Origin of the sequence: Pseudalkalibacillus sp. SCS-8, assembly GCF_040126055.1 — a bacterium.
Classification (GTDB): domain Bacteria; phylum Bacillota; class Bacilli; order Bacillales; family Fictibacillaceae; genus Pseudalkalibacillus; species Pseudalkalibacillus nanhaiensis.
Genome location: NZ_CP143541.1, coordinates 1670523 through 1728193 on the forward strand (window position 1 = coordinate 1670523; position 57671 = coordinate 1728193).

Sequence of the window (57671 nt, forward strand, 5' to 3'; positions counted from 1 at the left end):
GTGCAAATAAACGCTGGGTTTTCGTTTCATCCACCTTATTGAGACAAACGATTCGAAGCCAGTTGGCAGATGATGAATACAGCAATGATCATGTCTTCTTGATTGATGGTATCGTCTCATTGAAACGATCATCGGAAAAGCATTGGCAATTGATACGCGAAGTGATGAGGCTTCCTGCAACGAAAATCGTCGAGCATCCGGATGTATTCGTGAGGGAATCCGAATATACAATGGATGATTTTGATTATATTATCGAGTTGCGTGACGAGCCAGACCAAGAGATTACATACGATGTCGTAGAGACAAACGTCACATCCTTTGATTTTGAATAGTGGTAGGTGGTAGTATGACAGAATTGGGTCAGCGCCTGAAAGAGGCGCGAATGAGCAAGGGTTTATCGTACGAACAATTACAGGATAAGACTAAGATCCAGAAGCGATACCTTCAAGCAATCGAAGAAGGACAATATTCCATTCTACCTGGAGCCTTTTATGCAAGAGCATTCATTAAAAACTATGCAGAGGCGGTAGATTTAGATCCGGACCAGCTTTTTGAAGAGTATGCGGGTGACTTGCCTGCCACCGATCAAAAAGAGACGGAATTTGCACCACGTTCATCACGTAATTCAACAAACGTACCTAAAGACAGTAAAATTGCAAAGATTCTTCCTCTCATTTTCACAGTATTACTGCTCATCGCATTGTTAGTCGCGGCATATTGGTTCCTAACGAGCAAACCGGATAATATCGGTTCAGAACCGAACCAGGATAATGTCGATCAGTATGAAAGCGAGGAAGGGCCAGAGCAGTCCGAGGAACCACCGGAGGAATCAGATCCGAACACAGATGAAGGGAACACAGGCACAGATGATTCCGGACAGGATGAAGAAGGGGCTGAAACCCAGTCTGAGGAGGAAGAACCTGTCCAGGAACAGAAGCTCGATGTCGTTTCCAGTGAAGGAATTGTCACCACTTATGCGCTTTCCGGAACCGACGAATTCAACGTAGAGTTGAAGACGAAAGGAAATGCGTATATTGATGTGAGGGATTCGAACGGGCAATTTTTGAAGCCTGGAGGGAAAGAATTTAAATCCGGGGAGACCCTCACATATTCACTGGAGAAAGAATCTCAAGTGACGTTCAATATCGGCGCTACCCAAAACGTGGATATCACGGTCAATGGCAAAGCATTGTCTTATGAAACATCGCCATCCGATCGTGCTCATCAGAAGATTGTCATAACGTTTGAGAAGGAAGAAGAACAGGCACAATAATGAAAGACGGGTTGACTTAAGGTATGATTTCTTGGGTCAATCCTTTTTGATTCCCGTTATGTCCTGCTGACGTTTTATAGCTGGAGTAATGTGGTAAAATAGACATGTTGCATGTTGACCATCGACAGGAGGCTTTTATGAATTTACCTAATAAAATTACTTTTTCACGCGTATTAATGATTCCGATTTTCATGATCTTTTTACTTGTCCCTTTTGAGTGGGGAAGTGTGACTCTCTTTTCGGGAGAGATTCCGACACATCATTTCATTGCAGCTCTGATATTCATCATTGCCTCGTGCACGGATTGGATTGACGGGTATTATGCGAGAAAGCTCAACCTCGTCACCAATCTTGGTAAATTCCTTGATCCATTAGCTGACAAACTGCTTGTTACAGCTGCACTGATTGGATTGGTGGAATTGCAGCTTGCCCCGGCCTGGATGGTGATTCTGATCCTGAGCCGTGAATTTGCGGTCACAGGACTTAGACTGATTGCTGCTGGTGACGGTGATGTAATCGCTGCAAGCCAGCTCGGCAAACTGAAAACATGGATTCAGATCATTGCAATTGCTGCACTCTTACTTCATAACGTTCCGTTTACAGCCATTTCGTTCCCATTTGCAACCTTGGCACTATGGGCTGCAACATTGATTACGGTTTTTTCTGGATGGGATTATTTTATGAAAAACAAGCACATTATGCTAAAGTCGAAATAAGCGTACCTACATGCGGGTGGCCCACAACATTTGTGAAGCATTTTTGGGGTCACCCCTTCTACTTTTTCCAGTAAGCGAGGTGTATAGAATGAATGCAGAAGTCATTGCGATTGGTTCCGAGCTTCTCCTCGGACAAATTGCGAATACAAACGGACAATTCATCTCCAAACATTTGGCAGAAGAAGGGATTAATGTTTATTATCACACCGTCGTCGGTGATAACAAACAACGGCTCATCGGAAGCATTGAAACAGCAGAGAAGAGATCCGACCTGCTCATCTTTACAGGAGGACTCGGACCGACAAAGGATGATTTGACAAAAGAAACCATCGCTGAGCATCTAGGAGTTTCCCTTGTCGAAAATGAAGAAGCAATGGCCTTGATCGAAGGGTACTATGCGAAAACGGGTCAGACAATGTCTGAGAACAATAAGCGACAAGCCCTTGTTTTTGAAGGAGCGGAAGTCCTACCTAATAATAATGGAATGGCTCCGGGGATGGCGCTTCAACAGAATGGAACGACTTATGTGCTTTTACCTGGACCGCCTAAAGAAATGCAGCCGATGTTCATGAATTATGTCATCCCTTATGTGAAAGGGGCATCCCAAGAAGACGCACTCATCCATTCAAGAGTTCTGCGATTTTATGGGATTGGCGAATCGGCACTTGAAACCAGAATCATGGATCTGATCGATAAGCAGACAAATCCGACCATTGCTCCTTTGGCAGGACATTTTGAGGTGACGCTTCGTTTGACGGCAAAGTGTGATACGAAAGAACAAGGGGAAGAGATGATCGATCAGCTCGAAAAAGAAATCCTTGATCGGGTCGGAGAATATTTCTATGGATATAATGAAACCACTCTTGCAGCTGAGGTCATGCAGAAATTACAAGATACCGATCAAACGTTAGCATGTGCGGAAAGCTTGACGGGAGGTTATTTCGGTCACGATCTGACGAAGCTCTCTGGAATCGGTCAGGTTTTCCTTGGGGGAATCATCTGTTATCAGAATGAAATTAAAAGAGACCACCTGAAGATTCCACAAAGCGTATTAGATAATGAAGGAGCAGTCAGCGAAAAGTGTGCAAAACTGATGGCTGAAAATGTCCGATCCCTTTTCGATAGTGATTACGGTATCAGCTTCACTGGTGTCGCTGGTCCGAATGATATGGAAGGGAAATCGCCTGGAACAGTCTTTATCGGAGTTGCTTCTGAATCGGGAACGAATGTCTACCCGCTTCAACTTGCCGGTGGGCGTAATGCAGTGCGAAGCCGGACCGTCAATTATGGACTCTTCTACCTCCTGAAGGAATTGAGTGGAAAGGCATAAACAGGATCTTTTAGCCGAGCTGTTCACAGGAAAGACCTAAAATCGAAAAAGGCGAATGAATGTTCGTAAAAAGTGTTGGCAAATGCATTGAAAAAAGGTATGATGAGATTAGTTAATTTAGAGGAGTGATTTCATGAGTGATCGCAAAGCTGCATTAGATATGGCATTACGACAAATAGAAAAGCAATTTGGTAAAGGATCTGTCATGAAGCTCGGGGAACAAACAGAAAACCGCGTTTCCACGACTTCAAGCGGATCACTCTCGCTAGATATCGCACTTGGAGTAGGTGGATATCCACGAGGAAGAATCATCGAAGTATACGGACCAGAATCCTCTGGTAAAACGACAGTAGCCCTCCATGCAATTGCAGAGGCGCAACGCAACGGCGGTCAAGCTGCCTTCATCGATGCGGAACACGCACTCGATCCGGTTTACGCTGAGAAGCTCGGAGTCGACATCAATGAATTGCTGCTTTCCCAGCCGGATACAGGGGAACAAGCGTTGGAAATCGCGGAAGCATTAGTCCGAAGCGGTGCGGTCGACATTTTGATCATCGACTCCGTAGCTGCATTGGTACCGAAGGCTGAAATCGAAGGGGAAATGGGTGACTCACACGTCGGTCTACAAGCCCGTCTGATGTCCCAGGCACTTCGTAAGCTTTCCGGAGCGATCAGCAAGTCGAAGACGACCGCGATCTTCATTAACCAAATCCGTGAGAAAGTCGGAGTTATGTTTGGAAATCCAGAGACAACTCCTGGTGGACGTGCGTTGAAGTTCTATTCATCCGTCCGTCTGGAAGTACGTAGAGCAGAAACATTGAAGCAAGGAAACGACATGGTAGGTAACAAGACTCGTATCAAGGTCGTTAAAAACAAGGTTGCTCCTCCATTCAAGACTGCTGAAGTCGATATCATGTATGGAGAAGGAATCTCCAAACAAGGTGAGATTCTCGATATCGGTTCAGACATCGATGTCGTTCAAAAGAGCGGCGCCTGGTACTCCTTTAACGGCGAACGTCTCGGTCAAGGCCGTGAAAACGCCAAGCAGTTCTTGAAGGAAAATGAAGCGATCGAAAGTGAGATCTACAAGTCGATTCGTACGTACTATCAAATGAGTACGAACGAAACGGCAGCTGCTGCTGAAACAGAAGAGGAAGAATCCGATACACTCGTTTAATTAAGTATATGAAGATACCCGGTAAACCGGGTATCTTTTTTTATGCAAAAAGATGTAATTTGCAGTTTTGTAGATAAAATCTCGTTTTGGTAGATAAATCATAATTTCTGTAGATAATTCTAAATTTTCGTAGATAAACTCGGATTTTCGTAGATAATTTTGATTTTTTGGTAGATAATCGGCTGATTGGTGAAAATAAGCGTGCCTGTGAAAGGAATTATTCTAAAAGTGGAGAATAATTGAGAAGAATTAACGATTTTTAGGACAGGAGTGGTGCTAATGAACCAAAAAGAAGTACAGATTCCATTAAGTTTGCTTCAATTATTGGCCTTTCAACGCAGGCTACCTCAAAACTCTCTCGTTTTACCCCTCTTAGATCAGCCAATCAACAAACTTAGAGCAGGTTTTAAAGGTGAGAAGTCAGTAGAGTATCAGCTTCGATATTTACAGAAAGACAAATATCACATCTTCCACAATATACGCCTACGTATCGACAACACATACTTCCAAATTGATTTTTTACTTATATCCATTCATTTAATCATAATAATGGAGGTGAAGAACATATCGGGAACTTTATACTTCGATCCGGTATTTGAGCAGATCATCAGAAAAAAGCAAGATGGATTAGAAGAAGGGTTTGTGGACCCGACGAAACAATTGAAAAGACAGGAAGTGCAGCTCAAAAAATGGCTGGAACAAAATAATCTACCTGTTCTTCCTATTCGGTCTTTCGTAGCAATAAGCAACCCCAAGACCGTTCTAAAAACATCTATAAAAAACTATGGAATATCCAACTGGATTGTACATAATTCGGGAATTGCATTTAAGATTGAAGAAATTGAAAAACAATTTTTCAAGTCGAGTATTACAACCAAAGAGTTGAAAAAGGTTGTAAGGAAACTTTTAAAGGAGGACGAGCCACTAAAAGTTGATTATTTAGAGAAATACAACGTAAAGAAGGAACAAATCTTAACAGGTGTCCAGTGTCCAAAGTGTTTCCACTTCCAGATGAAAAGAACTAAAGCTTCTTGGGAATGTCCGGCTTGCTTTTACAATTCCAAAACAGCATACGAGAGTGCTGTTGTTGACTATGGTCTATTATTTAATCAGCTGGTAACCAACAGACAAATCAGAGACTTTCTAGGTGTAAAAGCAAGGACCACGAATTACCTTCTGAAGAACATGGGAATTCCCTTGATCGGAAGAAAGTATCAGCTAACCCATTCCATCATCTATCATTATGCTGCAGACAAAGAGGTTTGAATTCTCCTCCCCCTCTTTTTGAGAACACAATCCCTTTCATCTATTCACCACCATTACAACACCCAATAAATCAGAAGAAAAAAGTCCATCCAACTGGAAGAGTAAGTGCGTTCTGTCAGCTCTTGACATTGAAAATGGACAACTATACAATTAGGTTATATTGTTTGATTACTTTTACAATTGTTAAACAATGAATCCGCTGTATGTGAATAGCTAGCTTATGTAACAACTATTCAATTTTACAACCAACAATTAGATAGCAAGAGGAGGTGATAGGTATGGAAAACATATTTGTCTACATCTCCAGTTTGCTTGTCTCTGCAATCGTGTTTGCAGTTGTTGGATATCTTGTTCGTAAATCCATTGCGGAAGCGAAAATTTCGAGTGCCGAGCATGCAGCGAAGCAAATCATTGAAGATGGAAAACGTGAAGCTGAAGCTAGCAAAAAGGAAGCATTGCTCGAAGCGAAAGACGAGATTCATAAGCAACGAGTTGATGCTGAAAATGAAATTCGTGAACGCAGATCAGAACTTCAAAAACAAGAACATCGATTGGTACAAAAAGAAGAGGTCCTTGACCGTAAAAGTGAAACCTTAGACAAAAAAGAGGAATCATTAGAAAAAAGGGAGGATTCTCTCACCAAAAAACAACAACAAATTGAAGAGATGGAAAGCAAAGTGGAGCATGTGTTGCAGCAACAGCAACTGGAACTCGAACGATTATCTGGAGTTTCACGCGATGAAGCGAAGCAGATGATCATGGACCAAGCGCAGTCGGAAATCGACCATGAGCTTGCCGCTATGATCAAAGAGCGCGAAAATCACGCGAAAGAAGAAGCAGATAAGAAGGCGAAAGAGATTCTTTCTCTGGCCATCCAGCGCTGTGCTGCCGATCACGTTGCAGAAACGACAGTCTCAGTCGTCAATCTGCCAAACGATGAGATGAAAGGTAGAATCATCGGACGTGAAGGACGAAATATCCGTACCCTTGAAACATTAACGGGGATCGATTTGATCATTGATGACACACCAGAAGCCGTCATTCTATCAGGCTTCGACCCAATCAGGAGAGAAATCGCAAGAATCGCTCTGGATAAACTCGTTTCTGATGGCCGAATCCATCCAGCTCGCATTGAAGAGATGGTGGATAAATCTAGAAGAGAAGTGGATGAGTATATCCGTGAAATCGGTGAACAGACGACCTTTGAAATGGGTGTACACGGATTGCATCCTGACTTGATTAAGGTCCTTGGACGATTGAAGTATCGTACAAGCTATGGTCAGAACGTATTGAAACACTCCATGGAAGTGGCTCATCTAGCCGGTCTGATGGCTGCTGAGCTTGGAGAAGATGTCACAGTAGCCCGCAGAGCAGGACTACTCCATGATATCGGTAAAGCGATTGACCATGAGGTTGAAGGAAGCCATGTTGAAATCGGAGTGGAACTTGCCGAGAAATACAATGAACATCCTGTTGTCATCAATAGTATTGCTTCTCACCACGGAGATACCGAACCGACTTCCATCATCGCTGTACTTGTTGCCGCTGCGGATGCATTATCTGCTGCAAGGCCTGGTGCACGGAGAGAGACGCTTGAAACGTACATCAAGCGACTTGAAAAGCTTGAAGAGATTTCGGAATCCTTTGATGGAGTCGAGAAGTCATTTGCTATCCAAGCGGGACGTGAAATCCGCATTATGGTTCGACCGGATATGGTGGACGACATCGCGTCACACCGCTTAGCAAGAGACATCACGAAAAAGATCGAAGATGAACTCGATTACCCTGGACATATCAAAGTCACCGTCATTAGGGAAACAAGGGCAGTCGAGTACGCAAAATAAAGTGGCGATTTTCGCCGCTTTATTTTTTTTGGAGCTCTTCCTAACAATTTTTACAAATGAGGAAGAGTGCATTGGACACACTAAAATGGAAATGGCATAGTAAAGGAAGCATTCATTACTACATAGAAGGAGTCATATCATGAGAATTTTATTTGTAGGGGACGTTGTAGGTTCGCCTGGACGTTCCATGATTGAAAATTACTTGCAAAAACTGAAGTCTAAATATCAGCCGACACTCACAATCGTGAATGGCGAAAATGCAGCGCACGGTCGCGGTATTACGGAGAAAATCACGAAAAATTTGAAACAGTGGGGTGCGCAGGCGATAACAATGGGGAATCATACATGGGACAACAAGGAAATCTTCGAGTTTATAGATGATGTACCTCAGATGGTCCGCCCTGCTAACTTTCCTGAAGGAACACCTGGACAAGGCTATACGTTCGTAAAAATCAACGATATTGAAGTAGCCATCATCAACTTACAAGGCAGGACATTCATGCCGCCGTTGGATTGTCCGTTTCAAAAAGCAGATGAAATCATTTCAGAAGTGAGCAAACGTACACCTCATATCTTTGTGGATTTTCATGCGGAAGCTACGAGTGAAAAGCAGGCGATGGGATGGTATCTCGATGGCAGGGTTTCGGCAGTGGTCGGGACACATACACATGTGCAGACATCAGATAACCGTATTTTACCTGGTGGGACGGCCTATATTTCCGATGTCGGCATGACAGGTCCGTATGACGGGATCCTCGGAATGAGTCGTGAAGCTGTACTCAAAAAGTTCCTGACAAATCTACCCGTCAGGTTTGAAGTCGAAAAAGGTCGGGAACAGTTAAGTGGAGTCGTAATCGATTTACATAAAGAGACCGGTCGAGCTAAATCGATTAAAACAATCCAGATCAATGAAGATCATCCTTTCATTGATTAGGGCCATTTTGTACGAGGAAGTCAAGAGTAAGCCAATCATACATGTGTTGACCATGTCTTGGCTCCAGGCAGGTTTTTTTGGGCTTGTATTCAAATGTTCTAACTCTTTTCAACCTGTGGAGAGTCCGAGGAACTAAGGATCACTCCTGCGTTTCCACACTGTTTTGCCTAGATTTCTTTACACGTGTGTTGGATGCCTTTTCAGCATATGAAGGTTCTCGACGTTGTGGAAAAGGCTAGGTTCACAGTATAAGGGCATCTACGGTTCAGCCTTCACAACGTTCGGCTTCACCTAGATTTCTTTACACGTGTGTTGGATGCCTTTTCAGCATATGGAGGTTCTCGACGTTGTGGAAAAGGCTAGGTTCACAGTATAAGTGAAACTAAGGCTCAGCCTGCGTTACAACTTGCCTTTGCCTAGTTTTCTTTACAAAATAGTAACTTAGGAGGAATACAAGCTCATATCGTGAATATAGTAAAAGTGGTAGGATATCAATAAGGAGGTACAAATCATGGAAATATTAAAAGTTTCAGCAAAGTCCAATCCAAATTCTGTAGCTGGCGCACTAGCTGGAGTCCTCCGTGAACGAGGGGCTGCCGAAATTCAGGCGATTGGCGCTGGTGCCCTGAACCAAGCCGTGAAAGCAGTAGCAATTGCACGAGGATTTGTTGCACCCAGTGGAGTTGACCTCATTTGTATCCCTGCATTTACAGATATCATGATTGAAGGAGAAGAAAGAACTGCAATCAAATTGATTGTAGAACCTCGATAAGATCCTGATGAGGATGACACGGTGCTGTCTGTCTGGACAGCTTGGTCATCCTCTTTTTGCGCCCTGAAAAAGGAGCAAGGATAAGGGAAAGAAACTTGGCCGAACCCCATAGGACCAAGTTTTTTTAATTTCTGAACGAATTTATCCGTTCTTCTCCTGGTTCCTCAAGGATTTTCCATGGACAATGTAGAAAACATTGAGTGGGGAATGAAATTTGTATTTTCAGAGTTTAACAGCAATTAATGTTACCTATACTAGTAATCCGGCGCAGTCTTTTGCATATTAGGATTGCTTTTTCAGGAGGTCGTAAGCTGACATGAGAATATTCGATGCCCATTGTGATGCACTTTTGAAACTGTGGCGGGACCCGAGCCTTACGTTCAGAAGCTCAGGTGAGCTCCAAGTTTCCTATCAGGGTTTGAAAAAAGCAGGAGCGAAGGTGCAATGCTTTGCTGTATTCGTGCCAGATGATAGTATTGGGGATGCTCGATTCCAAGCAGCGCTTGATATGATCGACATCTTTTATGAAAAAATCGTCAGGCCGTACCCTGAAATAAAAGCTGTCTTCACAAAAGAAGACATCGCCAACTTGGCTGATCATGAAATCGGCGTCATGTTGACACTGGAAGGGTGTGGTCCAGTTGCAAACGATCTTGTACGCTTGAAAACGTTGATTCGATTGGGGATCCGTTCTGTCGGGTTGACATGGAATTATGCAAATGACCTTGCAGACGGTGTTCTTGAAGATCGACAAGGAGGCCTTTCAAACCTGGGGAAAGAAGCGGTTATGTTACTGGACAGCGAAAATGTTTGGACGGATGTTTCACATTTGACGGAAGCAGGATTTTGGGACGTAATGGAGCTGACAGACGCAGTCATTGCCTCGCATTCCAATGTACAAGCGTTATGTGATCATCCGAGAAATTTGAATGATCAGCAAATCAAAGCGATCATCAACAAGGATGCTGTAATGGGGATCACCTTCGTACCTTATTTCTTAAGTGATCATTCACCTGTCCATATTCCTGAAATCCTCAAACATATCGATTACGTCGCAGCGTTAGGCGGTGTGAAGAACATTGGGTTCGGATCGGATTTTGATGGTATTTCTGAAACGGTAATAGGCCTTGATCGCTACTTTGGCTATGAGCGGCTTGTCAATGAATTGCTGAAGCATTATTCCGAAGAGCAGGTCAAAGGTTTTTGCTTTAATAATTTTTATGATCGGGTCTGTTTTTAGTATATTTGGAATAGTCCGATTGATGGAAGAATTTTCACTAGAATACTTGCATTTTTATAATGTTAGGTCTATTATTGTAAACGTTATAAACCATTTTTCTTCCCAAATTTTAGAGGGTTTTTACATATTCCACGATTTGGTTGCAAGAACGTTACATTATGATGATTTGAAATAGGATTGGAACATAAGAAGGGGTGGAGTTTTAAATGGTAGATCAACTTTCATGGAAAGTTGGCGGACAACAGGGTGAAGGAATTGATAGTACAGGTGAGGTATTTTCACTTGCTCAAAACCGTTTAGGTTATTACCTCTATACTTACCGCCACTTTTCTTCTCGTATCAAAGGTGGTCATACGAACAACAAAATCCGTGTTTCCACTAAGGAAATTGGTGCAGTTTCAGATGACCTTGATATTTTGGTTGCATTCGATCAGGAAACAATTGATGTAAACTACCACGAATTACACAACGAAGGCATAATCATCGCAGACTCCAAATTTAATCCAACAGCTCCAGATGACTGTAAAGCCAAGTTGTATGCGGTGCCATTTACTGAGATCGCAAACGAATTAGGAACTTCATTAATGAAGAACATGGTTGCAATCGGTGCTACGAGTGCAATCTTAGGTCAATCGACCGAAGAATATCGTGAAATCGTGCAGGAAGTATACGGCCGTAAAGGTGAAAAGGTCGTTGAAAAGAACATGGAGGCACTGAAACAAGGTGCAGAATATTTCAATGAACAAGCGGGCGGTCCGATCGAGCGTCTCCAGCTTGAAAAAGCTGACGGTAAAAAACGCATGTTCATGATCGGGAACGACGCAATCTCCCTAGGATTCCTTGTTGGTGGCGTCCGTTTCATGTCTGCATACCCGATCACTCCTGCATCCGAGATCATGGAGTATATGATCAAACACCTTCCAAAGTATGGCGGTACCGTCATTCAAACGGAAGATGAAATCGCTGCAGCAACGATGGCGATCGGTGCAAACTATGCTGGTGTACGAACGATCACAGCTTCAGCTGGACCTGGTCTATCGTTGATGATGGAAGCAATTGGACTTTCAGGCATTACCGAAACACCATTGGTCGTCGTTGACACCCAGCGAGGTGGACCATCGACAGGTCTTCCGACGAAGCAGGAGCAATCTGATTTGATGGCGATGATCTACGGAACTCATGGTGAAATTCCGAAGGTCGTCATGGCACCGAGTACGGCAGAAGAAGCATTCTATGATGCAGTAGAAGCACTGAACATTGCAGAAGAATACCAATGTCCGGTCATCCTGTTATCTGATCTTCAGCTTTCTCTTGGAAAGCAAACTGTACAGCCATTGGATTACAGCAAGACGGAAATCCGCCGAGGTAAACTCCAATCAGAGGAACTTCCTGAGCTGGAAGCGAAAGAATATTTCAAGCGATATGAAGTGACGGAAGACGGCATTTCACCACGAGTATTGCCGGGTGCTAAGAATGGTATCTACCATGTGACAGGTGTTGAACACGATCAGACAGGTAAGCCTTCTGAAGTATCTGCAAACCGTCAGGCACAGATGGATAAACGAAATCGTAAGTTGTCCAACCTGAAGTTCAAGACGCCGGTCTATAAGAATACGAAGCATGACGATGCGGATCTATTAGTCGTCGGTTTTAACTCGACAAGAGGTGCGATCGAAGAGATGATTCCACGTCTTGAAGAGGACGGCTTCAAAGTGAACCATGCTCATATCCGTTTGATTCATCCGTTCCCGACTGATGAGATGAAAGAGCTTGTCGATTCCGCTAAGAAGGTTGTTGTCGTCGAAAACAACTCGACTGGACAACTGGCAAGCATTATGAAGATGAACCTCGGTAACCTTGAGAAGATCCATAATGTATTGAAATACAACGGCAACCCATTCTTGCCTTCAGAAATATACGCAAAATGCAAGGAGCTGTTATAAGATGGCAACATTTAAAGATTTTCGTAACCAAGTAAAGCCGAACTGGTGCCCAGGCTGCGGAGATTTCTCAGTGCAAGCTGCGATTCAACGTGCATCTGCGAATATCGGTCTTGAGCCAGAAGACTTGGCTGTCGTTTCAGGAATTGGATGCTCCGGGCGTATTTCTGGTTATATCAACTCATACGGGTTCCATGGTATTCACGGACGTTCGCTTCCGATTGCTCAAGGTGTGAAGATGGCGAACCGTGACCTGACTGTCATCGCATCTGGTGGTGATGGGGACGGATTCGCAATTGGAATGGGGCATACGATTCATGCAATCCGTCGTAACATCGATATCACATACATCGTCATGGACAACCAGATCTACGGATTGACGAAAGGGCAGACGTCGCCACGTTCTGATTTCGGATTCAAAACGAAGAGTACGCCGGAAGGTTCAGTTGAATCATCGATCTCGATCATGGAAACTGCTTTGACGGCTGGAGCTACGTTTGTGGCACAAAGCTTCTCGAGTGACCTGAAAGAATTGACATCCTTGATTGAGCAAGGGATCCAACATAAAGGATTCTCACTCATCAACGTATTCAGTCCTTGTGTCACTTACAACAAGGTCAATACGTATGACTGGTTCAAGGAAAACCTTGTAAGTCTATCCGACATTGAAAACTATGATGCACATAACCGCATGGTTGCCATGCAGACTTTGATGGAAAACAACGGGCTGGTCAAGGGATTGATCTATCAAGATAAGAATAAAAAGTCCTATCAAGAACTTGCTCATGGTTATAGTGACACTGCACTATCCAAAGCGGATCTCTCTATTGATGAAAAGCAATTTGAAGAACTGATTTCAGAGTTCATGTAAACAACTTGAAGCTGAAAACCTCATCTGAAAGGATGAGGTTTTTTGTTTTTCGGGGATTGCCCCTGCTTTCGCACCCCGAAAACGGAGAAATAACGAAATCGCACCCGGCAAGCTACTGGCTGTCTTATTTTGAATTGTCCTTGTTTTCAGGTATAGTTTAAGAAGGTAAGCAAAAAATGAAATGAGGTACACATCCAGCATGTATGCGCATGTGTACATGTCAGGAGGACACAACTTTACTCTTGAATATTGTCATGATACAATTTTTAAGGGTAACTTATTGTGAACTTTAAAGGAGTGTTCATCTTGAAAGGAAAAATGAAAGCGATTGTAAAACACCATCGTGATAAAGGTGCACGACTCGAGATGGTGGACATCCCTCAAATAAACGAAGACGAAGTTTTGATCAAGGTAAAAGCAACGTCGATTTGTGGAACTGATGTACATATTTATGCTTGGGACGAATGGTCCGCAAGCCGAGTGAATCCACCTTATGTGTTCGGTCATGAATTTGCTGGTGAAGTTGTGGAAATTGGTGAAAACGTTACCAATGTGAAAATCGGGGATTCTGTTTCAGCAGAAACGCATATCGTATGTGGCGAGTGCCCGCAATGCCTGACAGGGAATGCACACATTTGCCGTAATACGCAGATCATCGGTGTCGATATCGACGGGTGCTTTGCGGAATACGTTGCTCTTCCAGCTAAAAACCTCTGGGTTAATGATGCTGAAATGCCGATGTCTGTCGGCTCTGTACAGGAACCGATGGGGAATGCAGTCCACACGGTACTTGCTGGTGATATAGCTGGAAAGACCGTTTCAATCATCGGTTGTGGACCGATTGGATTGATGGCTGTCGGTGTTGCAAAAGCGGCTGGTGCTTCCAAGGTCATTGCCTATGATCTCAATGACTATCGTCTGGACCTTGCTAAAGAAATGGGTGCTACGACGATCGTCAACTCTAAAGAACAAGATCCCGTACAAATTGCAATGGATCTGACGGATGGCAATGGCGTAGAGGTTGTTTGTGAAATGTCTGGCCATCCGGTCGCCATCGACCAAGGATTCAAGATGTTGACGAACGGAGGCCGTATGTCGATTCTGAGTCTACCGGTAAGACCTGTTGAAGTGGATATTACGAATGACATCGTGTTCAAAGGGATTACTGTACAAGGGATCACTGGACGAAGAATGTTTGAAACGTGGCGTCAGGTTGCTGGATTGCTCGAATCCGGTCAAGTCGATGTCCAGAAAATGATCACGCATGAATTACCACTTGAAGACTTCGAGAAAGGCTTTGATCTCATGCTCGAAGGAAAATGCGGAAAAGTCGTCCTTAAACCTTAATTTTCGTTTTATGAAATTCCAATTGAATAAAATGAATTCAAACTTGATAGGAGGAATGGATTGTGAAAGGTTTTGAGTATTTACAAAACGAATTAGATGAGATGAAATCTGAAGGTGTGTTCCGTGAACTGATTCCTTTAGAAACGGAACAAGGCTCTAAAGTCGTAATTAAAGGAAAGGAAGTCATCCAACTTTCATCCAACAACTATCTCGGCTTGACAGACCATCCACGAATGAAACAAGCAGCCCTTGATGCAGTTGAAAAATACGGTGTCGGAACAGGCTCAGTCCGTACCATTGCTGGTACACTCAGCATGCATGAAGAGTTCGAGCAAAAGCTGGCTGAATTCAAGCATACTGAAGCTTCACTGGTTTTCCAATCTGGTTTTACTACAAACCAGGGAGTGCTTTCCTCCATCCTTACGAAAGAAGATGTCGTCATCTCTGATGAATTGAACCACGCTTCAATCATTGATGGGATCCGTTTGACGAAAGCAGCTCGAAAAATCTATAAGCACGTTGATGTAGAAGACCTTGAGAGAGCATTGAAGGAATCCTCAGATTATCGCGTGCGCCTCGTCGTAACGGATGGCGTATTCTCAATGGACGGAAATATCGCACCATTACCTGAAATCGTAGAACTATGTGAAAAGTACGATGCTATTCTCATGGTAGACGATGCCCATTCGAGTGGTGTACTTGGACGCAACGGACGTGGTTCTGTCGACCATTTCGACCTAAACGGCCGTGTGCATATCCAAGTTGGTACTTTGAGTAAGGCGATCGGAGTTCTTGGTGGATATGTCGCAAGTACACAAGCGTTGAGGGATTATCTAATCCATAAAGGACGTCCGTTCCTATTCAGTACATCCCATCCTCCAGCTGTCACAGCGGCATGCTCTGCAGCGATTGATGTCCTTCTCGAGGAGCCTGAATTGATCGATAAACTATGGGATAATGCTAAGTTCTTGAAGGATGGACTACGAAACCTCGGCTTTGATACAGGTAAGAGTGAAACGCCGATTACACCTGTCATTGTCGGAGATGCTGCTCTTGCTCATAAGCTATCGGACAAGCTGTTCGATTATGGCGTTTTCGCACAAGGGATCGGATTCCCGACAGTCGCGAAAGGTGCAGCTCGTGTCCGTACGATCGTGACCGCACAACATTCGAAGGAAGAGCTTCAAGAAGCACTTGACGCGTTCGAAAAAGCTGGTAAGGAACTCAACATCATTAAATAAATACATTCAAGAGGAGGCGAATGCCTTCTCTTTTTCTTTTTGTAGATCATTTCTCATTTTTGTAGATGTTCGCTCATTTTTGTAGATAAATTATCCTTTTCGTAGATAATTCCTAATTCTCGTAGATCATTCTTGATTTTTGGTAGATAAAATCTCAAAAGGGCATCTTCAAGCTTTAAATCTTCAGAATATAGTCAAGATGTACCGCAATATGGTCAATCTACACGGGATTTGTTATAATAAATGAGTTATATGTATTCATTTAAAGCGTAATGGAAAAGATGATCGGTATTTCGTGTATGAACGTATAGAGTCAGTAGAGCAGTAAGGAGTGAACCAGTTTGAAAACAGAAGAAAAAGACTACTCCAAATACTTTCAGACAACCTATCAACCCCCTTCATTAAAAGATGCAAAACGTCGGGGAAAAGAGAAGGTGCTCGTCCATAAAGATTTTACGATTGATGAGGATATGAAGAATCTCGGTGTCGGGAAAAAATTCATGATCCGTACATACGGCTGTCAGATGAATGAACATGATACAGAGGTCATGGCTGGAATATTAACGGATATGGGTTTCGAAACGACGACAGACACGAATGAAGCAGATATCATCCTGCTTAATACGTGTGCGATTCGCGAAAACGCTGAAAACAAAGTGTTCGGTGAAATTGGCCACCTGAAATCCTTGAAGGTTGAAAGACCAGAATTGATTCTTGGTGTATGTGGCTGCATGTCCCAGGAGGAATCGGTCGTCAATAAAATTCTCCAGAAACATCAGCATATCGATCTGATATTCGGCACACATAATATCCATCGTCTGCCTCAGTTGATCAAGGGTGCCATCTTCAATAAAGAGATGGTTGTAGAGGTATGGTCGAAAGAAGGCGATATCGTCGAGAACCTCCCTCGTGTCCGTAAAGGGAACATCAAGGGATGGGTCAACATCATGTATGGCTGCGATAAGTTCTGTACGTACTGCATCGTTCCTTATACGAGAGGAAAAGAGCGAAGCCGCAGACCGGAAGACATTATTGAAGAGGTAAGGCATCTCGCTCGGAACGGGTATAAAGAGATTACGTTGCTCGGGCAGAATGTCAACGCATACGGTAAGGATTTCGAAGACATGGAATACGGCCTCGGTGATCTAATGGATGAAATCCGTAAGATCGATATCCCTCGAGTACGATTTACGACGAGCCACCCGCGTGACTTTGATGATCATCTCATCGATGTTTTAGCAAAAGGCGGAAACCTTGTCGAGCATATCCATCTCCCGGTCCAGCATGGTAGTTCCGAAGTCTTGAAGCTGATGGCGCGTAAATATTCACGTGAGCATTATTTGAATCTTGTTGATAAAATCAAGGCGAAAATACCGAACGCGGTCTTTACGACGGATATTATTGTCGGCTTCCCGAATGAGACGGATGAACAATTTGAAGAGACGTTGTCCTTGGTCAAAGAAGTCGAATATGACATGGCGTTCACGTTCATCTATTCACCAAGAGACGGTACACCTGCTGCTAAAATGAAAGATAATGTGCCGATGGAAGTGAAAAAAGAGCGTCTTCAACGATTGAATGATGTGATGAATGAAATTTTCCTAAAGAAAAACAAAGCTTTGGAAGGCGAAGTCGTAGAAGTCCTAGTCGAAGGAGTAAGTAAGAAAAATTCCGAAGTATTGACTGGACACACACGTACAAATAAAGTTGTCCATTTCCGAGCACCGAAGTCCTTGATCGGGGAACTCGTAAATGTGAAAATTAATGAAGCGAAAACATGGAGCTTGAACGGAGAGCTCATGCAAACAGTAGAGGTGAATCAATAATGGCAGAATATACTCGAGAGCAAGTAATTGAAAAAGCGGAAGAACTTGCAAAAATGATTTCTTCTACAGAGGAAGTCGACTTCTTCAAGCGTGCAGAAGAGAAAATCAATGAAAATGACAAAGTCCACAAGTTGATCAGTAAGATTAAAATGTACCAACAAGAGGCTGTCAATCTTCAACATTATCAAAAGCATGAAGCTTTGAAGAAGGTGGAAGAAAAGCTGGATGCCCTTCATAAAGAAGTGGATTCCATCCCGATCGTTCAGGAATTCAAACAATCCCAAACGGATGTGAACGATTTGTTGCAGCTTGTTACATCGACCATTTCCAACACAGTGACGAATGAAATCGTTCGAGATACAGAAGGGGACCAGTTAAAAGGCATGACTGGTTCAGCTCTGAAACATAAACGTTTCTAATACGAAAAGAGGTTGACCTGAAATTAGGTTAGCCTCTTTCTTCTATTAAAGTCACCTTAAATCGTCTAAGGTTGAAATTGAAAAAGGATGACAACATGATAAAAAAGAGCGATTCTGTCCGCCATATTGGAGAAATGCAGACATGAAGGATAGAAAAAGGGCTGACTTAGGGACGAAATAACGTCCTTATGAGTCAGCCCCTTTTTTTACCGTTTTCCATATTTTCTACATAGTACATATCAACCTACAAATCATCATTCAGAACGTCATTATCCTGGAGTTTAAATTTCACATACCGTACTAAAACAATCCCTTACAAAAAGGAAAAAAAGATACCATAAATTCCATGAAAATCTCATAGACTGAACTAACGGGACATTATGAACGAGTTAATAAAAATTTTAAGCACACTAGTCATTCGCCCTGCATAGGATGAATTGAAGATTGGAAGAGGAGGGATTTAGTCACATGGCCAAAAACGATAACAGCTTCAGAGAAATCATAACGAAAGCGGTTTGCGGCAAAGGTCGAAAGTTTTCACAGGCCACCCATACAGTTACACCTGCTCATAAACCGTCGAGTATCCTCGGCTGTTGGATCATCAACCACAATTATAAACCTGTGGAGAACGGTAATTCGGTAGACGTAGAAGGCAGCTATGATATTAATGTTTGGTACTCCTACAATAACAATACGAAAACAGAGGTCGTCACGGAGACTATCCGTTATAAAGATTCGTGTAACCTGACAAAGAGAGATGAGCATTCCCTTGGCAAACACCTTGAGGTGAATGCAAGGGCGATTCAGGAGCCAAATACATTAGAAGCAACCATCTCACCGAATGGGAACAAGATTCTTGTTCAGGTGGAACGTGAATTCATAGCTGAAGTAATCGGGGAAACAAAAGTATGGGTGCAGGTGAACCAAGACGGCGTCATCGAAGAGTTTGAAGATGAAAGCTGGGAAGACGAAGTCGACGGAGAAGATTTCGAAGACCTCGATCCGAACTTTTTATTAGGTGATTTGGAAGAGTAGTCAAACAAGGAGGAAGAACACTTCTTCCTTGTTTTTTTATGTTCGAACGCTTAATTTACGTTAACAAGTACCTTATCAAACTGGTAATGATAAGGAATAGTCCGACGAAACCATATGCTGGGAAAAGAAATAACTTCGTCACCTTAATTTTCGCCCTATAGGTTGCGTCATCTCTACGAGCGATCGATTTGAAGAAAGGTTTTGAAATTGTAATCATCCATACGGAATCCAACCATTTTGCCAAAAACAAAACAAATGCAATATAAATCAGTGCCTTGATCCATATAGGGGGGATGACAAATAACGCACCAGTTGTCATACCAATGATTTGAAGATAGCTTAAGACGTTCGATTGATTGCGAATGAACGTCTTTATGAACAATTCACTGACGCCATTTTCAGCTGATCTGTTTTGAAATAGACGTTCTGAATGGCGGAAGAGTAACGGTCGCTTGCGATTGAAGGTCGTCTCTTTTGGAACAAACTCTGTAACCGTTAAAATCATTTTGACGTGTTTCAGTTTCTGTTTCCGATCCAACTTAATGAAATATGGCTCGAGTGCCTTGCGCTGGATGAATCGTCGAAGAAGCAATATGATGATTATCTGAAAACTACTCGTAATTAGGATTAATAGTAAGAAACCGGATTGGACAAACTCAATCCCTCCGACTACGATAATTCCACCAAAAAACAGAAAGAACGCGAAGTGAACAGTCCCTTTCAGGAGGATGTTTGAAATCTGATCCATCCATATACGTACAGTGAGAATAAGGAGATGTGCGGAACTTATGAATACCCAAATAAAAATTACACTACTCCACTTGAATTGATAATGATTGATGAGTAGTGGGGCGAAAAGCATCATAATAAGAAAAAGCTTTAAGACCTGAAGTAAGACAGAATAAATAAGTGACGATTTTTTTAAACCGTACACACATTGGCGATTTTGTAAAAGAAATAATTGGTCTGCTTCCTCGAGAAATGTGCGAAGACTACCTATCCAACAAAATAAATATAGTACAATGAAGGTCAGTTCCAGGGGAATCCCGAGCAGCCATTCAGGTGTTTCCATCCACCATGATCGATAGCTTGCGAGTAAGATGATTGCCGCTGGAATAATAAGATAAACCCAGATCGTCCAATCTATAACCGTTTTGACTGCTTTCCATTGGAAATGCCAATCCTGCTTTAATCTCTTGAAAAATAAATTAAAGCCTGTCATCTGATTCATCCCTCGATAAGATGTTGTAACAATCAAAAAGAGAGCCTGCTGGAAGGTTCGCTTTAATTTGTAAGTCGGAAAGTGTTCCATCTGCAAATAACGTTCCTTCTTTCATCAATAGAAAACGATCACAGTATTTTTCCGCTGTATCTAAAACGTGAGTGGACATAAGAATTCCTGCACCCCGCTTTTTTTCATCATTAATGAAACGTATGAAATCCCTCGTAGCATTTGGATCTAAACCAATAAATGGTTCATCTACTATGTAAAGGTCAGGCTGTATCAGAAAGGCGAGCAAAAGCATTCCCTTTTGCTGCATTCCTTTCGAAAATGTATTCGGCAAGTCATGGACGACACTTTCAAGTTTGAAAACACGCAACAGATGTTCCGTTCGACGGCTTAAATCTTCATCACGAATCGACATTACAGAAGCGGTAAAATCGATATGCTCCTGAAGAGTCAGTTCATCATAAAACATCGGTTGTTCAGGAACGTAAGCATATGTATGATGATCCTTTATTGATATCTTGCCGTTCAATAGATTGATAATGCCGAGTATGGACTTTATGGTTGTACTTTTACCAGCGCCATTCGCTCCTATAAGCCCTACAAGCTCTCCAGTTTTCAACGAAAAGCACACGTCCTTCAATATGGCATCACTGCTATACCCTGCACGTTGAATATCGACCTGTAACAATGACATAGACAATCTCCTCCTGATGTGTTTACGTATCAAGACCTGCAAAGGTTTCCAGAAAAAGAGAAAAAAGAGGGCAGTGAAAGTACGATTCAACTCTCTCATCGTATTGTCGAGATATGCTATAATGAGGTGAAGAATATAAGTAAGACGGAGGACTGACATGGCTGAGTATACTCCAATGATCCAGCAATATTTATCGATTAAGGCAGACTATGAAGATGCCTTTTTATTTTTTCGTTTAGGCGATTTTTATGAATTGTTCTTTGAGGATGCTTTAAGGGCATCTCAAGAGCTTGAAATAACATTGACAAGTAGAGACGGAGGGAAAGGGAACCGCATTCCGATGTGCGGGGTACCACACCACTCCTCACAAAATTATATCGGTCAGCTGATCGAAAAAGGCTTTAAGGTGGCCATTTGTGAACAGGTAGAGGACCCTAAAGTAGCGAAAGGTGTTGTGAAACGGGATGTCGTCCAGGTTATTACACCAGGGACGGTTATGGAAGGGACGCTTCTCGATGAAAAAACGAACAATTACATTGCATCCATTACCCCATTAGATGAAGGATATGGAATGGCGATCTGCGACATTTCCACAGGACAGAATACGGTGAAAATCATTCCTGAAGATTTAAAGTCCGTATGTCTTGAGCTTCAGTCTTTAGCGGTGAAAGAAGTCATCGTGCCAAAGGATATGGATGACGAACAAGTGAAGATGCTCGAAGAGTTTTATCAATTTACGGTTTCCAAAGAAGGGGAGCCTGTCATACCGGAAGATCTACATACGATTACAGAAGATTTAAGCAGTCATGCGCTTAAAGATACCGGTAATCAGCTCATTTCTTATCTAGTCCGGACACAAAAGCGTTCCCTCGAACATTTACAGAAATTCGAAACAGTCGAAGCAACGGCGTATATGAAGATCGATCCGAATTCGAAACGGAACCTCGAGTTAGTGGAGACCTTGCGGCAGAAACAGAAGAAAGGTTCGCTTCTTTGGCTGTTGGACAAGACTGTTACCGCAATGGGTGGCAGAGTGTTGAAGCAATGGATCGAACAGCCTCTCTTGGATCGGCAAGCGATTGAAGAACGGTTATCCATCGTGGAAAGCTTCATGAAGCAGTTCTTCAACAGGGAACAAATTCGTGAACAATTGACTGAAGTGTATGATTTGGAACGTCTTGCGGGGAAAGTGGCTTATGGGAACGTCAATGCAAGGGACTTGATCCAACTGAAGCGATCGTTACAAAAGGTTCCTGCAATCAAGGATCAGCTGCTCGATATGGATCATGCCGGGCTCCAACAACGTTCGAATGAGATGGACCCGTGTACCGATCTTTGTGAGATCCTCGAAGCCTCCATTCATGAAGACGCTCCGATCTCGATCAAGGAAGGGAACATCATCAAGGATGGCTACCATGCTGGACTTGATGAATATAGGAATGCAAGTGTCAATGGGAAATCGTGGATTGCATCTTTAGAGCAGTCGGAACGTGAAAAGACGGGGATCCGTTCGCTGAAAATACGGTTCAATCGCGTATTCGGATATTATATTGAAGTGACAAAAAGCAACCTCCACCTCGTCGACGAGGAACGTTACGAGCGGAAGCAAACACTCGCAAATGCGGAACGGTTCATCACACCTGAATTGAAGGAGAAGGAAGATATCATTTTACAAGCCGAAGAGAAATCGGTTGAACTTGAATACGAGCTCTTTTTACAAATTCGAGAGCAAGTAAAGTCGTTCATTCCTCAATTACAAAGACTTGCTAAACAAATCAGTGAAATTGATGTACTCCAAGCGTTTGCGGTCGTCAGTGAATCCGGTCAATATCGTAAGCCGATCATATCCCAGGAAGGTCGTATTCGCATTGAAGGCGGGCGTCATCCAGTTGTTGAACAGATGATGAATCGTCAAGATTATGTTTCAAACGATGTTCATATGGATGATGAACGAGGAGTCTTACTGATTACAGGGCCGAACATGGCTGGTAAAAGTACGTATATGCGTCAGGTTGCATTAGCCTCGATTCTCATGCAGATTGGTTGCTACGTTCCTGCTGAACACGCGACACTTCCGATTTTTGATCAAATTTTCACACGGATTGGAGCGGCAGATGATCTGGCAGGTGGCCAAAGTACTTTCATGGTCGAAATGATGGAGACGCAGTATGCACTGACACATGCGACTGAACGAAGCCTGCTCTTGCTGGATGAAATCGGTCGTGGAACGTCAACGTATGATGGGATGTCGCTAGCACAGTCGATCATCGAATATATCCATGACAATATCGGTGCAAAGACACTGTTTTCAACCCATTATCATGAGTTGACAGTTCTTGAAGAAAAGCTCTCACGTCTGCATAACATCCATGTCAAAGCGATCGAAGAGGACGGGAAGGTCGTCTTCCTTCACCGTGTTGAAGATGGAAAAGCGGATCGAAGTTACGGAATTCATGTTGCAGAGTTGGCAGAGCTTCCTACAGAGCTCATTGCTCGTGCGAATGAACTGCTGGCAGACTTCGAATCGGAGAAAAAGCAAGGGCGGCCTGTTGAGAAGGTTGAATCGAAGGAAAGAGATTCAGAAGGGCAGTTATCCTTCTTTGAACCGTCAGATGTGAAGAAGCAGGAAAATAAAAACACGGCACCACACCCTGCTTTGGAAAAACTGAAGAAAATGGAGCTTCTGTCTATGACACCTCTTGAAGCGATGAATGCGCTGTATGAATTGCAATTGTCCATCAAGCAAGAGAAACAGGAGGATTCCAAATGGGCAAAATCAAACAACTAGATGAACTCCTGTCGAATAAGATTGCGGCAGGTGAAGTCGTTGAGCGGCCAGCATCCATTGTGAAGGAACTTGTTGAAAACGCAATTGATGCAAATAGTACTCGGATTGATATTGAAGTGGAAGAGGGCGGATTATCACGGATTACGGTCATTGATAATGGAGATGGAATTGAAAGTGATGACCTGCTGACAGCGTTCCAACGGCATGCAACGAGTAAAATCAAGCATGAAAATGATCTTTTCCATATCCGGACGTTAGGATTCAGAGGTGAGGCTTTGCCGAGTATCGCTTCTGTTTCGAAAGTCGAAATGAAGACGTCGACTGGTAAGGATGCGGGTAATCAGCTTTCCATACACTACGGGAAGGTCGTCAATCAACGGAAGACGGATAGTCGAAAAGGGACGACCATCGAGGTCACCCATCTTTTTCATAATACGCCAGCGCGATTAAAGCATTTGAAAACCGTCCATACTGAATTAGGAAACATAACCGATGTGATCAACCGTCAGGCAATGGGGCATCCGAAAGTCGCTTTCCACCTTAAGCATAACGGTAAGACAGTCTTGAAGACGCCTGGTAGTGGCGATCACTTGCAAGTCATTGCGGCAATCTACGGAATGTCTGTTGCAAAAAAGATGCTGAAAGTGAAAAATGAAACACTGGATTATAAAATTGAAGGCTTTGCTGTAAAGCCAGAGATCAACCGTGCATCTCGCCAATATGTTTCCCTGTTCATTAACGGTCGTTACATCCGGAATTTTAAAATTTATAAAGCGATTGAACGAGCATATCATACGTTACTTCCAATCGGTCGACATCCGATCGTCGTTCTTTCTATCGAGCTCGACCCGATTCTCGTCGATGTCAATGTCCACCCAGGAAAATTGGAGGCGAGATTCAGTAAGGAAGAGGAATTATCTTCTGCAATTGAAGAAGGGATCAAGCAAGCCCTGAAGGATACGGAACTTATTCCACAAGCGCCAAGTAAAACGTTCACCGCAAAACCGAAAACGGAACAGTCCACATTTCAATTTGATACATCACGACAGGACATCATCAGTCGTTTTCAGCAATCAGACAACGATAAGGATGCTTTGAAGGATGAATCTATACGTTCTTCGGTTGATTGGAAGAGAGCCGAGGAAGCGGTCCAAGACGTTTCAGAAGAGGATCACGCTCTATTTTCAAAAGAAAGTACAACGGTATATACCCGAGAGAATCGAGAGGTGGAACCTGAACAAGACAGGTCAGCAGTAGAAGATGTTCCTCACGATGCAGAAACATCCCGTGTTCCGTCAATGTATCCTGTTGGCCAGGTCCACGGGACATATATCATTGCGCAAAATGAACAAGGGATGTATATCATCGATCAGCATGCCGCGCAAGAACGGATCAAATATGAATACTACAGGGAAAAGGTAGGACAGTATGAGCATGAAGTTCAAGAATTGCTTGTACCATTGACTTTCGAATTCACGCATACGGAGGCATCGATCATCCGAGAACATCAAGAACAATTGGCCTCTATCGGAATCTTTCTAGAGCCATTTGGTGGGAACACCTTCATCGTCCGTTCGCATCCACAATGGTTTCCAAACGGTGAAGAACAAGAAACCATTCAAGAAATCATTGACCAAGTGTTGGCTGATAAGAAGTCGGATATTAAGAAGCTTAGGGAAGATGCAGCGATCATGATGTCGTGTAAGGGCTCAATTAAGGCAAATCGTCATCTGCGGCAGGACGAGATGGAATCGTTGCTTCATACGCTAAGGAAAGCAGAGGATCCATTTACATGTCCTCATGGTCGTCCAATCATCGTTCAGTTCACGACCTATGAGATGGAGAAAATGTTTAAGCGTGTCATGTAAGGGAAGGTAAGTTGGAGGTATGGAATGAAGCCAGCACTAGTTGTAATCGTCGGACCAACAGCCGTCGGCAAAACCAGAACAAGTGTCGAAATTGCAAAAGCATTCAAGGGTGAGGTCATCAACAGTGACTCGATGCAGGTGTACACAGGATTAGACATTGGGACCGCAAAGATCAAGGAAAGCGAAAAAGAAGGCATTCCTCATCATCTCTTTGATATCAAAGATCCGATGGAAGATTATTCAGCCGCTGAATTTCAAGAGGATGCCCAGCAAAAGATAGCAGAAATCCATCAGAAAGGCAGCCTTCCCGTTATGGTCGGTGGGACAGGCTTGTACATACGTGCTGTCACTCATGATTATACGTTTACGGAAGCTTCTGCCGATCCTGATTACCGAAAAGAGCTGGAAACATTCGTTTCTGAGTACGGTTCTGAAGCCCTTCATGACAAATTGAAGGCGATCGACCAAAAGAGGGCATCAGAAATACATCCGAATAATGTACGTCGCGTCATCCGAGCACTCGAGATTTACCACACACAAGGATACCTCGATCAAGAAGAAAATGACCAGGAGAGAGAGTCACCCTACAATTTGATCACCATCGGTTTAACGATGGACCGTGATGAGCTATATGATCGAATCAACCGTAGAGTGGATCTGATGATTGAGGAAGGGCTTTTGGATGAAGTGAAAACTTTGTATGAAGCCGGAGTAAGAGGAACACAGGCTGTTCAGGCGATCGGGTATAAAGAGTTATACAGTTATTTCGAGGGAATGTGTACCTTAGAAGAAGCGATCATCAAATTGAAAAGAAATTCAAGAAGATATGCAAAAAGGCAGCTAACCTGGTTCCGCCACCAAATGGACGTGGAATGGTTTGATGTGACAGGTGGAGCCATTAATGAAAAAATTCCATCTATTTTGGCTTTTGTGGCAGGAAAGCTACGTCTTGAATCGAATTAATGTTATGAACGTTTATTTAGGAGGCCTATACACATGAAGCAATCCATTAATATTCAAGATCAATTCTTAAACACCTTAAGAAAAGAGAATGTCTACGTAACGGTTTATTTATTGAATGGTTTCCAACTTAAAGGGTTGGTTAAAGGGTTTGATAATTTCACTGTGGTTTTAGAGTCTGATGGTAAACAACAATTGATTTACAAGCATGCGATTTCAACCTTCACGCCTCAACGAGCGGTTGAGTTCTCTTCTGAAAATCCAAATAGTTGATTCTATTCAAGGTATGACATACTGCCTTGTTATCAAATAAAAAGGGTTGACCACAGGTCAATCCTTTTTTGGTTGCATTTCTTTTGTCAGCTTGTCGAAATACGATCCTTTTCCAGGTAAGCGAGATAGCGTTTCAGTGTAAGAGGTGTCTTCAACCCGAATCGATATTGGACATCCTGAATATCATGATTTGCTTTAAGTCCCTCATAAATGGCGGTTCTTCTGAAATGTTGACTTGAAATTCCTTTTCTTAGACCAGCTCGTTTCACTTCCTGACGAATCATCTTCTGAATCGCGATTTCTGTCAGTCTTTTCGGACGATTCTCCTCATAGTTCCATCTATACGTCAATCTTTTGAAATCAAATGCGACAAAAAAGGGGTCAGCACTATATTGCGCGGGTCTGACTGCAGCAGGTATCGACTCATAATAATGATAGAGCATCTCACTTTGCTCCTTGGTCAATTGGATGACCCGCTCCGGCTCAGCCACGCCAGGTTCGATTTTAAGCTCATGCTGGATAAAGGAAAGGTGCCTCATTTCAATCGCACTTACTTCATGGAGTGTGAGGCCATGGTCCAATAACAGTGTCAAAATTCCCAGGTTTCGTTTTGAGAGGTAAGGGTGCGCTTTCAGTTGATTTTCGGTTAGACCTGTTTCCGTCGGTACTGTTTCAATAAGTCTTTGCCGTTCATCCTCTGTAATGAACATATCTTCTGTAAATGCATCCTCTACGAGACGGTCCAATGTAATCGAAGCGACTGGATTGTGGGGAATTCGTTTCATCAAAACCAAATACTGATGATATTGCTTTAAGACACTATATACGCGTTTTAAGGTACGGAACGAATAAGAACGTTCTTCCATCAAATAATTCAGATAAGTTTGGATGAAATCAGTTTTCAGTACTTCAGGATCTTCGTAGGAATATTCGTTCACTCTGATCCATGCCAGGTAATCTTCAAGGTCATATTGGTAACGCTTGACCGTCGACTCCCTTCTTCCCCTTTTTTCTAAATCCAATATGAATTCGGTTGCCCATACTGGTTTTTCATTTTGATCCATACTCATCCATCGCCTCCAATCTGGGTTAATCTCATTATAGCTTTTTTGAGGATATATGCATAACCACCCACGATAAATCACACGATAAGGAAAAAAGTCCGAGGTGGGTTGGATGCTAAAGAAAATTGTCGCCGTCCTTTTCGTTCTGCAGCTGCTAGCAGCATGTAATTTCATCGATGCTGAAGAGGGTCAGGAATATTATTCTGATCCGACGCAGCAGAATTTCCAGACGAATAAGAATGGCTTGGAAGATACACCGATTGTGAAACGGACTTCTGCTGAAACGGCGAATGCACAGGAGCTTGTACAATTGGCTGAACAGGTAGAGGGCGTCAAGAATGCGAGAGCGATTGTCAGTGGTATCTACATCGTCGTCGGAACTGATTTAAAAGAAGGTGCAGAGGAAAAACAAACGGTCAAAGCGGTCTATGAACGTTTAAGCGGCCATAGTCATGGAGCGAACGCGTTAGTGACGACGAATGAAGAACACCTGAAGACTTTGGATGAATGGGGTAAGGCGATCACCTCACGAAAAATTACGGAAAATATCGATATCTACAATGGTTTAGGTGTGATGATCAGTGAAATCAAGCCGAATGAAGATCTGAGAATCCGGAAATCGAATCCATCCAAGGAATATCTCGACCGCCACCAGCTTCCTGATATAAAGAAATGACCCTGATTGAATCAACAGGGTCATTTTTTCTGTTGACAACTTGTATATACAAGTATAAAATTAAAACCATCATGTATATACAAGTTATTTTTGAAAGCGTTTTTTTAGCATTTTATTGAAATCGTTTTCACTGAAGAGGAGGAGAACATCATGAGCGTTAATCGTGAAACTGTTTCAGAAATTATTGAAGCTCTTGGGGGAAAAGAGAATATCCATACAGCTACTCACTGTGTGACACGGCTTCGTCTTGTGTTGAATGACGAAGATAAGGTGGATAAAGAAAAACTGAATGACATTGATATTGTTAGAGGTTCATTTTCGACGAATGGCCAATTTCAGGTTGTCATCGGACAAGGTACAGTGGATGAAGTATATAAGAAGATGGTTGAAATAGCCGGAATCGGAGAGGCATCGAAAGAGGAAGTGAAAAGTGCTGCTTCGCAAAATTTGAATCCTTTGCAGAAGGCCGTAAAAGTCCTTGCTGATATCTTCATCCCGATCCTGCCTGCGATCGTAACTGCGGGTCTCTTAATGGGATTGAACAATATCCTGACAGGACCGGGCATCTTCTATGATGAACAGTCTGTCGTCGACGTTCATGCGCAATGGAAAGACTTTGCTGATATCATCAACATGATTGCCAATACGGCGTTCGTCTTTCTGCCAGCACTGATTGGTTGGTCCGCGGTCAAACGATTTGGTGGTAGCCCATTGCTAGGTATTGTACTCGGGTTGATGCTCGTCCATCCTGGACTTTTAAATGCTTGGGATTACGGAAAGGCATTGGAAGAAGGTAATATTCCAGTATGGAACCTATTTGGTCTAACCATTGAAAAGGTCGGTTATCAAGGTCAGGTACTGCCCGTTCTCGTTGCTGCCTACGTCTTGGCTGCCATCGAGAAATATTTGAACCGCAAAGTACCAGATGCGTTCAAATTGCTGATTGTTGCTCCAGTCACATTATTATTAACAGGCTTTCTCGCTTTTACGGCAATTGGACCGGTTACCTTCATGATCGGTAATGCGATTACTGACGGATTTGTGAATCTGTTTGATCATTTCGCAGCATTAGGTGGACTTATCTACGGAGGATTTTATTCATTACTAGTCATCACAGGTATGCACCATACGTTCCTTGCAGTTGATATCCAACTGATCACTAGTACAGGAGGAACGTTCCTATGGCCGATGCTCGCATTATCAAACATTGCCCAAGGATCTGCAGCGTTAGCGATGATGGCGTTGACGAAAGACGAGAAATTGAAGGGTCTTTCCTTCACTTCGGCAGTCTCTGCGTATCTCGGAATTACAGAGCCGGCGATGTTCGGGGTTAACATCCGCTTCAAATATCCATTCATTGCGGCGATGATCAGTTCTGCCATTGCTGGATTGATCCTTACGATCAACAAAGTGAAAGCCACTTCGATCGGTGTCGGCGGAATCCCTGGCTTCCTTTCCATCCAGCCTGGTTCATGGGGCGTATTCTTCATCGGCATGGCAATCGTCTTGATTCTGCCATACATTCTGACGTTTGGATACGGCAAAGTGAAAAAACAATAATCCGGAACAATTAGAGGGAAGATCGATGTGTACATCGATCCTCCCTTTCAACTGTTTGAAAGAAAAGATTCTTAGCAAAGAGTAGAAAGGATGTCGTTATGTCTACAGCTTGGTGGAAAAACGCTGTCGTCTATCAAATCTATCCAAAAAGCTTTAACGATACGACAGGAAACGGTGTTGGTGATTTAAGGGGTATCATCAACAAATTGGACTATTTGAAAACGTTAGGTGTCGATGTCATTTGGTTGACCCCTGTATATGATTCCCCTCAAAAAGACAACGGATATGATATAAGGAACTATTATAAAATCCATGAGGAATATGGAAGTATGGAAGATTTTGAGCAGCTGCTGGAGGAAGCACATGAACGTGGCATCAAGGTCATCATGGATCTAGTTGTCAATCATACCTCCACGGAACATGAATGGTTCCAGAAAGCTTTATCAGATCCCGATAGCAAGTACCGCTCGTACTACATCTGGAAGGAAGGGCAAGAAGGCGTGCCTCCGAACAATTGGCAATCCAAATTTGGAGGTCCAGCGTGGGAATATGACAAAAAATCTGGAGAGTATTATTTACACCTTTTCGATGTGACTCAGGCTGATCTTAATTGGGAAAATCCTGAGTTACGGGAAGACGTTTACGAGATGATGCATTATTGGTTCAAAAAGGGCATAGATGGCTTCCGCCTCGATGTCATCAATCTTATCTCGAAGGATCAGCGTTTCCTTGATGATGACGGAACAGTACCTCCTGGTGACGGGCGCAAGTATTATACAGATGGTCCTCGTGTACACGAATTCCTGCATGAAATGAATCGGAAGGTCCTATCAGATTATGATGTGATGACTGTCGGGGAAATGTCGTCAACAACGATCGAGGACTGCATCCGTTATACGAATCCGGAAAATCAAGAGTTGAACATGACCTTCAACTTTCATCATCTGAAGGTGGACTATCCAAACGGTGAAAAATGGACAAAGGCTGACTTTGATTTCATTAAGTTAAAAGAAATCCTCTCAACCTGGCAGGTTCAGATGCATGAAGGAAACGGATGGAATGCACTATTTTGGTGCAACCATGACCAGCCACGCATCGTCTCCCGATTCGGGGATGAAGGGGAATTTCGTGAAACATCTGCCAAAATGCTAGCGACAACGATTCATATGATGCAAGGTACACCTTATATTTACCAGGGTGAAGAGCTTGGGATGACAAACCCTAACTTTGAGGATATCTCATCATATAGGGACGTTGAATCATTGAATGCCTATAAAATGATGAAAGAACAAGGTAGAACAGAAGAAGAAATCATTGAGATCCTGAAACAAAAATCCCGCGATAATTCAAGAACACCGATGCAGTGGGATGATCAACCTCATGCTGGTTTCACAACTGGTACACCATGGATCGATGTGGCTCAAAACTACCGTGAAATCAATGCGGAAAGGGTCATGCAAAATAAAGATTCAGTCTTTTACCATTACAAGAAACTGATAGACCTTCGGAAAGAATACGATGTCATTACGAACGGGTCGTATGAATTACTACTGCCCGATCATCCGAGAATATTTGCGTACCTTCGTGATAATGGGGAAGAACAATTACTGGTCATCAATAATTTTTATAAGGAAGAAACGGAATTTCATCTTCCTGAGAATGTTAGTTTGACCAATTATGAATCTGAAATTCTGATTTCAAATTACTCGGATTCCAATCAGCGATTCGATCGGATCCAGTTAAGACCATATGAATCCATCGTTTATTACCTGCGTCCATCATGCTAGACTATGAATGGTGATAAAATTGAAGACAAATAAATTTCTGCCGATTTATAACGACTTGAGAGAAAAAATCCGTAATAAGACGTACCTTCCCGATCAAAAGTTACCTTCAGAGAACGAGTTAGCTGAACATTATGGGGCTTCGAGGGAAACGATGCGGAAAGCACTGAACCTTTTGGCGCAAAATGGTTTTATCCAGAAAATCAAAGGAAAAGGTTCCATAGTTCTCGACATTGATAAGCTGAACTTCCCGGTTTCTGGCCTCGTAAGCTTCAAGGAGGTTGCTCGTAAGCTCGGTAAACAGGTAAAGACGGAAGTGAAAGAGCTGAGCTTAGATGAAATGGATGAAGATTTAAGACAGAAGCTACAGGCCAAGCCAGATGAAAAAGTATGGAAAGTGATTCGCACAAGAGAGATCGATGGAGAAAAGGTCATCCTGGATAAGGATTATTTTCTTCAGAAGGCCATTCCGAGTCTCACGAAAACGATCTGTGAAAATTCGATATACGAATACATCGAACAACAACTCGGCTTAACGATCAGCTTTGCGAAGAAAGAAATCACCGTTGAAGAAACAACAACAGAGGATGAACAGCTTTTGGATCTTGGCGAACATACTCACGTCGTCCAGGTGAAAAACTATGTTTATCTCGAAGATGCGAGTATTTTTCAATATACGGAATCCAGACACAGATTGGATAAATTCCGTTTCGTCGATTTTGCAAGACGAACATATGGAACATGATGTTTTCATTTGAAGGGGCGAATTTTGCCCCTTCTTTTTTATATAGGCATTTGTCACACATTTAACCACTGGGCGTATAATACACAAGAATCATAAAGTGAGGTGAAGGTCCATGCAACAAGCGATCAGCCGAAACGCGAAAAGCCAAATCAACGTTGTTCTAAATTCTGGCTCTCCTTCATCTATTTCGAAAAACGATTGGCTGACCGATTCCCAAGACCGTGAGAAGCATGCACCACTTAAGAAGATTCAAAAAGAACTGGAATCACTCGTCGGTATGGACGAATTGAAAGAGCTGATTAATGAAATTTATGCGTGGTTATATATAAACAAATGTCGTGAAACCCAGAACCTGAAAACAGGCAAACAAGTGCTCCATATGATGTTCAAGGGGAATCCAGGAACCGGTAAGACGACGGTAGCGAGGATGATCGGGAAGCTGTTCCATGAAATGAACGTGTTATCGAAAGGACACTTGATTGAAGCAGAACGAGCGGATCTTGTTGGTGAATATATCGGACATACCGCACAAAAGACGAGAGACCTGGTGAAAAAAGCGCTTGGTGGGATCCTTTTCGTCGATGAGGCCTATTCCTTAGCCCGTGGCGGTGAGAAGGATTTCGGGAAGGAAGCGATCGATACACTTGTCAAAGCGATGGAGGATCAACAAAACGATTTCATCCTGATCTTAGCGGGCTATTCCAATGAGATGGATCATTTCCTTACCTTGAACCCAGGTTTGCCTTCAAGATTTCCGGTTGTCGTAAAGTTTCCGGATTATTCTGTTGAACAACTGATGGAAATTGCGAAACGGATGATTAAGGAACGAGAATATAAATTATCGATCGATGCAGAACGGAAATTACGGTCTCACCTTCAATACATCCGCTCGAAAGAGGGCAGTACGTTTTCAAATGGACGGTATATCCGAAACCTTTTGGAAAAATCGATGCGTAAACAATCGATGCGTTTATTGAAGGAAGGAAAAGTCGATCGGGATTATTTGATCATGATTACGGAGCGAGACTTGCATCTAGCAGAAAGCCCCTGAATTTGATAAGATGTAGGCATGTATAAAGACGGAAATGTCACATGATAGGGTAAGGAGAAAGCCTTACCCGATAAAGGCAGGGGAATAGATTGACGGAAACGCAAAACGAAAGAACATTATTGGTAGGGTGTCAGTTATCAAACAAGAGTGACACCCTATTTGAATCTTCAATGAAAGAGCTTGCTGCACTAACCAAAACCGCCCAGGGTACTCCGGTCATGGAGGTGACCCAAAAACGGGAACGCATCCATCCGGCCACGTTGATTGGTAAAGGGAAGGTCGAGGAAATAAGAGCTTTGATCGAGGAAATCGAAATCGATCTTGTCATCGTGAACCACGAATTGACGCCGAGTCAAATGCGCAATTTGGCAGAGGCGTTAGAAGTGAAGGTGATTGACCGTACGCAGTTGATACTCGATATTTTTGCACAGCGGGCAAAATCGAGGGAAGGTAAGCTTCAAGTCGAGCTTGCACAACTTGAATATCTTTTGCCTCGTCTTTCTGGACAAGGAGCACAGCTCTCGAGGCTCGGTGGCGGTATCGGGACGAGAGGACCCGGGGAAACGAAGCTCGAAACCGACAGAAGACATATCCGGAACCGTATTACGGATATAAAGAATCAGTTGAAAACGGTAGCCTCCCATCGTCAACGATACCGTGAACGAAGAAAGTCGAACCAGGCTTTCCAAATCGCTCTTGTCGGTTATACGAACGCTGGAAAGTCGACCTGGTTCAACGTCTTGACGGATTCGGACGCATATCAGGAGGACCAATTGTTTGCCACATTGGATCCCATGACACGGAAGATGAAATTGCCGAGCGGTATGTTGACCCTCCTGACGGATACAGTCGGTTTTATTCAGGATCTGCCGACAGGACTGGTTGCGGCATTCCGTTCGACATTGGAGGAAGTGACCGAAGCTGATTTGATCGTCCATATGGTGGATGTGGCAGATCCGAACAGGGACAAGCATCAAGAGACGGTGAACAAGCTTTTGAAAGAGCTTGGCGCTGATAAGATCCCGATGCTGACGGTGTTCAATAAGAATGACCTGCAGCATGAAGCATTGACAGACTATCAAACATTATCCGTCTCGGCTCTACGGACGGGTGATAATAAGAAAATGTTGAATACAATCGAAGAGATGGTCAAATCCTCCATGGTCCCTTATCACATTCTCGTTTCCCCAGAGCAGGGTAAATTGTTGAGTGAGCTGCAACGGCTCACCATCCTTGAGGAACGACATTGGATGGAGGAAGACCACGTTTATCGGTGCAAAGGGTATGCACACCCGACGTTACCGATTTATGATCGAATTAGACCATTGATTATGCAGGGAGATACAGACGACGAATGAAAGCATTTGAACAGGATAACATCGAGAACATTTTAGCAGAACGATCAAAAAGTATTGAGGGAAAGATAAGACCGATTCATGAGAGAATTGAACGGATCGAACTCGTCAATCAAGAAAAAGTCCTTACTGCTTTTAGAAACAATAAGGTGAGTGATTTTCATTTCACCCCGTCGACCGGTTATGGTTACGATGATACAGGACGAGATGTATTAGAAAATGTCTATGCGGAGGTGTTTGGAGCTGATTCTGCCATTGTCAGGCCGCATATCATTTCGGGTACCCATGCGATTTCCATTGCCTTATCAGGGGTGTTGAGACCTAAGGATGAGCTGCTGTACATTACAGGCAAGCCATACGATACACTGGAAGAAATCGTCGGCATTCGTGGCGATGGACGAGGTTCCTTGAAAGAGTATGACATTACCTACCAGGCGGTCGATCTTACTCAAGAAGGACAGATGGATTTTGAAGCGATCAGCCGCAACATCCATGAGCGTACGAAAATGATCGGGATCCAACGGTCTAAAGGCTACTCCGATCGCCCATCGTTTACCATCGAACAAATAAAAGAAGCGATCATTTTTGTAAAAGAGATTAAACCGGATGTCATCGTATTCGTAGATAATTGTTACGGTGAGTTTGTCGAAATCGAAGAGCCCACCCAAGTAGGTGCAGATTTGATTGCAGGATCCCTGATCAAAAATCCTGGTGGAGGTCTAGCCAAGATCGGTGGATACATCGCTGGACGGGAAGACCTTGTTGAGCTTTGTGCATTTCGATTGACTTCTCCAGGATTAGGTAAAGAAGCAGGGGCATCCCTAGATACGTTATTGGACATGTATCAAGGCTTTTTCCTGGCTCCTCATGTTGTCAGCCAATCTCTTAAAGGAGCAGTGTTCACGGCTGCTTTATTGGAGGATCTCGGATTTGAAACAACACCAAAATGGGATGCACAACGGACTGATCTCGTCCAATCGGTCAAATTCCATGATTCTGATTATATGGTGCGATTCTGTCAATCGATCCAAAAAGCCTCCCCAGTCAATGCGCATGTCGTACCTCATCCCAGCTACATGCCAGGGTATGAGGATGATGTCATCATGGCTGCAGGTACATTCGTGCAAGGATCAAGCATCGAATTGTCTGCTGATGGTCCGATCCGTACACCTTATGAGGCTTATGTTCAAGGCGGGCTCACGTATGCGCATGTGAAAATCGCTGTAAAAGAAGCGGTGAAAGAACTGGCAAAGAGCGGTTTAAAACTGAATTTATAGGGTATTAACTAAAGAGAGTGTCTGAATCCACTCTCTTTTTCTTTTGGTCAAAAAATGATGTTAGGTTTTCTTACATATGTTTGACACAAAAGCTAACATTAGCATATAATGTTGGTAATCAAGAGAGGAGGGACAGATATGGGAGATCACATAAGAAGAAATATGCCTCTATTTCCCATAGGGATTGTAAAGCAACTGACAGAATTGACAGCACGACAGATCCGGTATTACGAAGAGCATGGGTTGATTATGCCTGCTCGATCTGAAGGAAACCGGCGACTGTTTTCGTTCAATGATGTCGATCGATTGCTTGAAATCAAGTCTCTTCTTGAACGTGGCGTTAACCTTGCAGGTATTCGTGAAGTTTTTGAAATGAAAGAAAAAGGTATGCATGGGAAAGACCCTGTATACAAGACAGAACCAACCGAAGGCGAAATCCACAAATATCTCAAAAAAGAACTCTATCAGGCTGGACGCTTCGGTAAAACTTCACTCATACAAGGTGAACTATCACGTTTTTTCAATTGAGGCAAAGTTGAACATAGGTAGTCATGATTTATTCAAATAATTTAGGGAGGCAACAATTCATGGGTTCGAAGTATTCAAAAGACCAAATCTTTAAAATGGTAAAAGAAGAAAATGTACGATTCATCCGTTTGCAGTTCACTGATTTACTAGGAACGATCAAAAACGTTGAAATTCCGACGAGTCAGCTTGAAAAGGCGCTTGACAACAAGATGATGTTTGATGGATCTTCTATCGAAGGATTTGTACGTATTGAAGAATCCGATATGTACCTCTATCCGGATCTTGACACGTTCGTCGTCTTCCCTTGGACATCTGAAAAAGGGAAAGTAGCACGCTTGATTTGCGACATTTATAATCCTGATGGTACACCATTCGAGGGTGATCCTCGTGCGAATTTGAAGCGTATTCTCAAGGAAATGGAAGAGCTCGGCTTCACAGATTTCAACATCGGTCCTGAACCGGAATTCTTCTTGTTCAAGAATGATGAAAAAGGTGAACCAACACTTGAATTGAACGACAAAGGTGGTTATTTCGACCTTGCACCGACGGATCTTGGTGAAAATTGCCGCCGTGACATCGTGTTGGAGCTTGAGGACATGGGCTTTGAAATTGAAGCTTCTCACCATGAGGTTGCTCCTGGACAACACGAAATTGATTTCAAATATGCTGATGCTGTCACAACTTGTGATAACATCCAAACGTTCAAGCTTGTGGTCAAAACGATTGCACGTAAACACGGCCTGCATGCAACATTCATGCCTAAGCCATTGTTCGGTGTAAATGGCTCTGGAATGCACGCAAACATGTCTCTCTTCAAAGGGAAAGAGAATGCATTTTTCGATGAGAATTCCGAAACGCAATTGAGCGAAACAGCAATGCAATTCCTTGCAGGGGTCGTGAAACATGCTGAGGCGTTCACTGCAATTACCAACCCGACTGTAAACTCCTATAAGCGTCTTGTACCTGGGTACGAAGCACCTTGTTACGTCGCTTGGTCAATGCGTAACCGTAGTCCGCTTGTCCGTATTCCAGCATCACGTGGCGTAAGTACACGTATTGAGGTTCGAAGCGTCGATCCAGCTGCGAACCCATATCTCGCAATGGCGGCTATGCTTGCTGCAGGTCTTGATGGAATCAAGAACAAGATGGAAGCGCCGAAACCAATTGACCGCAACATCTATGCAATGGATAAAGCTGAGCGTGAACAAGCAGGTATCAGTGATCTGCCAGCTACATTGAAGGATGCACTTGAAATTTTCCGTCGTAATGAAGTTATGACTTCTGCACTTGGTGAACATGCGACAGAACACTTCATTGAACTGAAAGAAATCGAATGGGATATGTTCCGTACACAAGTTCACCCTTGGGAGCGCGAACAATACATTCAACTCTATTAATAAATAGCCCAAAACCTCCAGCACAATCTGTGCTGGGGGTTTTTCTTTTTAAGAAGAAGGATAATACCCATTTCTGTTTAATAAGTAAAAGATTATGTGTAGATATAGAGGTGGCGAATGAACGTTAGAAAATCGTTGGTGGTAACTGGATTAGTGATGCTGGTTGGTGTTCTTACTGTGTTTGGGACCCTTAAAGAATCTTCTGTCCATCAGTTCCCGGTCCCGATCATTTCTCAGATTGAAGAAAAACACGATGATAAAGGAGTCTCCTATCGATTTAAAGGACTGAACAGATTGTACGTACAACACGTTAAATTGTTCGGGTGGGAGGAAGTAGAACGGCTAGGCTCGAAAGGGATTTTTGAAAAGGACGGAAAGAAGGTCGCAGTCACAACCTATAAGGATGGTTTTCATTTAAAAGCGAGTGCGCAATGATGCAGATGATTTTTAACCCATTACGAGGAAACCATTGTAGTTAAATAAAATAAGAAAAAAATCGATAATGGGAATAGTTGGGAACTTTCCGAACGTTGATACGTAGATGAATAGGAGGATTCTTATCAACGAAAGGAGAGTTTAGTATGGATTATGGATTACTCATCATCGGAATTCTTCTTCTGGTGGTTTCATATTTGGTCGGTGTAAAGAAACAAACCTGGTTGCTTGCTGGATTTAATGAGAAACACATTAAAAACAAGTCTTTATTAGGCAGGATTACCGGATCTGGATTCTTTCTTCCGCTCGGTTTGATTGTCATTATGAATAGTATTTTGGATTATGCAAATGAAGGAACGGTGCTACTGGTAAGTATGTTGCTGTTACTTACTGCTGTATATCTTTTTATTAATAAGAAACTGATGGATTGAGGATAAGAGTGAAAATACAAAGGAGATGAACATTTGAAAGCATTGTTTTTTCTGTATGAAGGCTATGTAGATTGGGAAATCAGTCCATTGTCGTACATGTTAAGTGTGTCTGACATCGATATTGATACGGTCGCTTTAACGGATGAAGTCACTCATCAAGGTAAGTTTAAGATAAAACCTGATCTTACGATTGAGGCGTGTGATCCATCAGGTTACGACATTTTGATCATACCTGGAGGAGATCCTGCACCACTTGATAAAGATGAGCGTCTTTTGGATTTCATTCGTAAATTTGATGAACAAGGAAAGTATATTGCTGCAATCTGTGGGGCTCCAACGTTCCTTGCGGCAGCAGGAATATTACGCGAAAGAAAATACTCGACATCCATTGGTGGAATTGAATATCTTCATTATTTTGATGAAAGATTCAAGAGTGAAGCAGACGTAACCGTTTGTGAAAATCTTATTACTGCTGAAGGGAATGCCTATGTCGAGTTTGGTATTGCAGTTGGTAAAGCCATGAAAATTTTCAAAGACCGTGAAGATGAACTAGAAACCGTCTTATATTTTAAAAACCAGCTTAGAGGATAATCGTAAGATATACTTACGAAACAGGTATAGGTACATAAAGGATCTTAATGAAAAAACGCACATCATAGACTGTCAGCTGATTGAAAAAAGAAGCGGAGGTTTGTTGATGACAAAAGCGCATATGAATCGAAAGGTTGATGGATTCCTTAGGAAATCGACAAAGTGGAAGGAAGAGTTTGAGCAGTTGAGAAGAATCGTGCTGGACTGTGAGCTGACAGAAGATTTCAAGTGGATGCATCCCTGTTACACATTCGAGGATAAAAATATCGTCTTGATACATGGGTTTAAAGATTATTGTGCACTTCTTTTCCACAAGGGGGCCTTGTTGCAGGATCCCGAACAGATTCTGGTCCAACAGACAGAGAATGTACAGGCTGCCAGGCAGATCCGGTTCACTGAAGCGAAAGAAATCATTGATATGGAACCGATTTTGAAAGCGTATATATCTGAAGCGATTGAAATTGAAAAAGCTGGTTTGAAAGTAGAAAAGAAAGCCGAATACCCAATTCCTGAAGAACTTCAGAACAAATTCGTTGAACTCCCTGCCTTGAAAGAAGCTTTTGAAGGATTGACCCCAGGACGGCAAAGAGCATACATCCTCTATATTTCCAAAGCCAAACAATCCAAAACCCGAGAGGCAAGGGTTGATAAATATGTCCAGCAAATCCTTGATGGTAAAGGTTTGAATGATTAAGAGGTTCTTAGACAAAAAATATCATTACTTCCACCTAAAGAATGAAAGTTGATTAGGCTCTTTTCATACAATACATCTGAGGTGAAAAAAATGCCGAGAATAAAATACACAAATTCGGATGTAGCCTTAATGGCAAGGATGATGAGAGCGGAAGCTGAAGGCGAAGGTAAACAAGGTATGCTGTATGTTGGGAATATAATCGTCAATCGTGCTAATGCGGATTGTTTGGATTTTACAGAGGTAAGGACGATTCCACAAGTCATTTATCAAGTGCAAGGAGGGAACTACTCTTTTGAAGCTGTTCAAAAGGGTAATGTTTTTTATAACAGAGCGAGGTCTGCTGAGAAAAGATTAGCAAAAAAGAATTTGGATTATTGGAGAGAACACCCGGCGAAATATTCGCTCTGGTATTTTAACCCCTATGGTCCTTGTCCTTCCACTTGGTTTGGTCAACCTTTTGCTGGTCAATACAAAAACCATTGTTTTTATGAACCGGCAGCTGGTACATGTGCAAGTGTTTATGTCTGATTGCATGTATGAAACTTTAGAGAAAAGCCAATTCCTTAACAAGAATTGGCCTTTTTTCATTTGGAAGAGTATGTGGTTTGTGTAAACGGGCTTATGAGTTCCACTTCCTCTGTGCATTAGATTTGGATGAACGGCCATGTATTGTGTAAACTAACCATTGATGAATTTATAAACGTAAGAATGAAAGGTGCGTATTTGTCATGAGAGCTGTTCAAGTAACGGGATATGGAGATCTTGATAAATTAGAAATCGTTGAAAAACCGATACCTGAGCCGAAAAGCAATGAAGTCCTCATTGAGATTAAGGCTTGTGCGATTAATAACACTGAAATCTGGATGAGGGAAGGAGCCTATGGGACAGGAACGAAATCAGGCTGGAGACCAGAGGGTGTGCAGTTTCCAAGGGTGCCTGGTTCGGATATTACCGGTCGGGTCGTGAAAATAGGAAGTGAAGTTGATGAAAGTAAGTTAGGGGAGGATGTCGTTCTATTCCCATTTACATCAAGTGGTAAGGCAGGGGAAGAACATATTTCAGATGACATGTCTTTCATTGGATCTGAGTACGATGGAGGATATGCTGAATATGTTGTTTGGCCAGCAGACCTCTGTTATGAAATGCCTCTAACTGACTATATCGACAGTGCGGTTTTCTCTGTCAGTGGGATGACTGCATGGCATATGGTTGAACAAATTCAGGCTAAACCAGGAGAAACGGTAATGGTGACCGGTGCGAATGGTGGGGTAGGTTCATTGAACATCCAAATCGCTTCAAAAGTATTCGGTGCAAATGTGATTGCGATCGTAGGGGATTTAGCCTTAGCAGATAAAATGAAGGAACTAGGGGCCACCCATGTCCTGTCTTATAAATCTGACAATCTTAGTGAGGAAATATTGGCAGTGAACGGGGGTCCAATTGACTCTGTTTTAGATGTGGTTGGCGATGCGCTTTTTTCAACCTCACTGCAAGTATTGAAGAAAGGCGGGAAATTTTGTACGTCTGGATCTGCAGGTGGTCAAAAAACGGAGCTTGATTTTAGAACCATGTATTTAAAACACATCACTTTATATGGTTCCGTCTTAGGAACAAGAGAAGATTTCAAGAAGATGCTCAACGCGATTTCAGAAGGCAAAATTAAACCGGTTATTGATCGTACATTCCCGTTGGAACAAGCCAGGGAAGCACAAAGTTATTTCAAAAATTCAGGGAAGCTGGGAAAAATCGTATTACTTCCATAAATATAAACGTTTAGTAAACCGCCTCGAATAGAGGTGGTTTACTTCGTTTCAGAAGGATTTTAGAAGGGATGTGCCACTTTTTGTATAATAAGTTAGGTATGCAAATGTCTTATTAAACCGAGTCCATTAAATTAAATCAGGGAGAGTATTGATGAACCTTAAAAGCATTGTTATTGTTTTATCCGTTTGTTTAAATCTTGTGTTCGGTATCGTTTTCTTGAATGATGTTAAGAAAGAGGGTCCTGTCGAAGTCGGCCTCTCATTTAAAGAAGCAGTCAGAACCGAAAATTATGGGTCTGTTGATCGTCTTATTGCTGAAGGACGAAATCAGCATATTACTGAGGATCTCTTAATTAAGGTTAATGGATTAATGAGTGGTGGGACAAGCTATAAAACTTATCAATTGCTGAAATTTGATAACGGTGAAATGGTTCTACTGAACTTAACGCCAAACAAAAAATTTGAAATACAGAATGTTGTGATTGTTCCAGAAGAGCAGAAATCGATATTTGAAAATGAGTAAGGAGCACCCAATGTTCAGAGGGTACTCCTTTAGATTATCCTTCATTATGATTCACTATGGTTTTCCTGAAAAGATTTGTTCGAAGGTGCAAACCATCCAAGTAAGGCGATCCCTACCAGAACTCCGTAGAATATAAGTGTCCAAGCTGTACTATGAGGGAAATGATGGTCCAGAACCCCAATATCTTTATGCGCAAGTGTAATGACAGCGAGCTTGACTCCGACCCATGCCACAATCGCATAGGCTGTTGTTTCTAAAGCAGGGCGCTTTTCAAGAAGTTGCACGAACCACGTTGCCGCATATTTGATCAGGACAAGTCCTGCAATCCCACCCAGTACTACGACGATGAATTGTCCACCATCCATACCGCCAAAATCTCTAAGAGGGGAATCTGGAAGGCCAAGTGCTAGGGCAACAGCAGCAAGTATAGAATCGATCGCAAAAGCCAAATCTGCTACGGCGATCTTTCCTACTGTCGGCCAGAAGCCTTTCCCGGCAGCTTCTTCTTCCTCTTCTTTATGGATGTTTTCATTTTTCTTCCCAAATCGAGCCTTTATGACGTGCTTAAGTCCTAAGTAAAGAAGATATGCAGCCCCAATTGCTTGGATTTGCCATACATTTGCAATGAAAGAAATGGCGAAAAGAGCTAAAAACCGGAAGGCGAACGCCATAATTATGCCATATCGGATCGCTTTTTCCTTTTCATCATCTGGTAAATGCTTGGCAATAACAGCAAGTACAAGAGCGTTATCCGCAGATAATAATCCTTCTAAACCAATTAAAATCAATAATGTCCAACCATATTCCAGCCAAATCGAATCCACAAAAAGACTCCTTTCTAAAAACAAAAACGATTATGTAAGAACGGCGGTAACTTTCAATTCCTACCCTGTGATTATATTACCACTTTTCAATGATCTAATTCACGCTATAACCCTTAGGCATCCTAATTTTTGTAATGAGTAAAAGAGTGATCAAGTTTATAGATATCGAAATAGGATCTATGATTTTTGGTTCTGACTTTTACGATATATTCATCCTTCCCGGTTGATATATGATAGGTTTTTCCTTCTGATAAATAGATTTTTTTGATAGGGCTATTGTCGTTGATGATCTCAGATTTCATTGTTGGATCGGAAAGGATGCTCCTAATTTCGCTGTCTTTTTTGGATAGGGTATGATAAAGTTCCTCTGGATTCAGCCAAAACAATAAACCAGCTATAAGAATATAAAACAAATACTTTGGAATTCGCCCCTTTTTCAACTCGACCGCTCTCCATTCTTTACTATTTTCTAGTTTCTCCTACCTATTATCATCTATTGGTTGAAAAATTGATAGATACATATGGAAATAAAATGAAATTATGTGATGAGATATTTATCATTTTGGAGAATGGCGTAATTACGTGTCAATGATTGATGTTATAATCTTCTGTAAGTGTTAGATGTTAATATTTTATAGATTTCTGGAGGAATCATGAGTTTACCAAATTGCGATTACTGTGGAAGTTCATTCAAATGGACAACGATATTCAGGAACATCTGGGGGAGGTACAAACCAATAACATGTGTGAATTGTGAAAGTGAAAATCATCTGAAATCCCGATCAAGAGTCTTGATGGCCGTAATTTTCACCATCTCCATGTTCATTTTAGGTTTTGCCTTTGCCAGCTTTTCATTTGAAATCAGGTTACTTTTAGTGGTGTTGGGCAGCATATTCATTTCATTCTTCATTCCATACCTCATAAAATACGAAGTTTGAATAAGGGGAGATTTTGGTGATCTATGATAAACATAAGAAGACGATAACGACGGAGAGACTTGTTCTACGAATGTTCAACACTTCTGATGCCGATGCGGTTACAAGGCTTTGCAATAATTATAATATTTATAAAAATACATTGTACTTACCGTATCCGTACGCTAAAGAGGATGCGCTTTCTTGGATTGCACGGCATAAGGATCAATTTAATGCTGATCGATCGTATGAATTTGCGATTACAGATAAAAGTACAGGTGAATTATTCGGTGCAGTCGCGTTGACGAACAACCAAACCTTTCATAATGGTGAAATCGCTTATTGGATCGGGGAAGAATTTTGGGGAAGAGGCTTCGCTACAGAGGCCTCAAAAGCGATGATACATTTTGCTTTTCACGAAAAGGACTATCATAAAGTATTCGCTCGTTTCTTCAAGTCCAATCCTGCTTCCGGAAGAGTGATGCAGAAAGTAGGTATGAAAGAAGAAGGTATATTAATTGACCATGTTAAAAAGGAAGGTCGATTTGAAGATCTTGTGTATTATGGGTTAATTAATGCCAGATAAAAAAGCACCTGGATAATCGGATCCAGGTGCTTTTTTTAAATTCCTATATACCGTAATACATAACAAAATAGGTAGCAAGACATAGGATGGACCCGGTGAGTAATGGTCCGAAATGCAAGGACAACTTTTCTCGTCTCGCTTTATAAGAACCCTTGGATTGTTCGGTCCGACGAGAAGCGAATTTGGTGAACAGATCTCCGTCGGAGCTTAAGATGAAAGCAATGACAATGAATAAGGATGCCCCGATGAACAACGTGCTCATAAAATCAGCAGCAAAGTATAATGACAGCACATAGAGAAATCCGATTTCAATAGATAAGACGAGTACTGTTAAACCGATGTATCTTAGCATTTTATCCTCCCCAGGTAATTCCTCGATTGTTCTCATTTCTCTGCATTCCCTTAATAAAACCTTTGCAATTAAAAAAGCTCACCGATCGCTCGATAAGCTTTCGTCTTACATCTGCTATCAGTGAATGGTCCGGTAGACACCGATTACTTTACCTAAGATGGAAACGTGCTTCAGGATGATCGGTTCCAATGAAGCATTTTCTGGCTGTAATCGAATATAATCCTTCTCTTTGAAGAAGCGCTTAACGGTTGCTTCGTCATCTTCAGTCATCGCAACGACAATATCTCCATTGTTGGCGGATTGCTGTTGTTTCACGATCACCATGTCACCATCATAGATTCCTGCCTCAATCATACTGTCCCCTTGGACAACTAATGCGAATACATTGTCATCTCCGACCATATGATCTGGTAAGGGGAAATATTCTTCGATGTTCTCGATGGCTGTTATCGGTTGACCAGCTGTTACCTTACCGATGACGGGTACATTGATGGATTCGCTTTTCGGGATTGTTGTATCCATATCCTCTGTGATGACCTCGATTGCTCTCGGTTTCGTTGGATCGCGGCGGATAAGCCCTTTTTTCTCTAAACGGGACAAGTGTCCATGTACGGTTGAGCTGGAAGCGAGTCCGACCGCTTCACCGATTTCACGGACAGATGGGGGATATCCTTTATGTTTCACTTCAAACTTTATGTAATTGAGTATGTCTTGTTGGCGCCGTGATAATTTCATTCTGTCCACCTCATTTCTCCTCTGTTGTTGAAACAAGTATACCATGTGTTCGGCGAACATACAAACATAAGTTCGAGAAAAACGGTTGACAAGAACGCCTGTTCTTATTACAATGAAATCAACAAATGAGAACAAATATTCGTATCGGAGGTATTTGTGATGGAAAAGAGAAGACAGGGCGGTTGGTCTTTTGTTATCGTATTGGTTGTCATCATTGCGATTATGGGAAGTTATTCATATGTGAAAGCGAATTCAGAAGAAAACATCGACTATATGAATGTGAAAATTGAAGAAGGTGACACCCTATGGGCGTTATACTCTAAATATAAAGAACACCACACCTATACGAACGAAGGGTTCGTCCAATGGGTTGAAAGAAATAATGATGTTCGGGCAGAAGCTTTGAAGCCGGGGGATACAGTCCTCATACCAGTCAAAATGGATATGAAACAGGTCGCTTCCAAATAGCAGGAAGGTGTATATATGAACGCAGTCATCTATTGTAGAGTCAGTACAGAGAAAGAAACACAAGCATCATCTTTAGAAAGACAGGAAGCAGAATTATATCGTCTCGCAAAAGAATTCCACTTCAATGTCGTAGAAGTGGTACATGAAAAGAAGAGTGGTTTCGATATTGATCGTGAGGGAATTCTGAAGGTTCTCGATTTAGCCAGGGATGGATTTGTGGATGTCCTCCTTGTACAGGATGAAACGAGGATTGGCAGGGGAAGTTCGAAAATCGCCATTCTTCATACGTTAAGTAAATATAATGTCAAATGCTATACAATCAGTGAACATGGTGAACTCCAGTTGACAGAGGCCGATTCGATGGTACTTGAAATCGTCAGTCTTGTGGAAGACTACCAGCGGAAATTACATAATGCTAAGATCAGGCGTGGAATGAAAAGAGCTGTGGATGAAGGATACCGTCCGCAACAAAATTTGAGCAATCTGACAGAAGGTGGGCGCGAAAGGAAGGATGTGCCGATTGAAGAAATCGTGCGACTCAGGGAACTGGATCTGACCTTTCAAGAAATTGCAACGACATTGAAGGGATTAGGTCATGATCTTTCAAAGGCCACAGTTCATAGAAGGTATCAGGAATATATGAGAGACAAGTCAGAATCGCCATATTAGAATTTCATTCCCAAATACGTTAAACTAAGAGAAGCACACAAGATAAAAGGAGTTTAACGATATGCTACCGAAACATAAAATAGATCGGATTAACGAACTTTCACGTAAATCAAAGGGTGAGGGATTGACTACCAAAGAGAAAGAAGAGCAGAAAAACCTTCGTTCGGAATACTTGAAAGCGTTCAGAGGCGGTTTCAAGAATCAACTCAAATCTGTGAAAATTATAGATCCGGAAGGAAACGATGTAACACCTGAAAAATTGAAAAATGAAAAGAAACGGGATCAATAATCCCTTCTACAAGCCTGATTTGAGAAATTTTCAAATCGGGCTTGTTTTAGTATTGCGTCCTTTCTAAACTCTGGTATACTGTTATATAACACCAGCCAGAGGGAGTGGATAAATCGATGTTTTCCATAACAAGTCCAGCCGTAAAGTTGTATAAAGAGGAATTGGGATTGAGCGATGGGGATGCTCTGCAGCTGTTCTGTCGATATGCCGGAAGTGAATCTGGATTATGTATCGGAGTTGAACAAGGATATCCACAAAAGGATGATTACGTTCAAGAGATTGATGGCATCCGCTTCTTCGTTCGACCTCATGAAGTGTGGTTCGTTGAAGAGATGACGATGGATTACGATGATTCAGTCGAACACTTCAGTATTGAATTACCGAGTATTGCATAGTAAAAGGATCAACGCCTGTACCATAACAGATGGTCGGGCGTTTTTTATTGGTATCAATCGTTGATACATAAGGAATTTTTCGACTATTTACCGTCAGTCTTGTGAATTTGACCTGGAGAGTATATCATGAGTAGGGAATGAAAGAATAAGGGTGTAATGAAGAAAGGATGAGCGCTGTGTCAACTTCTATTGAGCAATTGTCAATAAACACAATTCGTACATTATCCATCGATAGTGTAGAGAAAGCGAACTCTGGACATCCAGGCATGCCAATGGGTGCTGCCCCGATGGCATATCAGCTGTGGAGTAAACATATGAACCATAATCCGGCAAACCCTGATTGGTTTAACCGTGATCGGTTTGTACTTTCAGCTGGTCATGGATCCATGCTTTTATACAGTCTTCTCCATTTATTCGGTTATGATGTTTCTATGGATGACCTCAAGAACTTCCGTCAATGGGGAAGCAAGACACCAGGTCACCCTGAATACGGAGACACTCCAGGTGTCGAAGCGACAACTGGACCTTTAGGACAAGGAATTGCAATGTCCGTTGGTATGGCAATGGCTGAAAGACATTTGGCAGCTACATACAATCGTGAAGGCTACAATGTCGTTGATCATTATACGTACAGCATTTGCGGAGATGGTGATCTGATGGAAGGTGTTTCTTCTGAAGCAGCTTCACTTGCTGGTCACTTACGTTTAGGTCGTTTGGTTGTTATGTATGATTCTAATGACATTTCACTTGATGGCGACCTTCACATGTCATTTTCTGAAGATGTGCAGAAACGATTTGAGGCATATGGCTGGCAGGTCCTCTATGTAGAAGATGGAACGGATCTTGATACTTTGGATAAAGCGTTGGCTGAGGCGAAAGCGAACACGGATCAACCGACTCTTATCGAAGTAAAAACTGTTATCGGACATGGTTCTCCGAACAAATCCGGAAAATCAGCTTCTCATGGAGCTCCGCTTGGAACCGATGAAGTGAAAATGACGAAGGAATCCTACAAATGGACATTCGAAGAAGACTTCCATGTACCAAATGAAGTTCGTGATCACTTTAACGTCTTGAAGGAAGAAGGGGCTCAAAAGGAACAACAATGGAATGAACTTTTTGAATCCTATAAAGAAGCTTATCCGGAGCTTGCAGATCAATTGTCTAAAGCGATTAAAGGTGAACTTCCTGCAGGATGGGATGCTGAGCTTCCTCACTACACAACAGAAGATAAGCTTGCAACGCGTGCTTCTTCTGGTGAAGCATTGAATGCAATCGCTAATGCAGTACCTCAATTCTTTGGTGGGTCCGCTGATTTGGCAGGATCGAACAAAACGATGATGAAGGATAAAGGAACATTCTCTAGAAATGACTACAGCGGTCGAAACATCTGGTTCGGTGTACGTGAATTCGCGATGGCTGCAGCGTTGAACGGAATGCAGCTTCATGGTGGATTGAAGGTTTACGGTGGTACGTTCTTCGTATTCTCCGACTACCTACGTCCAGCGATGCGACTCTCTGCATTGATGGGATTACCTGTCACGTATGTATTGACCCATGACTCTATTGCAGTAGGGGAAGATGGTCCGACCCATGAGCCGGTTGAACAGCTTTCCTCATTACGTGCAATGCCGAATCTTGGTGTCATCCGTCCAGCAGATGGAAAAGAGACAGTGGCAGCGTGGAAGATCGCGTTAGAAAGTGAATCTAAACCGACCGCTCTCGTTCTGACTAGACAAGGTGTTCCAACCCTTGATGGAACGAGTGAAGAAGGGGTACGTAAAGGGGCTTATGTCGTCTCTCCAGCAGAAGAAGGCCCGGCAGACATCCTGCTCCTCGCTTCAGGATCAGAAGTTTCCCTCGCAGTGGCTGCGAAAGAGGAACTTACGAAGGAAGGTATTCATGCATCTGTTGTAAGCATGCCTTCTTGGGACCGTTTTGAAGACCAACCTCAAGATTATAAAGAGAGTGTCATCCCTAAAGCGGTTAAGAAGCGTCTTGCAATCGAAATGGGTGCGACTCATGGCTGGCATAAATATACGGGTGATGAAGGAGATGTCCTCGGAATCGATCGTTTCGGAGCATCTGCACCTGGTGAGAAAGTCATGAAAGAGTATGGCTTTACTGTAGAAAATGTTGTTGCCCGCGTTAAAGCATTATTTAACAAGTAACTTGCAAATATACGTTAAAGGATCGGCTGGGAGGTCGATCCTTTTTCAATGGATGCTAAAACCAACTGCATTCTTTCTTTTTAAACAGACAATATTCATAAAAAATTTCAAGGATATATTGAGTTTAAATTGGAATGTATAGTACACTAGTTCTAGACAACGAGAAGGGAGAATTTTTACCATGGATTGGATGTATGTCGTTGTGGGCTTAATCGCTTTGCTCGCTGGAGTTGCGATTGGCTTTTTTATCGCCCGCAAATATATGATGAGTTATTTGAAGAAAAACCCACCAATCAATGAAAATATGCTACGTGTTATGATGATGCAGATGGGTCAGAAACCATCTCAGAAGAAGATCAATCAGATGATGCAAGCAATGCAGAAACAAATGAAATAGATGGTGGACAAGCACTCAGGAATTGGGTGCTTTTTTAAATTGAGAGGAATCAGCTATACTAGAGTGAAAGAAAGTGTTCAATTGATTACTTCATAAAAAGGATTTGGTTTTATGTCAGATCATCCAACAGTCCGAGTATTGCCGTTACATACCATTCACTTTGAGGACTACCATATCATTGATGTTCGATCCCCTGGGGAATTTGCTGAATTCCATATTGAAGGCGCGCATAGTATACCGATCTTCAATGATGAGGAGAGGGCTGAGGTAGGTACGACGTACAAACAGGTAGGGAAAGAGGAGGCTAAAATGCTCGGTCTTTCTCTCGTAACCCCTAAGCTCGTTTCGATTGTGGAGAAATTGAAAGAGTTGAAGCAGGCCGAAGACAAGCCATTCCTGATTTATTGCGCAAGAGGTGGTATGCGAAGTCATAGTGTGGCAACTGTAGTAAATTTGATGGGAATGACGTCCTACCAGCTTGAAGGTGGCATCAGAGCTTATCGCCAATCGATCGTTTCTGGTCTGACAGGTTATGCCGCAAAACCCAAGCCGTTTTTCGTTATTGAAGGATTGACGGGAACAAGGAAGACTGATCTTCTTGAAGCTCTCGAGGATGAAGGATATCCTGTTCTTAATCTTGAAAGGATGGCAGGGCATAGAGGCTCAATCTTCGGTGAAATTGGAACTGTGGGAAAGTCCCAGAAGATGTTTGAACGGGAGTTGTTCAACCGCCTAACAGAAATCGGGCACACGGACTATTACATAATCGAATCCGAAAGTAAGCGGATCGGAAAAGTCCTTTTGCCTGATTGGATTTTAAATGGAAAAGAAAAAGGAACAAGATTGTATATTGACTATCCGTTTGAAAAGAGAGTGAAAACGATTTGCGAAACGTACGAGCCAGAACAGTACGAACCTCAAATTCGTGAAGCACTCCTCCATTTAAAAAAGAGGATGGCACCTGATTTATTCAATGACGTGTTGGATTGTTTCGATCGGCAAGATTATCATCAGGCTGTAAGATTATTATTGGAACAGTATTATGATCCAAGGTACCGGTATACGGCGCGCCACTATCAATCAGAGCCCATAAGGATCCTGATGGAGGATCTTGAGGAAGGGCTTGCTGAAATAAAACGGCTTTTGGATGGTTTTAGCCAATGGGAATTCAACTATCATTTGTCATGAACAAGGACGAAGTACCAAAACGTTATTTAATGTTCGAACTATAAACGTGTGAGGGGTTGGAGCCGATGGGTGAGATGATGCTAACGCTATTCAGGGAGTATCCTCATATTGCCGTGATTCTCAGTATTTTAGCGAATATTCTCATTGCCATTTCCGGTGTCCTTCCTAGTTACTTCTTAACGGCGGCCAATATCTATTTTTTCGGTTTTATAAATGGAACGATCATCTCGATGGTTGGTGAATCTCTCGGGGCGGTCATTGCTTTCATCTTCTATCGGAAAGGTTTCAGGCGATTTTCTCGTAAGAAATTGAACCGTTATAGACAAGTGGAACGTCTAATCAACATAGAGGGAAAAGAAGCATTTTTTATGATATTGTCCCTCCGGCTCATGCCATTCATGCCTTCCGGGGTCGTAACGTTTTTTTCAGCAATTGGTGTCGTCTCATTGATGACTTTTTTCTTAGCGAGTACAATAGGGAAGCTGCCTGCATTGATCATGGAAGCTTTGGCGGTACAACAAGTATTGGAATGGACGACAGCGGGCAAAGTCATCCTGGCAGGTGTCAGCCTGATGCTTTTCTATAGTGTATGGCAGTGGTCGAGAAAGAAAGCGAATTAGATAATTGTAAAGGTGTGACAGAATGAAACGACGTACAACAGTAATCAGCATCATGACTACCATAGTATTATTGGGAGGATGTGCTTCCATTCCGAACCCGTTTGCAGAAGAGGCGGATCCAACGGAAAAAGAAACACCTGTAGAGGAGAACCAGGGTGGAGAAGTACAGGACCCAAATGAAGATCAAGATGAAGGGAAGGAAAATCCTGAAGAGGAGACTGAGACTGATACCGGTCTACCTGACCCTGAAGAGACGGTGACGGTAACAGCAGATGGGAAGAAGGTTATAACCAACGTTAACGATCCTCTCGTCCTTGTGAACAAGGAACGTAACCTGCCTGCAGATTTCGTCCCTGAGGATCTGGTCATTCCTAACGTACCATTTCCATTCACTGAAGATCTTCCGAAAAAACAACTTCAAAAAGTAGCAGCGGATGCAGCTGAAGCGCTATTCGATCAGGCAGAGAAAGATGGAATCCCATTGTTCGCCCAATCAGGTTATCGTTCCTACGACCGGCAAGAGGCGATCTTTACGGCGAATGCGGAACGTGTCGGTGAAGAGGAAGCAAATAAGTTCAGTGCCTTCCCTGGACAAAGTGAACACCAAAGTGGGCTGGCGCTTGATGTAACTTCACCTGAAGTGGAGTTCAAATTAGTTGAGCAATTCGGTGAGACTGAAGCGGGTCGGTGGGTGAAAGCAAATGCCCATAAATACGGATTCATCATCCGCTATCCGAAGGGGAAAGAAACGATCACGGGTTATCAATATGAACCATGGCATTTAAGGTATGTTGGAAAAGAACATGCTAAGCGAATTCATGAACAAAATATGACACTTGAGGAATACTTGGGTGTAGAAGTTGAACCTGTCAACTCTTCGCAGTAAACTTGAATAGAAGTAGCCATATGAGGGAGAGGAGTTGAAGCTGTTGGCAGCTGATCTGAATTTGTTCTTAGCGTTCGGAGCTGGATTTTTATCTTTTATTTCACCTTGTTGTCTCCCGTTGTATCCAGCGTTCCTTTCCTATATAACTGGAATGTCGGTCCATGAATTGCATGATAAAGGCATATTGAAAAAACGTGCATTACTACATACCACGTTGTTTTTACTCGGATTTTCAACGATTTTCGTCTTCTTGGGACTGAGTACTTCATGGTTTGGAACGTTTTTCTTTCAATATAAGGATTTGATCCGTGAAGTCGGAGCAATTCTTATCGTCGTGTTCGGTCTCGTCCTTCTTGGGGTTTTCAAGCCGCAGTTTCTGATGAAGGATCGTAAAGTGACCTTCCGTAAACGTCCGACGGGCTATATCGGTTCGGTCGCCATCGGAATGGGATTTGCAGCCGGATGGACGCCTTGTACAGGACCAATCTTGGCAGGGGTCATCTATCTTGCTACAACGAATCCTGGCCAGGCGATGTTTTATATGCTGGCCTATGTTCTTGGATTTTCAATACCGTTTTTCATCATGTCCTTTTTCATCGGACGGATGAATTGGATCAAGAAACATAGTCATAAGGTGATGCTAGTTGGCGGATACATGATGATATTCATGGGAATCTTTCTTTATTTCGACTGGATGACAAAACTGACATCATTCTTATCGAACCGTTTCTTTAACGGTTTTTACGGATTTTAAGGTCAAAATAGAGTGGAGCTTCCAGGGAGAGTCCTTTCGATGGACCTCCCTTCACTCGTGTGTGATGAAGTCATTTGACCTTTGTTCTGCATTTGTTATATCGTTAGAAGAGATAATAACTACATATTGATAGAAAGGATCGAGACGATGCAATCCAATGATATTATTTTAAAGACGACCTCAGCAATCATCGTCTTTGTCATACTTGCGTTTTCAGTCAACTTGTTCTTAGCCGGACATAACGCACCTGGTGGTGGTTTCATCGGGGGACTAATGGCTGCAGGAGCATTTATCCTCTTGTACATTTCGTTTGGCTTGAAAACGATGAACAAAGTATTGAAGGTCAATTTCCGTTATTTCATAGCAGTCGGTTTGATGGTTGCGTTCTTGACCGGAATTGGGTCTTTCTTCTTCAATGAACCGTTTTTAAGTCATACTTACGGTTATTTCCATCTACCGTTGTTAGGAAAAACTGAACTTGCTACTGCGATGTTTTTCGATCTCGGGGTATACTTGACCGTTATCGGTGTAACGATGACAATCATCCTTTCAATAGCTGAAGATCGCGATGGGGAACAGCTGAAGGAGAGCAAGTAGTGTGAACTTCTTGGTCATTGGCAGTACGATCATTGCCATAGTGATGGCGAGCGTGGTCCTGGTCATCCGTCTGAAAGCGGCGCAGAAACCAGCCACGCTCAAAAAAATCATTCTACCCCCGATCTTCATGTCAACCGGGTTCCTCATGTTCCTATATCCTGCTGCTCGCGTTTCCTGGAGTGAGGCACTTGAGGCATTTGTTGTAGGAATGTTGTTTTCACTTTTACTCATCCGCACATCGACTTTTGAAAAGAGGGCCGATGATATTTATTTAAAGAGATCGAAAGCATTCATATTTATTTTAATTGGCTTATTGCTGTTCCGGATATTGATGAAGATCTATTTTGGACAGCGTATATCAGTGGAAGAGACGAGTGGACTATTCTTCATTCTTGCGTTCGGGATGATTGCACCATGGCGGATTGCCATGTACTACAAATTTCGGAAGATGCAAGCTGTAGCAAAAGGATGACCGATTATGAAAAGGACCAGCTTCTTACAATAGAAGCCGGTCCTTTTATCATTCAACCCAAGAGCTTTTCATAAGGCTCGAGGTCGATGTTCTTCTGATTCAATTTTTTTATAAGGAATTTATGATCTCGCTTCGGAGTCGCAAGGATATACCCTCGAATGATCAAATCTTGATCGATGGCATCCACTTTTTCCTCGATCGCCAGTTCTCCGATTTTACCAGCGATTTTATCTCTTGCAACATCCCTGAACAATTCAGGTACGGGCTGGACGAGCTCTTCAAGCAATACCTTTTGCTCATCCGTCCAAAGATGCCGCGTCTCTTTAATATAGTATTCTTGCCAATCTAATATCGATTTTCCATCTTCTTTCGGTAGGCGCTTGAGGAATTTCCGAAACATGAAATAGCCGCCGATTGCAAACATTGAAATTAAAAAAAGCGTCCACAATACGATGAACCACCCAAACCAACCTTCTAACATACTGCCACCTCAGCTTGTCGTTACATTCTTTCATTATTATACTAGCACATGAAAACGTAAATCAAGTACAGTAAGATACTTCTCGGGTTCGATCCCTCCATTTGGAGGAAACCATAAAATAATTATGTAAACTAATTAAAAGTCTTATGAACCTATTTGGGAAAAAATGAACCTAGATCAAAAATTATGAACCTAGATGGGAAATTATGAACCTAAATCAAAAATTATGAACCCAGTTCATAATTTTTGACCAAATGACGGGCTCAATCAGGTAGAAAGAGCTGACCGTAGTCAGCTCTTTCAACTTGAACAACCATAATGAGTAGAAGTTCTTATATTTAGCGATAAAAAAGATAAAAATTTATTCATCATCAATGTTTGGTATCGGTACTAAATTAAAAATTTCACCTGATCGGAAATGTTGAACTAAATCTGATAACCAATGATAGTATTTCTCCGATTCAACTAAAAGACTTAGACTATATTCAATTTCCTCTTTCACTTCATCATGGAGATCGTTTTGAGCGAGCAAGTCGTTCAACTCGTTACGTGTCTCCTCAATCGCGTCAAGGTTGATTTTCACTTCACGCTCCCACATCTTGCAAAAGTATTGAATGAATAGTTTGAAGAAATCCTTCTCTGAAACGAATTGGTCTCTTCTTGAGCCTTTTCGCCATGTTTTTTTCATCATATCAATCTCTTGGAGTGCTTTAACGGCTGTACTCATACTTGGTTTACTCATTCCAAGCTCGTCCTTCATTTCGTCGAGGGACATGGAGTCTTTCCGGAAGTACATCGTTCCATATAACTTCCCGACAGATGGGGTAACACCATATAAATCCATCGTCTCAGCTATGGAACGGACGACATTGTTTCGTGCTTGTTCAAGCGCTTCCATTTGTTTTTGCTTATCCACTAGATCGATCACCTTTCGTTGTCAATACTATATTTAATACGTTTAAAACGTTCAAAATATATTTTATATAATTAATGATACAGGTCTCAGTATGAAAGTCAAATCAGCCTTTTTCTAAAGGTTTTGCATTTGCACGATAAATTAATCTTTGTTAGTATAAAAAATGTTCAAAACGTTAAATAAAAATTTAACAAAATTAACGAGGAGGGATCTGATGGAACGACTAAAGATGTATATCAACGGAGAATGGGTAGATTCCGAATCCGCTGAAACAAGAGAAATCATTAACCCTTTCAATCAAGAAGTGGTCGCAGTTGTTACTGAAGGTGATCAACGCGATGCACAAAAAGCAATCGAAGCAGCACGCTCTGCATTTGATGAAGGGGAGTGGGCTGCAACTCCAGCTAACGAACGGGGATACAAGCTCTTCCAAGTTGCTGAGAAGATCCAACAACAAAAAGACGAACTTGCAAGATTGGAAAGTTTAGATACTGGTAAGACGTTAACGGAAAGTCTTGCTGATATGGATGACATAACAGAAGTGTTCCGATATTTCGCTGGTTTAGCAGATAAAGACGGCGGTGAAATGATCGAATCACCGATTCCAAACTCTTCAAGTAAGGTCGTGAGAGAGCCAGTCGGTGTTTGTTCACAAATTTCACCATGGAACTATCCATTGCTACAGGCATCATGGAAGATTGCGCCTGCATTGGCTGCAGGTAACACGATCATCATGAAGCCAAGTGAGATCACACCACTTACGACAATAAAAATTACAGAGATTCTTGAAGAGGTCGGATTTCCGAAGGGTGTCGTCAACCTTGTACTCGGACCAGGTGCGACAGTCGGACAAGAAATGGCTGAAAACCATGACGTCGATCTCGTTTCGTTCACAGGAGGAATTGAAACAGGTCGTAAAATCATGAATGCGGCTTCCGGTAACATGAAGAAAATCGCCTTCGAATTAGGAGGGAAAAATCCAAATATCGTATTTGCTGATGCGGATTTTGAAACGGCAGTCGACCAAGCATTGAATGC

At 42.4% G+C, this 57671-nt stretch carries 60 protein-coding genes (2 of these 60 cut by a window edge); 52 read left to right on the forward strand and 8 right to left on the reverse strand.

The annotated features are described in order from the left end of the window. The 17 genes from V1497_RS08620 to V1497_RS08700 all read left to right on the forward strand — a co-directional run. A protein-coding gene (locus V1497_RS08620; protein ID WP_349410563.1) for a DUF3388 domain-containing protein crosses the window boundary here: on the forward strand, positions 1 to 332 show its end. The gene continues 442 nt to the left of window position 1, outside the view; 332 of the gene's 774 nt are visible here — the last part of the coding sequence; its start codon lies off the left edge, out of view; its stop codon occupies positions 330 to 332. A gap of 50 nt (positions 333 to 382) precedes the next feature. Continuing rightward, positions 383 to 1273 carry a RodZ domain-containing protein gene (locus V1497_RS08625; RefSeq protein WP_414703613.1) on the forward strand — a complete coding sequence of 297 codons (891 nt, stop codon included), beginning with the start codon at positions 383 to 385 and terminating at the stop codon, positions 1271 to 1273. 137 nt (positions 1274 to 1410) lie between these two features. Further along, the gene (gene pgsA / locus V1497_RS08630; RefSeq protein WP_349410565.1) at positions 1411 to 1989 is read left to right on the forward strand and encodes a CDP-diacylglycerol--glycerol-3-phosphate 3-phosphatidyltransferase; all 579 of its coding nucleotides are present in this window, start codon (positions 1411 to 1413) and stop codon (positions 1987 to 1989) included. 88 nt (positions 1990 to 2077) lie between these two features. Beyond that, positions 2078 to 3319 carry a competence/damage-inducible protein A gene (locus V1497_RS08635; RefSeq protein WP_349410566.1) on the forward strand — a complete coding sequence of 414 codons (1242 nt, stop codon included), beginning with the start codon at positions 2078 to 2080 and terminating at the stop codon, positions 3317 to 3319. A 133-nt stretch (positions 3320 to 3452) separates the two neighbouring features. Beyond that, positions 3453 to 4496: a recombinase RecA gene (recA, locus tag V1497_RS08640; RefSeq protein WP_349410567.1), complete on the forward strand. Its 1044-nt coding sequence runs from the start codon at positions 3453 to 3455 to the stop codon at positions 4494 to 4496. Between the two features lie 279 nt (positions 4497 to 4775). After that, complete coding sequence (locus V1497_RS08645; RefSeq protein WP_349410568.1) at positions 4776 to 5762, forward strand: nuclease-related domain-containing protein; 987 nt, start codon at positions 4776 to 4778, stop codon at positions 5760 to 5762. 278 nt (positions 5763 to 6040) lie between these two features. Then, the gene (gene rny / locus V1497_RS08650; RefSeq protein WP_349410569.1) at positions 6041 to 7606 is read left to right on the forward strand and encodes a ribonuclease Y; all 1566 of its coding nucleotides are present in this window, start codon (positions 6041 to 6043) and stop codon (positions 7604 to 7606) included. Positions 7607 to 7745: 139 nt separating this feature from the next. Next, positions 7746 to 8540 (forward strand): TIGR00282 family metallophosphoesterase, encoded by a 795-nt coding sequence (locus V1497_RS08655; protein ID WP_349410570.1) that lies wholly within the window; start codon positions 7746 to 7748, stop codon positions 8538 to 8540. A gap of 511 nt (positions 8541 to 9051) precedes the next feature. Next, entirely contained in the window at positions 9052 to 9312 is a 261-nt protein-coding gene (gene spoVS / locus V1497_RS08660) for a stage V sporulation protein SpoVS (protein WP_041100119.1), read from the forward strand. A gap of 316 nt (positions 9313 to 9628) precedes the next feature. Then, the gene (locus V1497_RS08665) at positions 9629 to 10552 is read left to right on the forward strand and encodes a dipeptidase (protein ID WP_349410571.1); all 924 of its coding nucleotides are present in this window, start codon (positions 9629 to 9631) and stop codon (positions 10550 to 10552) included. A gap of 206 nt (positions 10553 to 10758) precedes the next feature. Then, complete coding sequence (locus V1497_RS08670) at positions 10759 to 12495, forward strand: 2-oxoacid:acceptor oxidoreductase subunit alpha (protein ID WP_349410572.1); 1737 nt, start codon at positions 10759 to 10761, stop codon at positions 12493 to 12495. A 1-nt stretch (position 12496) separates the two neighbouring features. After that, positions 12497 to 13363 (forward strand): 2-oxoacid:ferredoxin oxidoreductase subunit beta, encoded by an 867-nt coding sequence (locus V1497_RS08675; RefSeq protein ID WP_349410573.1) that lies wholly within the window; start codon positions 12497 to 12499, stop codon positions 13361 to 13363. Positions 13364 to 13669: 306 nt separating this feature from the next. Next, complete coding sequence (gene tdh / locus V1497_RS08680) at positions 13670 to 14710, forward strand: L-threonine 3-dehydrogenase (RefSeq protein WP_349410574.1); 1041 nt, start codon at positions 13670 to 13672, stop codon at positions 14708 to 14710. A 62-nt stretch (positions 14711 to 14772) separates the two neighbouring features. After that, the gene (locus tag V1497_RS08685; protein ID WP_349410575.1) at positions 14773 to 15951 is read left to right on the forward strand and encodes a glycine C-acetyltransferase; all 1179 of its coding nucleotides are present in this window, start codon (positions 14773 to 14775) and stop codon (positions 15949 to 15951) included. Positions 15952 to 16292: 341 nt separating this feature from the next. Continuing rightward, a complete protein-coding gene (gene miaB, locus V1497_RS08690; protein WP_349410576.1) occupies positions 16293 to 17777 on the forward strand; it encodes a tRNA (N6-isopentenyl adenosine(37)-C2)-methylthiotransferase MiaB in 1485 nt (494 codons plus the stop codon). Continuing rightward, positions 17777 to 18196: a RicAFT regulatory complex protein RicA family protein gene (locus tag V1497_RS08695; protein ID WP_349410577.1), complete on the forward strand. Its 420-nt coding sequence runs from the start codon at positions 17777 to 17779 to the stop codon at positions 18194 to 18196. Before miaB ends, V1497_RS08695 begins: the two co-directional genes overlap by 1 nt. A 468-nt stretch (positions 18197 to 18664) precedes the next feature. Then, the gene (locus tag V1497_RS08700; protein WP_349410578.1) at positions 18665 to 19231 is read left to right on the forward strand and encodes an outer spore coat protein CotE; all 567 of its coding nucleotides are present in this window, start codon (positions 18665 to 18667) and stop codon (positions 19229 to 19231) included. A gap of 55 nt (positions 19232 to 19286) precedes the next feature. Here V1497_RS08700 and V1497_RS08705 read toward each other — a convergent pair whose 3' ends face one another. Continuing rightward, positions 19287 to 20489, reverse strand: a complete 1203-nt coding sequence (locus V1497_RS08705) for an ABC transporter permease (RefSeq protein WP_349410579.1) — start codon at positions 20487 to 20489, stop codon at positions 19287 to 19289. Next, positions 20440 to 21156: an ABC transporter ATP-binding protein gene (locus V1497_RS08710; protein WP_349410580.1), complete on the reverse strand. Its 717-nt coding sequence runs from the start codon at positions 21154 to 21156 to the stop codon at positions 20440 to 20442. The genes V1497_RS08705 and V1497_RS08710 overlap by 50 nt, the downstream gene beginning before the upstream one ends. Positions 21157 to 21313: 157 nt before the next feature. Here V1497_RS08710 and mutS point away from each other — a divergent pair, with 157 nt between their 5' ends. The 4 genes from mutS to hfq are packed head-to-tail and all read left to right on the forward strand — an operon-like array spanning position 21314 to position 27045. Next, positions 21314 to 23944 carry a DNA mismatch repair protein MutS gene (gene mutS / locus V1497_RS08715; protein WP_349410581.1) on the forward strand — a complete coding sequence of 877 codons (2631 nt, stop codon included), beginning with the start codon at positions 21314 to 21316 and terminating at the stop codon, positions 23942 to 23944. Then, positions 23923 to 25812 (forward strand): DNA mismatch repair endonuclease MutL, encoded by a 1890-nt coding sequence (mutL, locus tag V1497_RS08720; RefSeq protein WP_349410582.1) that lies wholly within the window; start codon positions 23923 to 23925, stop codon positions 25810 to 25812. The genes mutS and mutL overlap by 22 nt, the downstream gene beginning before the upstream one ends. 24 nt (positions 25813 to 25836) lie before the next feature. Further along, on the forward strand, positions 25837 to 26775 hold the full coding sequence (gene miaA / locus V1497_RS08725) for a tRNA (adenosine(37)-N6)-dimethylallyltransferase MiaA (RefSeq protein ID WP_349410583.1): 939 nt from the start codon (positions 25837 to 25839) through the stop codon (positions 26773 to 26775). Between the two features lie 33 nt (positions 26776 to 26808). Then, a complete protein-coding gene (hfq, locus tag V1497_RS08730; protein ID WP_349410584.1) occupies positions 26809 to 27045 on the forward strand; it encodes an RNA chaperone Hfq in 237 nt (78 codons plus the stop codon). Positions 27046 to 27131: 86 nt separating this feature from the next. Here the strand turns inward: hfq and V1497_RS08735 are convergent, their stop codons facing one another. Beyond that, positions 27132 to 28115: a tyrosine-type recombinase/integrase gene (locus V1497_RS08735; protein ID WP_349410585.1), complete on the reverse strand. Its 984-nt coding sequence runs from the start codon at positions 28113 to 28115 to the stop codon at positions 27132 to 27134. Between the two features lie 106 nt (positions 28116 to 28221). Between V1497_RS08735 and V1497_RS08740 the strand changes: the two genes are divergently transcribed. From V1497_RS08740 to V1497_RS08815, 16 genes are all read left to right on the forward strand, one after another. Beyond that, on the forward strand, positions 28222 to 28785 hold the full coding sequence (locus V1497_RS08740; protein ID WP_349410586.1) for a YhcN/YlaJ family sporulation lipoprotein: 564 nt from the start codon (positions 28222 to 28224) through the stop codon (positions 28783 to 28785). Between the two features lie 150 nt (positions 28786 to 28935). Further along, positions 28936 to 30345 (forward strand): PTS system trehalose-specific EIIBC component, encoded by a 1410-nt coding sequence (gene treP, locus V1497_RS08745; RefSeq protein ID WP_349410587.1) that lies wholly within the window; start codon positions 28936 to 28938, stop codon positions 30343 to 30345. A 98-nt stretch (positions 30346 to 30443) separates the two neighbouring features. Further along, the gene (treC, locus tag V1497_RS08750; protein WP_349410588.1) at positions 30444 to 32132 is read left to right on the forward strand and encodes an alpha,alpha-phosphotrehalase; all 1689 of its coding nucleotides are present in this window, start codon (positions 30444 to 30446) and stop codon (positions 32130 to 32132) included. Between the two features lie 19 nt (positions 32133 to 32151). Then, complete coding sequence (treR, locus tag V1497_RS08755) at positions 32152 to 32874, forward strand: trehalose operon repressor (RefSeq protein WP_349410589.1); 723 nt, start codon at positions 32152 to 32154, stop codon at positions 32872 to 32874. Between the two features lie 112 nt (positions 32875 to 32986). After that, positions 32987 to 33925 (forward strand): stage V sporulation protein K, encoded by a 939-nt coding sequence (spoVK, locus tag V1497_RS08760; protein WP_349410590.1) that lies wholly within the window; start codon positions 32987 to 32989, stop codon positions 33923 to 33925. A gap of 89 nt (positions 33926 to 34014) precedes the next feature. Continuing rightward, positions 34015 to 35283 (forward strand): GTPase HflX, encoded by a 1269-nt coding sequence (hflX, locus tag V1497_RS08765; protein ID WP_349410591.1) that lies wholly within the window; start codon positions 34015 to 34017, stop codon positions 35281 to 35283. Next, positions 35280 to 36557, forward strand: a complete 1278-nt coding sequence (locus tag V1497_RS08770; RefSeq protein ID WP_349410592.1) for a methionine gamma-lyase family protein — start codon at positions 35280 to 35282, stop codon at positions 36555 to 36557. The genes hflX and V1497_RS08770 overlap by 4 nt, the downstream gene beginning before the upstream one ends. Before the next feature lie 138 nt (positions 36558 to 36695). After that, a complete protein-coding gene (locus tag V1497_RS08775) occupies positions 36696 to 37085 on the forward strand; it encodes a MerR family transcriptional regulator (protein ID WP_349410593.1) in 390 nt (129 codons plus the stop codon). A gap of 59 nt (positions 37086 to 37144) precedes the next feature. Next, on the forward strand, positions 37145 to 38482 hold the full coding sequence (gene glnA / locus V1497_RS08780; protein ID WP_349410594.1) for a type I glutamate--ammonia ligase: 1338 nt from the start codon (positions 37145 to 37147) through the stop codon (positions 38480 to 38482). 117 nt (positions 38483 to 38599) lie between these two features. Then, positions 38600 to 38917: a hypothetical protein gene (locus V1497_RS08785; protein ID WP_349410595.1), complete on the forward strand. Its 318-nt coding sequence runs from the start codon at positions 38600 to 38602 to the stop codon at positions 38915 to 38917. A gap of 146 nt (positions 38918 to 39063) precedes the next feature. Further along, positions 39064 to 39348, forward strand: coding sequence for a DUF3784 domain-containing protein (locus V1497_RS08790; protein ID WP_349410596.1), 285 nt, complete (start codon positions 39064 to 39066; stop codon positions 39346 to 39348). A 33-nt stretch (positions 39349 to 39381) separates the two neighbouring features. Beyond that, entirely contained in the window at positions 39382 to 39939 is a 558-nt protein-coding gene (locus tag V1497_RS08795; RefSeq protein WP_349410597.1) for a DJ-1/PfpI family protein, read from the forward strand. A gap of 106 nt (positions 39940 to 40045) precedes the next feature. After that, positions 40046 to 40633: a YdeI family protein gene (locus V1497_RS08800; RefSeq protein ID WP_349410598.1), complete on the forward strand. Its 588-nt coding sequence runs from the start codon at positions 40046 to 40048 to the stop codon at positions 40631 to 40633. A 90-nt stretch (positions 40634 to 40723) separates the two neighbouring features. Then, positions 40724 to 41161, forward strand: coding sequence for a cell wall hydrolase (locus V1497_RS08805; protein WP_349410599.1), 438 nt, complete (start codon positions 40724 to 40726; stop codon positions 41159 to 41161). 200 nt (positions 41162 to 41361) lie between these two features. Next, positions 41362 to 42396, forward strand: a complete 1035-nt coding sequence (locus V1497_RS08810) for a zinc-binding dehydrogenase (RefSeq protein ID WP_349410600.1) — start codon at positions 41362 to 41364, stop codon at positions 42394 to 42396. 151 nt (positions 42397 to 42547) lie between these two features. Next, complete coding sequence (locus tag V1497_RS08815) at positions 42548 to 42919, forward strand: hypothetical protein (protein ID WP_349410601.1); 372 nt, start codon at positions 42548 to 42550, stop codon at positions 42917 to 42919. 44 nt (positions 42920 to 42963) lie between these two features. Here V1497_RS08815 and V1497_RS08820 read toward each other — a convergent pair whose 3' ends face one another. Then, positions 42964 to 43743 (reverse strand): TerC family protein, encoded by a 780-nt coding sequence (locus tag V1497_RS08820; protein WP_349410602.1) that lies wholly within the window; start codon positions 43741 to 43743, stop codon positions 42964 to 42966. A gap of 653 nt (positions 43744 to 44396) precedes the next feature. On the opposite strand from V1497_RS08820, the gene V1497_RS18690 reads away from it, so the two are divergent. After that, positions 44397 to 44681 (forward strand): TIGR04104 family putative zinc finger protein, encoded by a 285-nt coding sequence (locus V1497_RS18690; RefSeq protein ID WP_414703614.1) that lies wholly within the window; start codon positions 44397 to 44399, stop codon positions 44679 to 44681. 16 nt (positions 44682 to 44697) lie between these two features. After that, complete coding sequence (locus V1497_RS08830) at positions 44698 to 45243, forward strand: GNAT family N-acetyltransferase (protein WP_349410604.1); 546 nt, start codon at positions 44698 to 44700, stop codon at positions 45241 to 45243. 43 nt (positions 45244 to 45286) lie between these two features. Here V1497_RS08830 and V1497_RS08835 read toward each other — a convergent pair whose 3' ends face one another. Next, positions 45287 to 45631, reverse strand: coding sequence for a hypothetical protein (locus V1497_RS08835; RefSeq protein WP_349410605.1), 345 nt, complete (start codon positions 45629 to 45631; stop codon positions 45287 to 45289). Between the two features lie 81 nt (positions 45632 to 45712). Continuing rightward, positions 45713 to 46330 (reverse strand): transcriptional repressor LexA, encoded by a 618-nt coding sequence (gene lexA / locus V1497_RS08840; RefSeq protein WP_349410606.1) that lies wholly within the window; start codon positions 46328 to 46330, stop codon positions 45713 to 45715. Positions 46331 to 46489: 159 nt separating this feature from the next. Between lexA and V1497_RS08845 the strand changes: the two genes are divergently transcribed. The 12 genes from V1497_RS08845 (at position 46490) to V1497_RS08900 (ending at position 55236) form a co-directional block, all read left to right on the forward strand. After that, positions 46490 to 46798 (forward strand): cell division protein, encoded by a 309-nt coding sequence (locus tag V1497_RS08845; RefSeq protein ID WP_349410607.1) that lies wholly within the window; start codon positions 46490 to 46492, stop codon positions 46796 to 46798. A gap of 15 nt (positions 46799 to 46813) precedes the next feature. Continuing rightward, the gene (locus tag V1497_RS08850; RefSeq protein ID WP_349410608.1) at positions 46814 to 47467 is read left to right on the forward strand and encodes a recombinase family protein; all 654 of its coding nucleotides are present in this window, start codon (positions 46814 to 46816) and stop codon (positions 47465 to 47467) included. Positions 47468 to 47528: 61 nt separating this feature from the next. Next, complete coding sequence (locus V1497_RS08855) at positions 47529 to 47756, forward strand: DUF896 domain-containing protein (protein WP_349410609.1); 228 nt, start codon at positions 47529 to 47531, stop codon at positions 47754 to 47756. Positions 47757 to 47872: 116 nt separating this feature from the next. Further along, on the forward strand, positions 47873 to 48151 hold the full coding sequence (locus tag V1497_RS08860) for a hypothetical protein (protein WP_349410610.1): 279 nt from the start codon (positions 47873 to 47875) through the stop codon (positions 48149 to 48151). A gap of 167 nt (positions 48152 to 48318) precedes the next feature. Beyond that, positions 48319 to 50322 carry a transketolase gene (gene tkt, locus V1497_RS08865; protein ID WP_414703615.1) on the forward strand — a complete coding sequence of 668 codons (2004 nt, stop codon included), beginning with the start codon at positions 48319 to 48321 and terminating at the stop codon, positions 50320 to 50322. 181 nt (positions 50323 to 50503) lie between these two features. Next, complete coding sequence (locus V1497_RS08870; protein WP_349410612.1) at positions 50504 to 50719, forward strand: YneF family protein; 216 nt, start codon at positions 50504 to 50506, stop codon at positions 50717 to 50719. A 111-nt stretch (positions 50720 to 50830) separates the two neighbouring features. Next, positions 50831 to 51907 carry a tRNA 2-selenouridine(34) synthase MnmH gene (gene mnmH, locus V1497_RS08875; RefSeq protein ID WP_349410613.1) on the forward strand — a complete coding sequence of 359 codons (1077 nt, stop codon included), beginning with the start codon at positions 50831 to 50833 and terminating at the stop codon, positions 51905 to 51907. 65 nt (positions 51908 to 51972) lie between these two features. After that, positions 51973 to 52527: a TVP38/TMEM64 family protein gene (locus V1497_RS08880; RefSeq protein WP_349410614.1), complete on the forward strand. Its 555-nt coding sequence runs from the start codon at positions 51973 to 51975 to the stop codon at positions 52525 to 52527. Positions 52528 to 52549: 22 nt separating this feature from the next. Next, entirely contained in the window at positions 52550 to 53413 is an 864-nt protein-coding gene (locus tag V1497_RS08885) for a M15 family metallopeptidase (protein WP_349410615.1), read from the forward strand. A 43-nt stretch (positions 53414 to 53456) separates the two neighbouring features. Beyond that, positions 53457 to 54167: a cytochrome c biogenesis protein CcdA gene (locus tag V1497_RS08890; RefSeq protein ID WP_349410616.1), complete on the forward strand. Its 711-nt coding sequence runs from the start codon at positions 53457 to 53459 to the stop codon at positions 54165 to 54167. A 147-nt stretch (positions 54168 to 54314) separates the two neighbouring features. Beyond that, entirely contained in the window at positions 54315 to 54764 is a 450-nt protein-coding gene (locus V1497_RS08895) for a Na(+)/H(+) antiporter subunit B (protein ID WP_349410617.1), read from the forward strand. A 10-nt stretch (positions 54765 to 54774) separates the two neighbouring features. Then, positions 54775 to 55236: a cytochrome c biogenesis protein CcdC gene (locus tag V1497_RS08900; protein ID WP_349410777.1), complete on the forward strand. Its 462-nt coding sequence runs from the start codon at positions 54775 to 54777 to the stop codon at positions 55234 to 55236. 52 nt (positions 55237 to 55288) lie between these two features. Here the strand turns inward: V1497_RS08900 and V1497_RS08905 are convergent, their stop codons facing one another. Together V1497_RS08905 and cudC are read right to left on the reverse strand one after the other, a co-directional pair. Then, positions 55289 to 55717 (reverse strand): DUF2621 domain-containing protein, encoded by a 429-nt coding sequence (locus V1497_RS08905; RefSeq protein ID WP_349410618.1) that lies wholly within the window; start codon positions 55715 to 55717, stop codon positions 55289 to 55291. Positions 55718 to 56078: 361 nt separating this feature from the next. Beyond that, a complete protein-coding gene (cudC, locus tag V1497_RS08910; protein ID WP_349410619.1) occupies positions 56079 to 56633 on the reverse strand; it encodes a choline uptake/conversion transcriptional regulator CudC in 555 nt (184 codons plus the stop codon). A 214-nt stretch (positions 56634 to 56847) separates the two neighbouring features. On the opposite strand from cudC, the gene betB reads away from it, so the two are divergent. Beyond that, positions 56848 to 57671: the 5' portion of a betaine-aldehyde dehydrogenase gene (gene betB, locus V1497_RS08915; RefSeq protein WP_349410620.1), read on the forward strand. It continues 652 nt past the right edge of the window; the window shows 824 of its 1476 coding nt (coding positions 1-824); the start codon lies at positions 56848 to 56850; its stop codon lies off the right edge, out of view.

Bases quoted from the DNA above. Each gene is read 5' to 3' on its own strand.
- V1497_RS08895 (WP_349410617.1), top strand. From the start codon at position 54,315: ATGCAATCCAATGATATTATTTTAAAGACGACCTCAGCAATCATCGTC.
- V1497_RS08835 (WP_349410605.1), bottom strand. From the start codon at position 45,631: ATGAGAACAATCGAGGAATTACCTGGGGAGGATAAAATGCTAAGATAC.
- V1497_RS08880 (WP_349410614.1), top strand. From the start codon at position 51,973: ATGGGTGAGATGATGCTAACGCTATTCAGGGAGTATCCTCATATTGCC.
- V1497_RS08645 (WP_349410568.1), top strand. From the start codon at position 4,776: ATGAACCAAAAAGAAGTACAGATTCCATTAAGTTTGCTTCAATTATTG.
- V1497_RS08775 (WP_349410593.1), top strand. From the start codon at position 36,696: ATGGGAGATCACATAAGAAGAAATATGCCTCTATTTCCCATAGGGATT.
- lexA (WP_349410606.1), bottom strand. From the start codon at position 46,330: ATGAAATTATCACGGCGCCAACAAGACATACTCAATTACATAAAGTTT.
- mutL (WP_349410582.1), top strand. From the start codon at position 23,923: ATGGGCAAAATCAAACAACTAGATGAACTCCTGTCGAATAAGATTGCG.
- V1497_RS08655 (WP_349410570.1), top strand. From the start codon at position 7,746: ATGAGAATTTTATTTGTAGGGGACGTTGTAGGTTCGCCTGGACGTTCC.
- V1497_RS08710 (WP_349410580.1), bottom strand. From the start codon at position 21,156: ATGTCATTGTTACAGGTCGATATTCAACGTGCAGGGTATAGCAGTGAT.
- tkt (WP_414703615.1), top strand. From the start codon at position 48,319: ATGAGCGCTGTGTCAACTTCTATTGAGCAATTGTCAATAAACACAATT.
- V1497_RS08905 (WP_349410618.1), bottom strand. From the start codon at position 55,717: ATGTTAGAAGGTTGGTTTGGGTGGTTCATCGTATTGTGGACGCTTTTT.
- rny (WP_349410569.1), top strand. From the start codon at position 6,041: ATGGAAAACATATTTGTCTACATCTCCAGTTTGCTTGTCTCTGCAATC.
- V1497_RS18690 (WP_414703614.1), top strand. From the start codon at position 44,397: ATGAGTTTACCAAATTGCGATTACTGTGGAAGTTCATTCAAATGGACA.
- mutS (WP_349410581.1), top strand. From the start codon at position 21,314: ATGGCTGAGTATACTCCAATGATCCAGCAATATTTATCGATTAAGGCA.
- V1497_RS08665 (WP_349410571.1), top strand. From the start codon at position 9,629: ATGAGAATATTCGATGCCCATTGTGATGCACTTTTGAAACTGTGGCGG.
- V1497_RS08625 (WP_414703613.1), top strand. From the start codon at position 383: ATGAGCAAGGGTTTATCGTACGAACAATTACAGGATAAGACTAAGATC.
- V1497_RS08800 (WP_349410598.1), top strand. From the start codon at position 40,046: ATGACAAAAGCGCATATGAATCGAAAGGTTGATGGATTCCTTAGGAAA.
- spoVK (WP_349410590.1), top strand. From the start codon at position 32,987: ATGCAACAAGCGATCAGCCGAAACGCGAAAAGCCAAATCAACGTTGTT.
- V1497_RS08810 (WP_349410600.1), top strand. From the start codon at position 41,362: ATGAGAGCTGTTCAAGTAACGGGATATGGAGATCTTGATAAATTAGAA.
- V1497_RS08850 (WP_349410608.1), top strand. From the start codon at position 46,814: ATGAACGCAGTCATCTATTGTAGAGTCAGTACAGAGAAAGAAACACAA.
- treP (WP_349410587.1), top strand. From the start codon at position 28,936: ATGAGCGTTAATCGTGAAACTGTTTCAGAAATTATTGAAGCTCTTGGG.
- hfq (WP_349410584.1), top strand. From the start codon at position 26,809: ATGAAGCAATCCATTAATATTCAAGATCAATTCTTAAACACCTTAAGA.
- recA (WP_349410567.1), top strand. From the start codon at position 3,453: ATGAGTGATCGCAAAGCTGCATTAGATATGGCATTACGACAAATAGAA.
- V1497_RS08855 (WP_349410609.1), top strand. From the start codon at position 47,529: ATGCTACCGAAACATAAAATAGATCGGATTAACGAACTTTCACGTAAA.
- miaA (WP_349410583.1), top strand. From the start codon at position 25,837: ATGAAGCCAGCACTAGTTGTAATCGTCGGACCAACAGCCGTCGGCAAA.
- V1497_RS08695 (WP_349410577.1), top strand. From the start codon at position 17,777: ATGGCAGAATATACTCGAGAGCAAGTAATTGAAAAAGCGGAAGAACTT.
- V1497_RS08675 (WP_349410573.1), top strand. From the start codon at position 12,497: ATGGCAACATTTAAAGATTTTCGTAACCAAGTAAAGCCGAACTGGTGC.
- V1497_RS08700 (WP_349410578.1), top strand. From the start codon at position 18,665: ATGGCCAAAAACGATAACAGCTTCAGAGAAATCATAACGAAAGCGGTT.
- V1497_RS08785 (WP_349410595.1), top strand. From the start codon at position 38,600: ATGAACGTTAGAAAATCGTTGGTGGTAACTGGATTAGTGATGCTGGTT.
- mnmH (WP_349410613.1), top strand. From the start codon at position 50,831: ATGTCAGATCATCCAACAGTCCGAGTATTGCCGTTACATACCATTCAC.
- pgsA (WP_349410565.1), top strand. From the start codon at position 1,411: ATGAATTTACCTAATAAAATTACTTTTTCACGCGTATTAATGATTCCG.
- V1497_RS08670 (WP_349410572.1), top strand. From the start codon at position 10,759: ATGGTAGATCAACTTTCATGGAAAGTTGGCGGACAACAGGGTGAAGGA.
- V1497_RS08770 (WP_349410592.1), top strand. From the start codon at position 35,280: ATGAAAGCATTTGAACAGGATAACATCGAGAACATTTTAGCAGAACGA.
- V1497_RS08860 (WP_349410610.1), top strand. From the start codon at position 47,873: ATGTTTTCCATAACAAGTCCAGCCGTAAAGTTGTATAAAGAGGAATTG.
- V1497_RS08885 (WP_349410615.1), top strand. From the start codon at position 52,550: ATGAAACGACGTACAACAGTAATCAGCATCATGACTACCATAGTATTA.
- V1497_RS08870 (WP_349410612.1), top strand. From the start codon at position 50,504: ATGGATTGGATGTATGTCGTTGTGGGCTTAATCGCTTTGCTCGCTGGA.
- V1497_RS08790 (WP_349410596.1), top strand. From the start codon at position 39,064: ATGGATTATGGATTACTCATCATCGGAATTCTTCTTCTGGTGGTTTCA.
- glnA (WP_349410594.1), top strand. From the start codon at position 37,145: ATGGGTTCGAAGTATTCAAAAGACCAAATCTTTAAAATGGTAAAAGAA.
- spoVS (WP_041100119.1), top strand. From the start codon at position 9,052: ATGGAAATATTAAAAGTTTCAGCAAAGTCCAATCCAAATTCTGTAGCT.
- V1497_RS08735 (WP_349410585.1), bottom strand. From the start codon at position 28,115: ATGAGTATGGATCAAAATGAAAAACCAGTATGGGCAACCGAATTCATA.
- V1497_RS08740 (WP_349410586.1), top strand. From the start codon at position 28,222: ATGCTAAAGAAAATTGTCGCCGTCCTTTTCGTTCTGCAGCTGCTAGCA.
- V1497_RS08815 (WP_349410601.1), top strand. From the start codon at position 42,548: ATGAACCTTAAAAGCATTGTTATTGTTTTATCCGTTTGTTTAAATCTT.
- V1497_RS08845 (WP_349410607.1), top strand. From the start codon at position 46,490: ATGGAAAAGAGAAGACAGGGCGGTTGGTCTTTTGTTATCGTATTGGTT.
- V1497_RS08635 (WP_349410566.1), top strand. From the start codon at position 2,078: ATGAATGCAGAAGTCATTGCGATTGGTTCCGAGCTTCTCCTCGGACAA.
- treC (WP_349410588.1), top strand. From the start codon at position 30,444: ATGTCTACAGCTTGGTGGAAAAACGCTGTCGTCTATCAAATCTATCCA.
- V1497_RS08805 (WP_349410599.1), top strand. From the start codon at position 40,724: ATGCCGAGAATAAAATACACAAATTCGGATGTAGCCTTAATGGCAAGG.